The organism is Pseudomonas sp. 06C 126 (genome assembly GCF_001855215.1).
Taxonomy (GTDB): Bacteria; Pseudomonadota; Gammaproteobacteria; order Pseudomonadales; family Pseudomonadaceae; genus Aquipseudomonas; species Aquipseudomonas proteolytica.
This window is the reverse complement of record NZ_MIFU01000140.1, coordinates 56,185-112,997: the sequence shown is the minus strand read 5'-3', so window position 1 is coordinate 112,997 and position 56,813 is coordinate 56,185. Positions and strand designations below refer to the sequence as shown.

Genomic DNA, 56,813 nt, shown 5'->3' with positions numbered 1-56,813 from the left:
GCTGGGCCTGGATGAGCAACGCTGGCCGGTGCGCCAGGCCCAATGGTTTATCAACGGCCAGAAAGACGAAGGCCTGCGCCCGCAACATATACAGGCCAGTGGCGACCTGTTCCTGGCCACCATGCGCAGCATCTATGAAGCCTATGAAGTGGCCTGCCAGCGTGCCGGGGTCATCGACTTCTCCGAGCTGCTGCTGCGGGCCCTCGACCTGTGGCGCGATAACCCCGGTTTGCTGGCCCATTACCAGAAGCGCTTCCGGCACATTCTGGTGGATGAGTTCCAGGACACCAACGCCGTGCAGTACGCCTGGTTGCGCCTGCTGGCCAAGGGCGGCGACAGCCTGATGGTGGTGGGCGACGACGATCAGTCGATCTACGGCTGGCGCGGCGCGAAAATCGAGAACATCTACCAGTATTCCGACGACTTCCCGGATGCCGAGACCATTCGCCTGGAGCAGAACTACCGCTCCACCGCCGGGATCCTCAAGGCCGCCAACGCATTGATTGCCAATAACACCGGGCGCCTGGGCAAGGAGCTGTGGACCGACGGCGGCGAAGGCGAGGCGATCAACCTTTACGCGGCCTTCAACGAACACGACGAAGCGCGCTACGTGGTGGAAACCATTGAAAGCGCCCTGAAAACCGGGCTGGCCCGTAGCGATATCGCCATTCTGTACCGCTCCAACGCCCAGTCGCGGGTACTCGAGGAGGCCTTGCTGCGCGAGCGCATCCCGTACCGCATCTATGGCGGCCAGCGCTTCTTCGAACGTGCGGAAATCAAGAACGCCATGGCCTACCTGCGCCTGCTGGAAGGTCGCGGCAACGATGCGGCGCTGGAGCGGGTGATCAACGTACCGGCCCGGGGCATTGGCGAGAAAACCGTCGAGGCGATCCGCGAACACGCACGGCACAGCGATGTGTCGATGTGGGAGGCCATGCGTCTGCTGATCGTCAATAAAGGCCTGACAGGTCGCGCTGCCGGGGCGTTGGGCGGGTTTGTCGAGTTGATCGACAACCTTGCCGCCAAATGCCTGGAAATGCCTCTGCACCTGATGACCCAGACGGTGATCGAGCAGTCGGGCCTGATCGCTTATCACGAAGCGGAAAAAGGCGAGAAAGGACAGGCTCGGGTAGAAAACCTTGAGGAACTGGTCAGCGCCGCCCGCGCCTTCGAGAACAGCGAGGAAGATGCCGACCTGTCGCCATTGGCGGCGTTCCTCGGCCATGCATCGCTGGAAGCCGGCGATACCCAGGCCGACGAACACGAAGACAGCGTGCAGTTGATGACGCTGCACAGTGCCAAGGGCCTGGAGTTTCCCTACGTGTTCCTGGTAGGCATGGAAGAAGGGCTGTTCCCGCACAAGATGAGCCTGGAAGAGCCCGGCCGCCTTGAGGAAGAACGCCGCCTGGCCTACGTTGGCATTACCCGGGCGATGCAGAACCTGGTGATGACCTACGCCGAGACGCGTCGCCTGTATGGCAGCGAGACCTACAACAAGGTGTCGCGTTTCGTACGGGAAGTGCCGAAGGGGCTGATTCAGGAAGTACGCTTGTCCAACAGCGTCAGCCGGCCGTTCGGCGGGGGCCAGCAACAGAATTCCAGCAGTATGTTTGCCGGTTCGGAAATTCCCGAAACCCCGTTCAGCCTTGGCCAGCAGGTCAGGCATGCGATCTTTGGCGAAGGGGTGATCCTCAACTTCGAAGGCGCCGGGGCCCAGGCCCGCGTGCAGGTGAACTTCGCTGAAGGCAGCAAGTGGCTGATGATGGGCTACGCCAAGCTTGAAGCGGTCTAAACGAGCTTGCTCGCGAAGATCGTCAACGATAACGCGGGCATCCTGAATGAACGTGGTGTCTTAGGGTTTTTCGCGAGCAAGCTCGCTCCTACACCGTGTACGAATACCTCCTACGGAGCATTCGGATTAGGCCTTACGCAAAAGCCCGAAACATTATGTCGCTAGCCACTGTCAGTACACCTGTGCAACATGGCGCGCGTGCAATCCACAAATGGGAATTCCCTTTATGAAACGTTTTCTTAGCATCGCCATGGCGTTGTGCATCGGCCTGACGATGAGCCTCGACGCCAACGCCAAACGCTTTGGTGGCGGCAAAAGCTCCGGCGCAGCGCCGAGCCATCAGACCAGCCAAATGGCCCCAGCCGCTGGCGGCATGGGCGGAGCGGCTGCCACCGCAGGTGCAGCCGGTGCCGCAGGCGCTGCTGCCAAGGCCGGCGGTGCTTCGCGCTGGTTGGGCCCTCTGGCCGGTATCGCTGCCGGTGGCCTGCTCGCTTCCATGTTCATGGGCGGCGGCTTCCAGGGCATGCAGATCTTCGACATCCTGATCATGGCGGTCATCGCTTTTGTGATCTTCCGCTTTATCGCCGCCCGTCGCCGCAAGCAGCAGGAGCACCTGGCTCCAGCCGGCGCGCCGATGCAGCGTGAAGTGTTCGAGCAAAAGCCTGCCATGGGTTCGATCTTCGGCGGCTCGGCGGCACCTGCTGCTGCCGCTCGTCCGGTGATCAACGCGCCAGCCTGGTTCAACGAAGAACGTTTCGTCGAAGCGGCCCGCAACCACTTCCAGTCCCTGCAGCAACACTGGGACGCCAACGAAATGGACAAGATCGCCGAGTTCGTAACCCCGCAATTGCTGGAGTTCCTCAAGCGCGAACGTGCCGAACTGGGCGACGCATTCCAGTCGACCTACATCGACGACCTGCGTGTGCAACTGGAAGGTGTGGATGACCGCGCCGACAAGACCATCGCCACCCTGACCTTCAGCGGTGTGTCGAAGACTTCGCGCTTCGACCAGGGCGAAGTGTTCAGCGAAAGCTGGAACATGGAACGTCCGCAAGGCGAAAACCAGCCTTGGCTGGTAGCCGGTATCCGCCAGAACGGCTGATCCGCAAAGGCGCATAGCCTGCTGTAACAAACGCCCCGGTCGGGTGCAGCGCTCCCAAGAGCCTGCACCGCCGGGGTGTTTTTTTGCCTGCGGAAAACTCAGTGCGGAGTTTTACTGGATTAATGAGAACGACTCTCATTATACTCGCCCTCCCCGGTTCTGCCCGAGCATAGGAAAGTGCCGCCGTGCTGGAAAAACTGTTCACTCAACACGCCCCTGCGTTGCATCGTTACCTGTTGCGCAAGAAGTGCTCCCCCAGCCTGGCCTCCGACCTGGTGCAGGACACATTTTTGCGCATCGCCCAGCTGGAGAGCCTGGAACGCGTGCTGTGCGCACCGTCCTATCTGTTTCGGGTGGCGCACAACCTGATGATCGACCATCACCGCCGCTTTGGTGAAAAGCGCTATGACAACGACCCCACGGCCTTTTTCGCCACGTTGGTCGATGAGACCAGTTGCCCTGAAGAACAGGCACTCGGCGCACTCGAACTGGAACACCTGGAAAGCCTGCTTGAGCGCATGCCTGCCCGTACCCGCGACGTATTTATGCTCTGCCGTGTCGAGGGCATGACGCACAAAGAGACCGCGCGCTATTTACGGATATCCACAAGCTCTGTACAAAAACACATGGCAATGGCCCTGGCCAGGATTGGTCGGGCGCTGGAACCTGGCCAAGAGGGCTGAGCCTTGTGTACGACAAAGAGCCAAAAGGTAAATAGACCCAACCGTGAACGCCTCCCCACAGACTATCGACCCGGTAGAGCGCAAAGCTGCCGACTGGGTGATGCGCCATCGCCAAGGACAGCTTTCGGCACGTGAACTCGAGGCCTTTGAGCACTGGCTGGCTGCCGATCCATTGCACGCCGCCGCCGCCGAGCGCGCCAATCGTGCGTGGCAGGCCACCGCACAGCTCAAGCAACGTCCCGGTTATGTAAAACCCCAGCGCCCGCCGCGTTCTGCCTGGCTGCGCATGCCGGTTGTCGGCGGCAGCGCCTTGGCCGCACTGACAATCGGCTGTTGGATGCTGTTGGCGCCACCTTTCTGGGTGCAAGCCCTGAACAGCGACTATCACACCGGCTTTGGCGAAGTACGCCAGATCACCCTGGCCGATGGCAGCCAGGTGCAATTGGGCAGCCACAGCATTCTCAACCTGGCCTACGACGACCAGACCCGGCGCGTGCGCTTGAGCCAGGGCGAAGCCGTATTCACACCTGCGCCGATGAATGAACAGGAGCGTCGCCCCTTCACCGTCCAGGCACCCGGCGCCGATATCACGGCACGCGGCACCCGTTATCTGGTGGGCATTGGCAAGGATCGCGAAGGCTGGGTGGGCGTATTACAGCACCGGGTCGAGGTCAACCTGACCGATCACGGCCGCGATGAGGCAGCCGGCTCGGCATTGCTTGAGCAGGGCAACAGCCTGCGTTTCAGCCCGAAATCGGGCCTTGTACCGCTGAGCACCAGCCCCGAGGAATTGGCCAGTTGGCAGGAAGGACGGCTGGTGTTCCAGCGTGAGTCCCTGGCCGACGCCACTGCCCGCATCAATCGCTATCGACCTGGACTGGTGCTGGTCAAAGGTGAGGCGCTGCGCAACGTCAAAATCAGTGCGGTGATGCGCCTGGATAACCTGGACGAAGCGCTCAAGCACCTGGTGGCGCAAGCCCATGGGCGGATTGTCGAGTTGCCTGGATTGACACTGATCTACTGATCAACCTTAAAAATTAAGATAAAAAACTCTATACATAGATCATAACGATCTATCGCGTTTTTGCAGCTGGGCCGTTTCTACTACATGTGAATAAATCTTATTTACTTTAGTGAGGCCGGTTTTGCAGACGCAAGAGAACAACAAAAAGTGCAGGGCAACAAAACGCACCCGGTTGAGCCTGGGAATTCGGTTGGCCGCCATTGCGCTGGTCGCCGATGCCGCGACCATCAGCCCGGTGCGGGCAGCCCCAGCCGCCAGTGCAGCGCACGCCCCGGCCACTGCTGTACATAATTTCGACGTGCCTACCCTGGCCCTGGATCAGGCCTTGGTGCTGCTGGCGCGCCAGGCCGGTGTCGAGCTTTACCTGGGCAGCAACGACTTCACCAACAGCTACGGCAACCCGGTCAAGGGTCGCCTGTCCCTGGACGCAGCGTTGCAAACATTGCTGGCCAATCAAGGTGTCACCTACAGCCTCGGCGGCCCTTCCGACCGCCCGATCATCCAGGTGCAACCCGGGCCGAACTCGGCCGGCATCCTGCCTGGCGACCTGCATCCCACCTACGTGCTCGGCATGGAAGGCAAACAGTCGCGCGACGAAAAGGGCTACAACGACGTCTACGACCAGGACATCTCCACGGTCTACGCCGGCAAGGAGCAGATCGAACGCTACAAAGGCGCGGCCCCCGCCGATATGTTCAAGGGCATGCTTAACGTCTACAGCGGCGATTCGCGTAACAGCGGCGCGCTGGACCCGAACATCCGCGGCATCCAGGGCCCGGGGCGCGTGCCGCTGACCATCGACGGCACCGAGCAGGCAATCACCGCTTATCGCGGCTATATGGGCGCCAACAACCGCAACTACATCGACCCCAACCTGATCGGTAGCATCAAGGTGTTAAAGGGCCCGAACCTGGAGCGCAACGTCTATAGCGGCATCGGCGGCGCGGTGGTGGCCAGCACCCTGAACGTCGACGACGTGCTCAAGCAGGACCAGGAATATGGTGGCGAACTTAAAATAGAAGGCAGCAACAACTCGGTGTCGCCCAAACTGCCGACGCTGATGACCGGACAAATGCCCAGCCCCGGCTATGAATACTCGCCTATCAGGGGCTATTACGATCACTCTTTGTACAAACACTCACGCACCAGCAGCAGTAACAAGCTGCTGTCCAGCGATGACTCCGCCTACCGCCTGGCACTGGCCACCCGCCAGGAAAAATTCGAACTGCTGGCCGCCTACGCCTTTCGCGAAAAAGGTAACCACTACGCGGGCAAGAACAAGAGCGACTTCTACTCCAGTGGAAAGCAAGTCAACGGACAGTTTGACTACATTCCCAACCTCGCGACCATCTACAAACCGGGCGATGAAGTCCCCAACACCTCCAGCAAGATGGAGTCCTGGCTGGGCAAGGCCAAATTCAAGATCGATGAAAACCAGTCCCTGGAGTTCGGCTACCGCGACACCGATGCGCTGTATGGCGAGATCCTGCCATCACGGATCTCGTTCTTTAAACCCGGCACAACTTACGACGCCGCCAACAAAGGCGTGCCGCAGTGGCCGTTGAGCCATGTGCAAAGCAAAGCCTACAACCTGGAATACAACCTCAAGCCCGAGGGAAACCCGTGGGTGGATTTCTATTCCAACCTGTGGATGACCAACACCCGCAGCGATACCTACAGCAGCGGCGGCGTCCCCAATCAAACCACCCTCGCCGACCCGGTGTACCGTAATACCGCCCTGGCCAACTCCAAGCATGATCGTATCGGCCTGACCGCAAGCAACAAGTTCAAGTTGCTCGACAGCCTCGATCTGACGCTGGGTGGTAGTTACCAGCATGAAAAGTTGGGCTCGAACGACAACTATTACGACCCCATCATCAGTGACACGTTGCGCATGTACCCTCGCGCCGGCCGCCGTGAAGAGCAGGAATACAACTTCAAGTTCGACTGGCGTCCCGTGAGCTTCGCCAAGTTTGAGGCGGGGATGCGTTATTCGTCTTATTGGGCATTTGATGATTATTTGAAAAGTGCTCAGGATAAGAGCGGAATAACAACGCAGTTTGAAGAAACCGGACGTCGCGTATATTACACCACGCGAAAGACACTGACCGACGCCGAGTTACAAGCCGACATCGATCGACAAATTGCAAGCAACAAAGTTTTCTGGGATATGTTTGATACTCCGGAATCAGAGCGCCAGGAGATAATTGACGTAATCAAACAACAAACACCCCGTGTGCAGGACACTCAGCACCGGGCAGATTGGGCGAGCGATGGCAAAGGTGGTTATTCACGCGATAACAATCCATGCATTAACGGATTGAATGCAGGCGAAAATATTATTTCCTGCAGCGCAGGCGGTAATGGTGAAGGCTACGAGAAAGATATAACGGCCAAGCATCAGAAAGACAGCGGTTGGACGCCCTCATTGTCTGGCACGTTTTACACCTCGGAAAATGGCCGGGTCTATCTTCGCTACAGCGAGGCCATCCGTTACCCGAGTATGTTTGAAAGCACCATTGGCTTCTCCTCCTCGGTCAATCCCTGGGGCCTCAAGCCTGAGCATGCCCATAACTATGAAGCCGCCTACATCCATAACCTGGCCGGCTGGGGGGGCAGCGAAACCGCCGACATCAAGCTGAGCTATTACTACAACACCACCAAAAACGTGATCGAACGCGACCCACAACTGCGCTTCAGCAACTTGGAAAAGCAGGTCACTTCGGGTGTGGAGTTCCAAGGGCGCTACGATAATGGACGGTTTTTCACCGACATGAGCATTGGTCATGTCCTGAAAAACAGAGTCTGCGATGAAAACTCGGCTGTCTCCGTCAGCACCGACGGCAGTACCCCCAACTGCGTGGATGACGGATTTGTAGGCGGATACCTGGTGAGCATGGCAATGCCGGAGTGGACTGCCAACCTTGGTCTGGGTGCGCGATTCCTTGATCGAAAGCTGGAAGTGGGCGGACGGGCTATTTATTACCGCCAACATGAAAACAAGTTTTATGACAACTACCCCAACAGCGCCATGGTCAGTTATTACCTGAATACGCCTATGTCATGGGACAAGATCGTCACTTATGACGCCTACGTGAACTACAAGTTGACCGATGACGCATCCATCGAGTTAACCGGCACCAACTTGAGCAACCTTTATTACATCGACCCACTGACGCGTTCGGCCATGCCTGCGCCGGGTCGAACTTTGAAGCTCGGTTTCACCGCTACTTTTTAATCCTGGAGGTATTGCATGGGAGGCTAAGAAGAAATTGGCAAACGCTTGACGTGTTGACTTAATTTAAATCACTCAATGGATGATGAAATGAAATCTTTCAACTACACAGTATTGGCAATGGCACTTCTGGGTCTGGCTGGCGTTGCTCAAGCAGCCACTTCTTCTGGTCAAAGTTACGATGGCACGATCGTCGTTGACGGTTCCAGTGGCTCAGGCTCCACCAACCACCCAGGCTCCGCTGGCCAACCGGCCATTGGCGTCAAGGCTTTTTACAACGGCACTAAAGTCGCTTTCAGCGGTTTGAAAGGTATGGCTGCCACCGATGCCAATGGCGTCTCCACTATTACTACCGCGATGATGCCACCCTCTCACTCCACACTGGGCAACTTCGATTTCAAACAAGTTGCCAACCAACAGGTGTACTACGGAGAGTGGTCCCAGACTGGTGCCAACAATGACCCAAGCCGTGTCGTGTACTACTCCGGCGATACCGCTGGCCGCGTACTGCCAACGGCCAGCGTGACCTACGCGGTACAGGGCATCAACAACTACTCCGGGGCTAACATGCTGTCTGGCGACCTGACCGCCTCGTTCGGCAACGCTGCACCTACCTTGACCGGCTCACTGAGCAACAGCACGCTGAAAGTTCAAGTAACCGCCGCCATCGACACCGCCACTGCAGGCTTCGCCGGTACTGCCCAGGCGCGTAATACCGCAACCAACGCGCTGCTTTCGTCCGGGACCTCCCAAGGCAGCTTCTTCGGCGCAGGCTCCACCGCGTCGCTGGCCGGTATCACCACGTTCTCCAATCGCGACTACGACATCTCCTTCGGTGGCGTAGCCAAGTAATCGCCGGTTGAACCTGTTGTAGCACCACCCAAGCAAGTGCCTGCCCCCAGGCACTTGCTTTTGGCGTTTTGAAGCGATCCCGAGAGCCCGGTAATGCCCCAGCCCTACTGCAAGCGATCCCTCACGCTCCACGCTTTACCCTTTTCCCTGCTGCTGTTCATGGCCCCTGCGCTATTTGCTGCCGACCAGGACACCAGCTTGCGCCTGAACCAGACCATCGAGTACCGCGCCAATCAGCAAGAGCGCGAGTTGCTCAAGGATGAATTGCCCAGCGACGGCGCCGCGCCACTCTTGAACATCGACGGCCAGGACTACACCGTCGGCAACAACCTGGATGAATTGGGCCGCGCGGTGTACGTGTCCCTCTCACGCCAGAACTGGCCACAGGCCAGGGACTATCTCAAACGCTACACCGCCCTGCCCGGCCATGATCCGATGCTCACCGCCTATGCCAAGGGTGGCCTGGCCCGCGCCGAAGGCGACCTGGAGCAAGCCGAAGATTATTACCGCCAATTGCTGGCGATACAGTCCGACTTCCTGCCGGGCCGCCTGGAGCTGGCGCGGGTGCTGTTCGAGAACCGCAAGGATGGCGAGTCCAACGCCGTATTCCAACAGATCAGCAGTGGCCTCAGCCCCTCCGACGCGCAGGCCATGGGCCTGGGCAAGACCGTCGACAGTTTCAAGCAGGCCCTGGATCACCGCGAAGACTGGCAAGGCTCCTTCGCCATTGGCCCGACCTGGGGCAAAAACCTCAATCAGTCCCCCGAAAGCACAGTGACGTATCGCTACGTCACTGCCGAAGAAACCATTCTGGTCCAACGCTCGCTGCCCAAGGCTGTGTCTGCCCACGGCGCGGATTACGAGGCCACGCTCAACAAACGCATCGCCCTCAGCGGTCATCACGGGGTGTTCATGCGCTCGCTGTTGTACGGCCAGGCGTATGAAAAGGAGAGCAAGTACAACGAAAGCACCCTTATCAACAACGCCGGCTACAGCTACCACGATGCGAAAAACCAGTACTCCCTCGGGCCATCGTATGAGTTCAACACCATCGCCGACAACGCCATGTACAGCGCCTGGGGGTTGCGGGGCGAATGGATTCACACGTTATCGGCTACGCGCATGTTCAAGCTGGAAGGCGAATACAAGGATATGGCCTACAAGCACGACCTCAACAGCAACCTCGACGGCGGCATCAGCTCGGTCTACGCCACTCTGTGGCAGGCCCTGCCCCAGCGCTGGACGTTGTTCGGCGGCGTCGACCTGAGCCAGCGCAACGCACGGGATCGCACCCAGGCTTACCTGCAAAAAGGTGTGCGGCTGGGCGTCGCCAAGGATTTCGAGGTGGGAGTCAGCGCTGTGCTGTTCGCGTCATACCGCAAACGCCAATACGATGCCTACAGCGCCCTCGTCGATGACCGACGCAGCGACGATGAACAGGGCTACACCTTTATCCTGCGCGCCCCACGCCTGGCGGTGATGGATGTGGTGCCCAGTCTGACGGTCAAATACAACAAGGTCGTAAGCAATGTCGACTGGCTTTATTCCTACGACAAAAACAGCATCAGCCTAAAGCTGGAAAAGCAGTTTTAACCGTCTTCACCGGGTTTTCTATTTCGCGGTTGCACTTATAGCGAGCTACTGTATAAAACGCCCCTATAAACCGCGCCATCTAGCATGAGGATCCCGGCCGTGGAAGAAGTTATCGAACAATTGCGTGAAGCCAACGAACCGGTACCGGTTCCTCTGGAACTGCCCGACGAAGACCAGTTGGTGGAAGTCGAAGAACAGCTGTTTATCAACATCCCGTTTGTGTTCAAGGAATTCCTGCTGACCGTCAGCGATGTGGTGTACGGCAGCCTGGAGCCGGTGACCATCACCGACCCACAGTCCCACACCTATCTGCCGGAAGTCGCGGCCAATGCCTGGGATATCGGCGTGCCTCGCGAGCTGATCCCGATCTGCCAGGACGGTGACGATTACTACTGCGTCGAAGAAGACGGCACGGTAGTGCTGTGGTCCGGCGAAGAAGAGCTGGTCACCGAAGAGTCCTGGGAATCGGTGTGGCACTGGGCGCGGGACGTCTGGCTAGAAAGCTGATCTCACAAACCCTGCGTACGGCTCCTACGGTGAGTCGTTCGCCAGAGGGGGGTGCTCAGTGCTCCGGGGTGTCCTTGTGGTTATCCAGGGTCTCCAGCAAGGCCACTTGCATGCGCGTATGTATGCGGATGAACCAGCGCCAGAGCACTGCGGCCACCGCAGCCGTGACCACGGCAATCAACACCAGCAGCTTGTTGGTCGGCAGGATACTGGCCGACAAGGCCGCCAATAGCAGGAAGATCACCAGCAGCGAGAGGATCGGGATCAGTTCGGCAATCACCCGCCGCACGCGCTGGGTATGACGCCCGGCCATTTCCGGCTTCACGCTCATCTCCGCCAGCAACATCGACAGCGCCTTGAGCTTGCGGTACGCGGCGATCAAAAATGGCAGCGACAGCAACAATGCACCGCCCCAGATCAATGCCTTCTGCCAACTCGGATCACTGATCCAGCCTTCCAGATACCCGCCAATTCGTGCCGCGAAGAAACTACCGGTAAAGAAAATCGCCACCACCAGTGCCAGGTTCACCCCTACCTGCAGGATGATCTTGCGGATCATCGACGCCAGCATCGCGCCCTCGCCTTGGGGCGAAATACTGCGCAGCCATTCGCCATACATGCCAAACACCCGGCTCAGGCGCTGCGGCATCACCGCTGCGATCTTCAATGACAACGGGTCGGCGCCACGGATCAGGTACGGCGTCAGCAGCGTGGTAATCGCGGAAACCGCCACCGCCACCGGGTAAAGAAAGTCGCTGGTGACCTGCAAGGTCATCCCAAGCGCCGCAATGATGAAAGAAAATTCGCCAATTTGTGACAGGCCCATCCCGACCCGCAACGAAGTCCGGCCGTCATTACCGGCGATAAACGCGCCAAGGCCACAGGACAGCATCTTGCCCAGCACCACGGCTACGGTAATGACCGCAATCGGCCAGGCGTATTGCAGCAGGATCTGCGGGTCGATCATCAAGCCGATCGCCACGAAGAAAATCGCGCTGAACATGTCGCGAACCGGCTCGATCAGACGCTCGATTTTCAGCAGCTGCCGGGATTCGGCCATGATCGCGCCGATCAGGAAGGCGCCCAGCACCATGCTGTATTCGAGCTTGACCACCAGCAGGCAAAAACCGAAACACAGGCCCAAAACGGTGATCAGCAGCATCTCGTTGCTTTCAAATTTGGCCACGTAGGCCAGCAGCCGAGGCACCAGCAGAATGCCGATCACCAGGGCCACGATCATGAACAGCGAGAGCTTGCCCACCGTGGAAAACACCTCGCCGGAGCTGACCGTGCCGCTGACGGCGATGCTCGACAACAAGGCGATGATGCCGATACCGAGGATGTCTTCGACGATCAGCACGCCAAAGATCAGTTGGGCAAAGCGCTGGTTTTTCATCTTCAGGTCGTTGAGCGCCTTGACGATGATGGTGGTCGAGGAAATCGCCAGGATCGCGCCGAGGAACAGCGAGTCCATGGTGTTCCAGTCGAACCATTGGCCAATTTCGTAGCCAATCCAGATCATCAGGATGATTTCCATGAAGGCCGCGATAAACGCCGTGGCACCCACCTTGAACAGCTTGCGCAGGCTGAACTCCAGGCCCAGGCAGAACATCAGGAAGATCACCCCCAGCTCGGCCAGGGTCTTGATGGTGTCCTCATCGTGGATCAGCCCGAAGGGCGGCGTGTGCGGGCCAATGATGAAGCCGGCGACGATGTACCCCAGGACGACCGGCTGCTTGAGACGATGGAACAGGATAGTCACCACCCCCGCCACGAGCATGATCACGGCCAAGTCCTGGATAAAGCTGATGGCGTGCATGGCGAGGGGCTCCTTGAGGGTACTGGCACTGTCCCGATTTCCACGCGGCCGCTACAACGGCGCGAAATGTGCGGAAGGAAAAGTCTGCCTTAATCGTAAGAAATGCCCTTGAAATGGGCTTTTCAAGGGTAACACCGCGACTTCCGGCAGAAAGCCGGTGCAATATATGGAAACAGATCGCCTTGGGCGTGACGGCAAACCCCGTCCCGGCGTCCCGTAAGGGATGGCGCTGTAATGATTCCAGCATCCGCAGAGGTGCCCCCCAACCAATGCCTACAACCGTGAGTGTGCTATGGAACCCGGAAACGCCCAGCTGTCGATGACGGTATTGATGACCCCTGACATGGCCAACTTCTCAGGCAATGTCCACGGCGGCACCCTGCTCAAGTACCTCGACGAAGTGGCCTACGCCTGCGCCAGCCGTTATGCCGGGCGCTATGTAGTCACGCTGTCGGTGGACCAGGTGATTTTTCGCGAGCCGATCCATGTCGGCGAGTTGGTGACGTTCCTGGCGTCGGTCAACTACACCGGCAACACTTCGATGGAAGTGGGGATCAAGGTGGTCACCGAGAACATCCGCGAGCGTTCGGTACGCCACACCAACAGTTGCTTCTTCACCATGGTCGCGGTCGACGACGACCGCAAACCGGCCGCCGTGCCGGCGTTGCAGCCACAGAACAGCGAAGACAAGCGCCGGTTTATCCAGGGCAAACAGCGCCGGCAGATCCGCCAGGAGCTGGAGAAGCGCTACCAGGAGATCAAGGCTGACGTGTAAACCCAATCAAAATGTGGGAGCGGGCTTGCTCGCGAAGACGGTGGATCAGTCAATACATGTGCTGACTGGTACAGCGTCTTCGCGAGCAAGCCCGCACACATTGGGTGGGTGGTGTTAGAGGCTGATCGGCGTGGCTTCGAAACGTACGCGCGGGTGGGCGATGCGGTCCTGGGCCCGCACCAATTCCAACTCGTAACTGGCGCACGCCTGGGTTTCCAGCAGGACTTCGTGAACAGCCGCCGCGGTGAACTCAAAGGCCGCCAGCAGGCTGTCGCCCAGCAGCACCCGCGCCAGGAACAACCCTGAGGTCAAGTCGCCCACTCCCACCGGCTGGCGCGGGAATGCCAGCAGCGGCCGACGCAGGTGCCAGCTGCCTTCGGCGGTCACCAGCAGCATCTCGAAACCGTCCGCCAGCTTGCCCGGGTAGTCCAGGTGCTTGACCAAAACCGCTTTGGGCCCTCGCGCCAGCAGGGCCCGCGCCATCCCCAGGCAATCGAACAGCGACTGCGGTTTACGCCCGGAAAAACTGTCCAGCTCCAATTGGTTGGGGCACAGGAAGTCGGCCATGGCCACCGCTTCGTCCAGCAGAAAATCACTGACTTCCTGGGGCACGATGCAGCCTTTTTCCGGATGGCCCATCACCGGGTCACACAGATACAGCGCCTTGGGGTTGATCGCCTTGATACGTGCCACGCCGGTCAGGATCGCCCGGCCCTGGGCGGCGCTGCCCAGGTAGCCGGACAGCACGGCATCACAGTTGCCCAGTTCGCCAATCGCCGCGATCCCCTCTACCAGCGCAGGAATTTGCTGCGGCGCCAACACTTCTCCCGCCCACTGACCATACTGGGTATGGTTGGAGAACTGCACGGTGTTGAGCGGCCAGACATTCACCCCAACCCGCTGCATGGGAAACACGGCGGCGCTGTTGCCGGCATGGCCAAAGACCACGTGGGACTGGATCGCAAGCAGATGAGGCGTACGTTTCATGCGGGGACTTCCGTAAAACCGTTAAATTCTGGCCGCGCAGTATGCGACTAAAAGCAGCCTGTACGACAGACCAGAGACACAGTTAAGCTGGCCTTACTTTGTTGGAGCAAATCGCATGCTGACCCTGGGAAATATCTTTGTGCTGATGTTGCTGGCGGCGGCTGCCGCCTGGGTGTGGCACAACCACGGCCTGCGCGAGCGGGCGTTGGAGAGGGTCAAACAGCATTGCGCCAAGCTCGATATCGAACTGCTCGACGGCGCCGTGGCTTTGAAACGCATCGGTTTCGTCAAGGACGCCAACGGCCGTCGGCGTTTGGCGCGGGTCTACAACTTCGAGTTCACCGTGACCGGCGAAGCCCGCCATCCCGGGACCATCACCCAGTTTGGTGCCCACAGTGCGCAGATCGAACTGGCGCCCTACCCGTTTGAAATAAAGACGCCACCGCCCAGTGCCGAAGTGATTGAACTGAGCCAGTGGCGTCAGGAGCACAGCAAGACCCGTCACTGACGGCAATTGGCCAAGGCTGTTTGCAGCATCGCCGCGTCCTGTTGCTCACTGAAAATCAGCTCGATACGTGAGTCCCGGCGCCATTCGCTGGGCTGCCAGGTGAGTGTGGAGTTATCCACAGCGTTGGCCGAGAACCAGCCATCGGCACTGTGGATAACCAATTTGGCGCGCTGCCAGTCCAGGCTCTCCAGCCATTGCCGGACTTTGCAGGTGTCGAACTGCTGGCTCGGATGCCAGCGCCAACCAATGCTCCACGCACCCGCCTGGGCCTGGTGCAGGCAAATCGGTACGCAGGGATCGCTCCAGACGGCCGGAATCTGCCCCAGCCCCTTGGGTGTCTCGAAGTTATCCACAGCCGCCCGCGCCTGAGCATTAAGGCCCGGCAGCCGGGCCAATGGCAGTTGCGCCTGTCGGGTCCAGAAAACCTCGCAAGCCGGCAGCGAACTTTCAATCTCACCGCGCTGTACGGCATCCAACCCTTCATCCTTGTTCAGCACCAGCAGCCCGGCACTGGCCAGAGCTTCACGCTGGGACTCGGGCAACGGCCTGCCTGCCGCCAAAGCCTGGCCGTCGAGTACCAGCACGCAAGGCTGGACGGCCAGCACGGTTTGCCAAGGCGCCTGGCGCAACTGCTCAAGCAATTGCGCCGGATGGCCAAGCCCCGAGGGCTCGATAAACAGCCGGTCAGGCTTGGCCTTACGCAACAATCGACCCAGGCCTACCTGGAACGGCGCGCCATTCACACAACACAAGCAGCCGCCGGCCACCTCACCGAGGGCAATGCCGTCGTCATCCTGGGTCAGCAGTGCGGCATCCAGGCCAATCTGCCCGAACTCATTGATCAACACCGCCCAACGCTCATTGGATGGGCGCTGGGCGAGCAGGTGCTTGATCAGGCTGGTCTTGCCTGCCCCCAAAGGGCCGGCAATCACATGGGTGGGAATGTTCTGCAGCATCGTGGACATTATTCAGGCCGTGTAGAGACGCTTGATCCTACCCGGTTATGCCAACCAATCCAGCGTCAGAATCAGCCGCCGTTCGTTGGCGGCCAACGCCGGCGAGCGATGAATCAAGCCGTAGCCTTCATTGCCGCGCCACTTTTCGCCCTTGAGCAGGGCGACTTCGCCACAGTGGATCTGCTCGATGCGCTCGCTGGGTTCCGCGTCTGCCTGGCTCAACTGGCGGCGGTCCATCACCCCTTCGCGCAGCCACTGACTACCGATGCCGGCATAGGTGGTGATCAGGCGCACGGGTACGTGATCGACATGAAAACGCGGGCACATGGCCTTGTCCAGCAGCCTCAGCCGCACACCGATGCGCTTGGCCCCCAACAGGCAGGCAAAGGCGCTGACCAGCCATGCCACATCGGCGATAAACCCGTCGTAACCTTCAAGGTCACGACAGCCTGCGGCCAGGCCCAGCAAGTTGGGCTCAGCTTCTTCGCTGTCCAACTCCACCACCAGCGACTCGGCAAGCGGCTCGTTCAGCGAGACCAGCAAGGCGCCAAACTCGGCGATATGCAGCGGCAACTGGCGTTGCCACAGCGCCAGGTTGACGCCGTTGTCCAGGATGTCGGCTAGCGCCAGCGGGGTTTCCCCACGGGTCTGGCGAATGACCGGACGCAGTTGAATCACAGGTGCCAGCATCAGGCGGCTGCCTCCTCGTACCAAGGGCCAAAAGGATCGACCAGCAGGCGCCAACCATCGACGCCCAGGGCCATTTCATCGTCGGTCAGCAGGCACCCATCCAGTTCAGCGCGCAGTTGCGCAAAATCGATGTTCTGCCCGATAAACACCAGTTCCTGGCGGCAGTCGCCGGTGCTCAGTTGCCAGTTGCCCATGATCGCCGCGACGCTTTCCTGGTCTTCGGGCCACTGGCTCTTGGGCACAAAGCGCCACCACCGACCGGCAAAACCATGGCGCATCAGGCCACCGGCCTGGGACCAACTGCCGGCATCGCGATGCTTGCTGGCCAGCCAGAAAAAACCCTTGGAGCGCAGCAACTTGCCGTTGCTCCACGGGCGGTCGATAAAGTCGAAAAAGCGCTGGGGATGGAATGGCCGACGCGCCCGATAGGCCGTGGAGGCAATGCCATATTCCTCGGTCTCCGGCACATGCTCGCCGCGCAACTCCTGCAACCAGCCCGGCGCCTGGGCCGCGCGCTCGAAGTCAAAACGCCCGGTATTGAGGATCTCGGCCAGCGGCACCTCGCCCATCACCATGGGAATGATGCGTGCCTGGGCATTCAGGCGTTCGAGGATGGCCACCAGTTCTTCACGTTCGTGGCTGCTGATCAGGTCGATTTTGCTGACAAGGATGACGTCGGCAAACTCGATCTGTTCGATCAGCAGGTCGGTGATGGAGCGCTCGTCGTCCTCACCCAGGGTTTCGCCCCGGGACGCCAGGCTTTCAGCGGCCTGGTAATCGAGCAGGAAGTTCATGCCGTCGACCACAGTGACCATGGTGTCGAGCCGTGCGATATCCGCCAGGCTCTGGCCGTTCTCATCGCGAAAAGTGAAGGTTTCCGCCACCGGCAGCGGCTCGGAAATGCCGGTGGATTCGATCAGCAGGTAATCGAACCGCCCTTCCTTGGCGAGCTTTCCTACTTCGATCAGCAAGTCTTCGCGCAACGTGCAGCAGATGCAGCCGTTGCTCATCTCCACCAGCTTTTCTTCGGCGCGATTGAGGCTGACGTCACGCTGGACAGCGGCCCCATCGATGTTGATTTCGCTCATATCGTTGACGATCACCGCCACCCGCAGGTTTTCGCGGTTGCGCAGGACGTAATTGAGCAGCGTGCTTTTACCGGCGCCGAGAAATCCGGACAGCACAGTAACGGGTAGTCGGTCGGTCATCAGGTGTTCCTCATCAGGTTGGCCGGTCAAATCGCCCGTTGATGGCGTTCGCGCAGCTCTTCACGTTCTTTGGCTTCAATACACAGGGTGGCCGTGGGCCGCAGCAACAGGCGCTTGAGGCCAATCGCCTCGCCCGTCTCGCGGCACCAGCCGTATTCACCGCGAGCGAGGTGCTCGAGGGCTTCATCAATCTTGTCCAGCAGCTTCTTTTCCCGCTCCAGCAGGCGTAGTTGCCAGTGGCGTTGTTCTTCGGCGCTGCCGACATCGGCGGGGTCGCTATTGGGCTCCTGCTCGCGCAGCACCATGAACTCGGCATCGATGCGCGTTTGCAGGTCAGAGCGCTGGGCCAACAACAGCTCACGGAAGAAGGTTTGCTGGGCCTCATTCATATACTCGGCGGGCGGCTGGGCGAGCAGGTCTTGTTCAGTCATGGGGGCGATTCACGGGTCAGGCTGTTTTTTGATGTTATAGTATAACAATACAAATAAGCCAATCCCCTCTTGCCCGCCACGACGAAGGGCGCAATCCTTGAGCCCGTCCATTCCCCGAGAAACCTTATGAGATATGTGTTGTGCGGCGTGTTGCTGCTGGTTGCGAGCCAGGCCAGTGCCCAAGTGTCCAACGCCCTGGCCACCTGCACGCGCAGCGCCACCCTGTTGGCCTGCATTGATGCCCAGGGCAATGCCTACAGTGCCGCGACCGTAGGCAACACCACGTATTTGCGCGGGTTCGAGGTAGACGGCAAACGCTACTGGGCGCAGACCAACAGCCGCTATGGCCAGTTGACGTTCTTCACCGGGCTGGCCTCCGATGGCGAGGCGTGGGTCGGCTATACGCGGCGCGTGGGCTGGACCACGATCAACCGGTTTTCCAGCTCCGGCGGTTCCAGCGCCAAGTTCACTTGTAGCCGGATCAGCGGTTGCTAGGCCTGGCCTTTTTGCTGCTCCTGAGCCCAGGCCATATAGCTGTTGATCGGTGGATTCTTCTGGAAGTAACGCTGCAATCCCTCAAACAGGCCATCCGCGATTGCCTGTTGATGGCGCGCAGTAACCAGCCGCTGGCTGTCGCGGACGTTGGAGATAAAGCCCGTCTCCACCAGGATCGACGGCACGTCCGGCGACTTGAGCACCGCAAACCCCGCCTGCTCCACCCGCTTTTGATGCAGCGTGGTGATACCCGCCAGGCTGCCCAGCACGGCATTGCCTAGTTGCAGGCTGGCGGCCAGGGTGGCGCTCATCGACATATCAAGAATGACCCCGGCGAGCATCGGGTCCTTGTCCTTGAGGTTGAGCAGGCTGGTGGCGCCCAATAGATCTGCGCCATTTTCCCGCTGCGCCATGAAGCGCGCGGTCGCCGAGGTGGCGCCGCCTTCGGACAAGGCATACACCGAAGCCCCTGACGCGGTCAGTCGCGGCGCCGCATCTGCGTGGACCGAAATAAACATATCGGCCTTGTAGCGCCGGGCGATCTGCACCCGTTTGCGCAGCGGCACGAAGAAGTCATCGTTGCGGACCAGCTTCACGGTAAAGCCCTTCTCGCGTTTGAGCCGCTTGGCCAGCAACTGCGAGATAGCCAGCACCACGTCTTTTTCCCGCTCACCCTTTGCCCCAACCGCGCCGGGGTCCTTGCCACCGTGACCAGGGTCGACCACGACGATAATGTCGCGCTTGGGATGCGCCTTCTCCACCGGTGCTTGGCGGGCGCCGCTGCTCAGGTCCAACACCAGGCGATGCCCCTGCCCATCCTGCGGCGGCAGGACAAAACTGTTGAGCTGCATCGGTTGAGCCAGATCGAGAACGATCCGTGTCCCGCCCGCATTCAGACGCCCTGAGCGAATCGCAGTAATGCCAGTGTTGGCCAATGCCAATTGGCTGAAATCCCCGCTCAGGCCTGCGCCGCTCAAGTCGATGATCAGCCGCTCGGGCGCGTTCAGGGAAAAGGTGCTGTAGCTCACCGCACCACTGAGGTCGAACACCAGTCGCAGCTTGTCGTTGGAGCGCCACAGGCGCGCATTGCGAATCTGCGTCGCATGCACCGCAAAAGGCAAAGTAAACACGGAGCTGGCCAGCAGCAGGCTTAGGAGTTGACGTCTGTGCATGACACTCACCGCAGAAAAATAATCGTCGATCTAATTGTTATACTATAACATGTCGCTTTATATCCAACGATGGACCTGCTTATGAATGCGCTGACTCTGCCGGATATCGCCGCGCAGGCTTCTCGCCAAGCCTTGCCACTCGACTGGGTGGGCATGTGTGGCATTGCCCTGCCAATCCTGATCGACGGCCAACGTTTGAGCGCCAAGGCCGATGCAGGAGTAAGCCTGGACGATGGCGAAGCGCGCGGCATTCATATGTCGCGCTTATACCTGGCGCTGGAAATGCTTGAGTCACAAGACCTGCAACCAGCGTTGCTGCGTCAGGTGCTCCAGCGTTTTCTCGATAGCCATGAAGGCCTGTCGAGCAGCGCGTACCTGCGGATTCATACCGACTTGTTGCTCAAACGTCCTGCGCTGGTCAGCCCGCTCGCCGGCTGGAAGAGCTATCCAGTGAGCATCGAAGCGCGCCTGGAAAAGCAGATGTTCCACGTGGAACTAAAAATTGACGTTACTTATTCCTCAACCTGCCCTTGCTCGGCTGCCCTCGCCAGGCAGTTGATTCAGCAGCAATTTATCGATGACTTTGCCAACACAACGCTGCAACACGAAGATGTGCTGGCCTGGCTTGGCAGCGCCAAAGGGATCATCGCCACGCCGCACAGCCAGCGCAGCACTGCGCAATTGTTGGTGGCTCTGCAAGCTGGGCAACCCACGCTGCCACTGACTGAGTTGATCGACCACGCCGAAGCCGCCCTCGGCACCGCCGTGCAGACCGCCGTCAAACGTGCCGATGAGCAAGCCTTCGCCTTGGCCAACGGCCAGAACCTGATGTTCTGCGAAGACGCCGCCCGCCGCCTGAACCTGGCGCTGCAACGCTCGATCGCGGTGCAAGCCTTTCACGTCAAAGTCATCCACGCCGAAAGCCTGCACGCCCACGACGCCGTGGCCGAAACCCGTTGGACGAGGGCTACCACGTGATCCGCTGCAATGCCCTGCGCTGGGGCGCACCAGGCCAACCGCTGACGCCGGCCATTGATATCGAACTGGGCAAAGGCAGCCTGACCGCTGTTATCGGCGCTAACGGGTCGGGTAAAAGCAGTTTGTTGAAAGTCATCGCCGGCCTGCAAAAGCCCCTGGCCGGCAAGGTCACCCTGGATGTTCCACGGCGCGGCGGCCTGTCATACCTGGCGCAGCAGCAACACCTGGACCGACAATTCCCCATCAGCCTGCAAGAGCTGGTGGCCGCAGGTCTATGGGGCACCCAACACTCCCAGCAGCAACGCAACCAGCGCTTGCAAACGGTACTGCAAGACTGGTGCCTCAGCGGTCTTGAGCTGCGCCCCTTGATGGCCCTGTCCGGTGGCGAGTTGCAACGCGCCCTGCTCGCCCGTCTCAGCCTGGCCCAAGCGCCTGTGTTGTTGCTGGATGAACCCCACGCCGCACTCGATGAACAAGGCCAGGCACTGCTGTGGAAACATATCCACGCCTGGCATGCCGAAGGCCGCACCTTGGTGGTGGTCTGCCATGACTTGGCCGCGGTGCGCCAACACCTGCCGCAAGCACTGCACATCAAAAGCAGCGGCTGCGTGCTCGCACCCAGCACACAGTTGATCCTTCAGCAGCCGCAGATGCAGGTCGCCTGATGCACCTCGCCGCCCAACTGTGGATGCCCTTCAACGACTTCGTGTTTATGCGTCGCGCCCTGCTCGGTGGCCTGCTGCTGGCGTGTAGCACGGCGCCGTTAGGGGTGTTCCTGATCCTGCGGCGTATGAGTCTGATCGGCGATGCCGTGGCCCACGGCATCCTGCCCGGCGCCGCACTGGGCTTCTGGTTTGCCGGCCTGAGCCTGCCGGCACTGACCCTCGGCGGTCTCGGCGCCGGCTTGGGCATGGCCGGCCTCGCCGCGTGGATCACCCGCCGCACCGGCCTGCGCGAAGACGCCAGCCTGGCTGCGATCTACCCGATTTCCCTGGCGGCCGGTGTGCTGATCCTCGGCCTGGCCGGCAAGCGCCTGGACCTGCTGCACCTGCTGTTCGGCTCGGCGCTGGCGGTAGACGGCCCGACATTGACCGGCATGGTGTGGGTGTCCGGTTTCAGCCTAATCGCCATGGCGCTGATCTACCGGTTGCTGGTGCTGGACACCCTCGACCCGCTATTCCTGCAAACCGTCAGCCGCCTCGGGCCTTTGGCCCATGGGGTGTTCCTGACCCTGGTCGTGCTGAACCTGGTGATTGGTTTCCAGGCCATCGGCGCCTTGATGGTGGTCGGCCTGATGATGTTGCCCGCGGCGGCGTCACGCTTCTGGAGCCGGCGGCTGCCGAGGTTGATTGCAGTCTCGGCCGTGCTGGGATGCCTGTCGGTATGGCTCGGGCTGTTGCTGTCGTTCTACTACTCGCTGCCCAGCGGCCCGGCGATTGTCCTGGTCGCTGGCGGCTTGTACCTGCTGTCCGTGGTGCTGGGGCCGGTACATGGCTTGCTGCGCCGCCCGCCCTTGCTTACATCCCAATGAGGTGTTTTCCGATGCGCGCTCTACTCGTGCTGTTCAGCGTCCTGCTCCCGCTGTCGTTCGCGACCGCACAGGACAAGCTCCAGGTGGTCACCAGCTTCAGCATTCTCGCCGACATAACCCAGCAGGTCGGCGGGGAGCATATCCAGCTCAGCAATATGGTCGGCCCCGACGCCGATGCCCATACCTACGAGCCGTCCCCGGACGATGCCAAGGCGCTGCTCAAGGCCCGTGTCATCATCAAGAACGGCCTGGGCTTCGAGCCGTGGCTGGATCGCCTGATTACCAGTACCGAGACCCAGGCGACAGTGGTCAACGCCAGCAAAGGCGTGATCGCTCGCACGCTGGAGGAAGACGGCGAGAAGATCCCTGATCCCCATGCCTGGCATAACCTGGCCAACGCCGAAATCTACGTCAGCAACATCACCCAGGCGTTGATCACTGCCGACCCGGCCAACAAGGCCGACTATCAACACAACAGCCAGGCATACCTGCAGAAAATCTACCGCCTGCTGGCCGAAGCCAAGGCCAAGTTTGCCGCGCTGCCTGCGGGCAATCGACGCATCGTCACCTCCCACGACGCCTTCGGCTACCTGGGCCAGGCCTACGGTATCGACTTCATGGCGCCCCAGGGTTTGTCCACCGAGCGCGAACCCTCGGCGGCCGAAGTCGCCGCGTTGATCACGCAGATCCGCCAGGCCCACGTCAAAGCGGTGTTTATGGAAAACATCAAGGACGCGCGCCTGCTCAAGCAGATTGCCGTGGAAAGCGGCGCCCATATCGGCGGCACGTTGTACTCCGATGCACTGGCTGCCAAAGGCCCGGCCAGTACTTTTACCGGGTTGTTTGAATACAACCTCAACACTTTGTACAACGCCTTGGGCACCCCATGACACTGTCGATGCTCGAGCTGGAAGCCGCGCCCATCGGCAGCCGCTTCCCCCTGGCCCACGTACTGGATGCCTTACCGTGGAACCGCGACGGCCTGATCGCGGCCATCACCCAGCAACAGCGCAGCGGTGAGGTATTGATGCTGGCCTGGATGAACCGCCAGGCCCTCGATGAAACCCTCGCCAGCGGCCGCGTCTGCTACTGGTCACGCTCGCGCCAGCGATTGTGGCGCAAGGGCGAAAGCTCAGGGCACATCCAACAGTTGATCGAAGCGCGCCTGGATTGCGATGGCGATGCCGTACTCCTGATCGTCGATCAACAAGGCCCGGCCTGCCACACCGGGCGCCCGACCTGTTTTTACAACGCGATTGAACACGACCAGGTGCATATCCTCACCGCACCCCTCAAGGAACCCGCAGCATGATCCGCAAGAACCCTTCCGGCGATCTGCCGGTCATCGCCGAGTCGGCCTACGTCGATAAAACCGCAATCATCTGCGGCAAAGTGATCATCGGCGAAAACGTATTTGTCGGCCCCTATGCGGTGATCCGCGCCGATGAAGTCGACGCCACCGGCGACATGGACCCGATCACCATCGGCGCCAACTCCAATATCCAGGACGGCGTGGTGATCCACTCCAAATCCGGCGCGGCGGTAACCATCGGCGAGTTCACTTCCATCGCCCACCGCTCGATTGTCCACGGCCCCTGCACCGTCGGCGACCGCGTGTTTATCGGCTTCAACAGCGTGCTGTTCAACTGTGTGGTGGGCGATGGCTGTGTGGTGCGGCACAACTCGGTGGTTGATGGCCGTGATTTGCCCGCTGCGTTCTATGTGCCCTCCACCACGCGCATTGGCCCCAACACCGACTTGTCGCAGTTCCCGCCAGTGAGCGTCAGCGCCTCGGAGTTTTCCGAAGACGTGGCGCGCACCAATGTCGACCTGGTGCGCGGCTACAAAGCCCTGCAAAACGAGTTCTGAACATGAGCCGCCTGCTGATCCGCAATGCCCGCCTGGTGAACGAAGGGCGAGAATTCGACGCCGACTTGCTGGTCGCCAACGGCCGTATCGAAAAAATCGCCAGCAGTCTCCAGGGGCAAACCGCCGACATCGAGATTGATGCCCAAGGCCAATGGCTGCTGCCGGGCATGATCGACGACCAAGTGCACTTTCGCGAACCCGGCGCCCCGGACAAAGGCAGTTTCTACAGCGAATCGCGCGCGGCGGTGGCCGGCGGCATCACCAGTTTCATGGACATGCCCAACACCCAGCCCGCAACCCTGACCCTGGAAGCACTGGCAGACAAGAAGCGCCGCGCGGCGCTGCACTCGGTGGCCAACTATGGGTTTCACTTTGGCGTCAGCAACGACAACCTCGACACCGTGGCTGCCCTGGATCCCCGGCAGGTCGCCGGGGTCAAGGTGTTCATGGGTGCCTCCACCGGCAATATGCTGGTGGATGACCCAAGGGTTCTGGAGCGCCTGTTTGCCGAGGTACCGACGATTCTCCTGGCACACTGCGAGCACACGCCCAGCATCCAGGCCAACGAACAGCGGCTGCGCGATCGCTTCGGCGAGCAGATCCCCGCGGTGGCCCACCCGCTGATCCGCGACGCCCAAGCGTGTTATCGCTCCTCATCCCTGGCCGTGGAACTGGCGCGCCGCCACAACACCCGTCTGCACGTGCTGCACCTGACCAGTGCCCGGGAGCTGTCGTTGTTCGAAGACAAGCCGCTGGCAGAAAAACGCATCACCGCCGAAGTGTGCCTGCATCACCTGCTGTTCGATGACCGTGACTACGCGCGCCTGGGCCATCAGATCAAATGCAACCCGGCGATCAAGACCCGCGCCGACCGGGATGCCCTGCGCCTGGCACTGCTGAGTAATCGGCTGGATGTGATCGGCACCGACCACGCACCGCATACCTGGGAGCAAAAACAGCGGCCGTACCGTGAGGCGCCGGCGGGGTTACCCCTGGTGCAGCATGCGCTGCCAGCCTTGCTGGAATTGGTGGCTGACGGGCTGCTGCCATTGACTGTGCTCGTGGCGAAAACCAGCCATCGCGTGGCCGACCTGTTCGCCATTCCTGACCGGGGTTATCTACGCGAGGGCTACTGGGCCGACCTGGTACTGATCAGACCCGAACCCGAAGGCATGCCGGTAAGCAGCCAGCCGATTCTCGCCCGTTGCGGCTGGACACCGTTTGCCGAGCGCAGCTTTCGCCACAGTGTGAGTACCACGTTGGTGTCAGGGCATTTGGCTTGGCATGACGGTCAGGTGATCAACAGTTGCCAGGGGTTGCCCCTGCACTTCTTGCGCTGACCAAATGTGTAGGAGCCGGCTTGCCGACTCCTACAGGGGGCTTCAAGCGCGCGGTTTTACCGTGCCGCAGTCGCTGCCCAACCATTGGGCCTGAGTATCGAGGCTGCCGTTCTGCTGGATACCGGTAGCGTTGAAGGTGCCGTTGACTGAGGTGGTGAATGCCTTCTGGCTCTGGAATGTGGCCACGCCAGAGCCTTGGGCTTTCGGGCAACTGAAACGGAATTTCCACTGGTTGCCAGTCTTGTCGGTCACCTCTTGCTTGCAACCCGATTGCGGGTCGGTCAGCGGGATGGCGTCGGAGGCCACCTGGGCCGGCGTCAGGCACACCTGCACGCCTTTGCCGGCCATGGTAATGCCTTGTTTTTCCAGCATGGCGCGCTGTTCCGGGGTCATCTGTTGCTTCAGTTGACCGAGGATCAACGACAAATCCGGCAGGTTCTGGTTATCGACTTTCATGTTGCTGGTGGTCAGTTCCCACAAGCCCGGCGCCAACATCTGCGCCTGCGCCGCCACCGGCAGCGTCAAACCAACAACCATGGCCAAACCAAGCAGACGAGCATTCATCGGGTAACTCCTGGGTAATTGTCGGCGTTAGACGTCGCAAAGCGGTCGGCGTTGCACGCTCAATAAAATAGCGACAATCGCTGCCGAACATGGTCTGTTACGCATTGGATTGTCAGGAGTAATGTTGTCCATGGATTTCTTCGGCCCGCACTTGCTCGGCTACTTCATCGCCACCCTGCATTTTCTCGGTTCCCTCGCCGCCCTGCACGCGGTGCTGACCGTGCGCACCGCCCAAGGCTCGATTGCCTGGGCGCTGTCGCTGATGTTCATGCCTTACCTGACGCTGATCCCATACCTGATCTTTGGCCGCAGCAGCTTCGATGCCTACATCCAGGCCCGTCGCCAGGCCAACCAGGAAATGCACAAGGCAATCACCGAGCTCAACTGGCGCCCCTGGGTCGAAGAAGCCCTGGCCGCGCGCAACTCCCATGCCTATGCCTCCCTGCGCGCCATGCCCAAGCTGGGACGCATGCCGTGCCTGGCCAACAACCAAGTGCGTTTACTGGTCAATGGCGATGCAACCTTCAACGCCATCTTCGACGCCATCCGCGCCGCCAAGACGGCCGTACTGGTGCAGTTCTTCATCATTCATGACGATGAACTCGGGCGCCGGTTGCATGACCTGCTCAAGGCCAAGGCCGCCGAAGGCGTGGCCATCTACGTGCTGTATGACCGTATCGGCAGCCACTCCCTGCCCCACCGCTATGTGCAATCGCTGCGCGACGCCGGGGTGCAGATCAAGGCGTTTGCCACCCGCAGCGGCTGGTTCAATCGCTTCCAGGTGAATTTCCGCAACCATCGAAAAATTGTCGTGGTCGATGGCCTGACCGGTTTTGTCGGCGGGCATAACGTCGGCGATGAATACTTGGGTAAGAAACCCCCGCTCGCCCCCTGGCGCGACACCCATGTGCAAGTCAGCGGCCCGGTGGTGGCCTGCCTGCAGGAGTCGTTTGCCGAAGACTGGTTCTGGGCCGCGCGCGAGCTGCCACCACTGATCCTGCCCGACACCTATGCCGATGACGGCGTGCTCTGCCAATTGCTGGCGAGCGGCCCGGCGGACCCGTATGAAACCTGCTCGCTGTTTTTCGTTGAAGCGATTCATGCAGCGACTGAGCGGGTGTGGATCACCAGCCCGTACTTCATCCCCGACGAAGCGGTATTCGCCGCGCTGCGCCTGGCGGTGTTGCGTGGCGTGGACGTGCGCCTGCTGCTGCCGTCACGCCCCGACCACCGTATTGTCTACGCCGCATCCAGCCTGTACGCGATTGAAGCAGTACGCGCCGGGGTCCGGGTGTTCCGCTACAAGCCGGGCTTTTTGCATCAGAAAGTGGTGCTGGTAGACCGCGAAATCACTGCCATCGGCAGTGCGAACCTGGACAACCGTTCGTTCCGCCTCAACTTTGAAGTGATGTTGCTCACGGTCGATGCAGCCTTCGCCAGCGAAGTGGAACATATGCTGCTGGACGACTTTGCCCAGGCCCACGAAACCAGCCAGGAAGAAAGCCAACAGACGCGCCGCCTGCAGCAATTGGGCATGCGCGTGGCGCGCCTGATTTCCCCGATCCTTTAGCCAGCACCAAACCAAATGTAGGAGCTGGCTTGCCTGCGATGCAGACTCCGCGTTCTTTCAGCTACCGCGCGGTGATGCAATCGCAGGCAAGCCAGCTCCCACACAAGCTCAGCTCCCGCATTCAGTCTTTCAGAGGGGGCAACAGTCTCAGCGGTAGAGATCTTCCCGCGTCCACGGCAACTCATGGCTGCCATCCGCATGGGGTTTGACCGCCAGGATCTGGTGCAGGTTGATCCAGCCTCGGGCAAACGCATACGCGCAACCCGCCAGGTACAGGCGCCAGATGCGCAATGCCTGGGCCGGCACCATTTTCGCCGCCGCTTCCAGGTTGTCTTCCAGGCGCTCGCTCCAGTGATCCAGGGTGCGCGCGTAATGCAAGCGCAGGCTTTCCACGTCGACCACTTCCAGGCCGACTTCGCTGATTTCGGCGCTGATCATCACCAGGTGCGGCAGTTCGCCATTGGGGAACACGTAACGCTCGATAAAATCCCCCGCACCACGCCCCACCGGGCGGCCATCGGTATGTTTGGCGGTGATGCCATGGTTGAGCACCAGGCCACCTTCGCGCACGGCGCCGAACAAGGTCTGGCAGTACTGCGCCAGGTTGGCGTGGCCGACGTGTTCGAACATGCCGACGCTGACCACTTTGTCGAACCGCCCGTCCTGGGGCAGGTCGCGGTAGTCGAGCAACGCCAACTCCACTTGGTCCTCCAAGCCCTCGGCGACCACTCGCTCCCTGGCCAATGCCAGTTGTTCCTTGCTCAGGGTAATACCGAACACCTTGACCCCGAACTCACGCGCCGCATAACGCGCCAGCCCGCCCCAGCCACAACCGACATCCAGCAGATACTCCCCAGGCTGCAGGCGCAGCTTGCGGCACAGGTGGCGGAATTTGTCTTGTTGGGCCTGGTCGAGGGACTCGCTGCCGGTCTCGAAATAACCGCAGGAATAGGCCATGTCACGGTCCAGCCACAGCTGGTAAAACTCGTTCGACAGGTCGTAGTGGTAAGAAATCGCGGCGGCATCCGTGGCCTTGTCGTGGATCGAGCGCACCGGTCCGGCCTGCTCATCGTCGTCGATCAGCGCGTGGCTCAATTCGTCACATACCCGGATTACATCGCTGATGGAGCCTTCGAGCTCCAGTTTGCCTTCGACGAAGGCAGCGCCCAGGGAGTCGAGCGTGGGATGGGTCAGTTGCGTCACCATCACCGGGTCCTTGACCACAATCGTGACGCTGGGCTCCGGGCCCAGGTTGAACTCATGGCCATCCCAGAGTCGCAGACGCAGCGGTAGCTGAAGATTCTGTAAGGCCGGTGGAAGTTGCGCGAGCATGAGTAGTCCCCCCTTGTTTCAGACGTCTGAAATGAGGGTAGACCATCCATAAAAAAGTAGCTGGCTATCGATTCAATAGCCGCCTTCTATGGTGCTCGACGTTGCAGCAAACCGTCCTCAACCCACTGTTTCAACCACGTAACAGCTTGCAGCGGCGCGCCCTCTTGATAAGTGACTGCCAATTCGGCGCACAGTTCTGAAAAAGTCCAACCCTGATCGGCCATCCCGGCCAAGGCGTACGCCTCGGTAGGCTCCAGGCTGCGGTAGCGACACACCTGCTGGTCACGCCAGATCAGGCATACCTCGGCCTGCTGCAACGCAACGCTGCCGGGAAACGCTGCCTGCGCCTTGACCGCACGCCAGATCTGCAGGCTGTTGAAGCGGCACAACACCTGCTGCACCGACGGCCCCCACTCGACCTGCAACGATGGCCAGGCCTCGGGTGCCAGCCGAGCCATGTCTTCCAGGGCCAGCGGCTGGCCCGCAGGCGCATCAAACGCCAGGGTAAACGCCCATTCCAGGCGTGCCAGCTCGGCCAACGGTGCACTTTGTGCGGCAACCAGGTACTCGCCGATAAAACCTTCAAACCGCTGCCCCAGCCAACGCAAGCTGAAATGCGCCGAGGGATAACGCTGTACATAAGCGGCCACCAGCCCGGCAAATTCATCATCCCCCAGCCAATGCCACACGGTCGGAAAATCCCCCTGCATCACTTCCAGCAAACGGGCCCGATAAGCGTTGTGGTAGATCGCAAGGCCAGTGTCCACGTCCAGGGTCGGGCCACCGATCAAGGTGCTGGCAAAACCGCCCTCGTCGGCGTCTGCCAATAGATGACGTTCAAATGCCAGTTGCCAATCGATCAGGCGCATAGCGACCTCCGGGCCAAGGCGCCAGCCCCCAACTCACGGGCCTTGGCCAATTCATCGAGTAGCTCGGCAAACGGCGGGAAATGGTCATCGCGCTCCAGTAGCGTCGCTACCGGGCCCAAGTGTTCCAGGGTCTGTTGAAACAACTGCCACACCGGATCGCAAACCGGATGGTCATGGGTATCGACCACATAGTCGCCATAGTCCATATGCCCGGCCAAATGCAGCTGGCGGATACTCTGCGGCGGCAGGTTGCGAATAAAGGTCCAGGCATCGAAACCGTGATTGCGCGAGCTGACATACACGTTGTTGATGTCCAGCAGCAGTTCGCAACCACTGAGGTGGCTCAAGGCGTTGAGGAATTCCCATTCGGTAAAGTCATCGGCCTTTGAGCGCACATAGCTGGAGACATTCTCCAGCACCAGCGGGCGCTGCAGCACATCCTGCACCTGCCGCACGCGGGCGGCGACGTGGTAGAGGCTTTCCTCGGTGTAGGGCAGCGGCAACAAATCATGCAGTTGATGGGCGTTGCCACGGCTCCAGCACAGATGGTCGGAGACCCACGCCGGCTTGACCCGGTCGGCCAATTGCTTGAGTTGCTTGAGGTAGTCCATATCGAGGGCATGGGGCCCGCCGATGGACAGGGAGACGCCATGCATCACCAGCGGATAGCGCTCGGCGATGGCGTCCAGGTAGTACAAGGCCTTGCCGCCCTGGACCAGATAATTCTCGGAGACGATCTCGAACCAGTCCACCTGCGGCGACTGCTCGATGATCTGCTGATAGTAAACGCTGCGTAGCCCCAGGCCGTAGCCCAGGCAAGGAACCGATACCGACATGACGAACTCCTGGAAAGTGTCCGCAGCGACGTGCACACCGCTGCAGGATCACGTACTCGCGGTTATTCGCCGACTTTGCCGCCAGCCGCATCACAAGCAGCCTGGGTCATCGCCTTGAAACCGTGCCCCTTGCACACGGCCTGGCCTTTACAGGCGTTTTCAGCAGTCTTGCAGTCGTTCATGCCTTTGCAGGAGGTCACGCCATAGCAATGCACGTTCGCTTCATCGGCCGCCTGGACCTGGGTCGCGACACCGGCAAACATCGTGGCGGCAGCAATGGCCAGGGCAGCACCGGAAACGGCGTTCTTGAAGTTCATTGTGGTATTCCTCATAGGTCTGTAGGGCGTCGGCTGAACGGTTTGTCCAGTCCCGACACAGCACTAGAGTGAGGTGCCTGATGGGCGTTACAGCGTGATCGACATTTTTATGTGCTGCCGGCGGGCACTAGTGCCCACGGCGATTTATCGTCACACTCGCACCAGCTTTTTCGCGGGATCACGGACAAGGAAGCGTCACTCTCATGATTTCGATCTATCAGCTCAAACCGCGTTTTCAGAACCTGCTGCGGCCCCTGGTCCAGCGCCTGTACGACAACGGCACCACCGCCAACCAGATCACCGTGCTGGCGGGAATCGTGTCGCTGCTGGTGGGCCTGCTGGTGGCGGGTTTCGCCGAGCATGCGTGGGTGTTCGTGTTGATCCCGCTGTGGATGATCCTGCGCATGGCCCTCAATGCCATCGACGGCATGCTCGCCCGGGAGTACGGTCAACAGTCGCGCCTGGGCGCCTACCTCAACGAACTGTGCGATGTGATCGCCGACAGCGCATTGATCCTGCCGTTCGCGCTGATCCCCGGGGTCGGCCTGGCGCCGGTGCTACTGGTGACACTGCTGGCGGTGTTCAGTGAATACGCTGGCGTACTTGGGCCGATGGTCGGCGCATCGCGGCGTTATGACGGGCCGATGGGCAAGAGTGATCGGGCGTTCGTTCTCGGCGTACTGGCCACTGGCGTAGCCCTGGGTTGGCTCGGCGCCGGCTGGGTGGATGGCGTGATGTGGCTGGTGGCTGCATTGCTCGCCTACACCCTGGTCAATCGAGTGCGCCAGGGCCTCAAAGAACAACAAGAAACCCCTCCGACGGCATAAGGATCTTGCGATGCGCGAACAGCAACAGCACACCTTCAGCACCCATGACGGCGTAGCGCTTTTCTATCGGCACTGGCCCGCGACCACCGCGACCGGGCCTGAGCCACGCCAGGCGATCCTGCTGTTCCATCGGGGCCACGAGCATTCCGGGCGCATCGCGCACCTGGTGGATGAGCTGGACCTGCCGCACTTTGATTTCTTCGCCTGGGACGCCCGTGGCCACGGCCAATCCCCCGGCGAACGTGGCGACAGCCCCAGCTTTGCCACCAGCGCACGGGACGTGCAGACCTTCTGCGACCATATCGGCGCAACCTATGGCATTGAGCCCGCCAACCTCGCCGTCATTGCCCAAAGCGTCGGCGCGGTGATCGCCGCCACCTGGGTCCATGACTACGCCCCCAACATCCGCGCCCTGGTGCTTGCCTCCCCGGCATTCAAGGTCAAGCTCTACGTGCCCTTCGCTCGGCCAGGCCTGGCGTTGATGCGACGCTTTCGCGGCAACTTTTTCGTCAACAGCTACGTCAAGGCCACGTTCCTCAGCCATGACCCCGAGCGCGTCGCGTCCTACGACACAGACCCGCTGATCACCAAGGCGATCTCGGTGAATGTGCTGCTGGGCCTGTACGAAGCGGCCGACCGCGTAGTCGCCGATGCCCAGGCGATCCAAGTGCCGACCCAACTGCTGATCTCTGGCTCGGACTTCGTGGTGCATCGCAAACCCCAGCAACAGTTCTTCGAGCGCCTGGGCAGCCTGAAAAAAGAACTGCATATCCTGCCCGGTTTTTTCCACGACACCCTCGGCGAGCGTGACCGCGCCGTGGCACTGGCCAGCGCCAGGCGTTTTATCCTGCAAAACTTCGAACACCCGCTGGACCGCGCCAGCCTGCTGGATGCCGACAAGATCGGCGCGACCTGCGCCGAATCCGAATCCCTTGCCGCGCCGCTGCCGCGCAACTCGCTACGTGACCTGTACTGGCGCATGACCCGCGCCAGCATGGGCCTGGGCCGCCAGTTGTCCGAGGGCGTGAAGCTTGGCTTCGACACCGGTTTCGATTCCGGCAGTACCCTGGATTATGTCTATCGCAACAAGCCCACCGGCAAAGGTGCGCTGGGGCGGATGATCGACACCAACTACCTGAACTCCATCGGCTGGCGCGGGATTCGCCAGCGCAAACTGCATGTCGAAGAATTGCTGCGCCTGGCCATGGTCAAGCTGCGGGATGACGGGCGCGAAGTGCGCATCGTCGACATCGCCGCGGGGCATGGTCGGTACATTCTGGAAGCCTTGCAGGGCGTTTCTCCACTGCCGGAATCGATCCTGTTGCGCGACTACAGCGATATCAATGTGCGCGACGGTGGCGCGCTGATCCGCGAGAAAGGCCTGGGAGATATTGCGCAGTTCGTCAAAGGTGATGCCTTCGACCGGGCCGACCTGGCGGCGCTGGCACCCAAGCCGACACTGGCGGTGGTGTCCGGGCTGTACGAGCTGTTTGCCGATAACGCCATGGTCGGTGGCTCCCTCGCCGGCCTGGCCGAGGCCGTGGAGCCCGGTGGCTACCTGGTGTACACCGGCCAACCGTGGCACCCGCAACTGGAGCTGATCGCCCGCGCCCTCACCAGCCATCGCCAGGGGCAGGCCTGGGTGATGCGCCGCCGCAGCCAGGCGGAAATGGATCAACTGGTGGAGGCGGCGGGCTTTCGCAAGATCACCCAGCGCGTGGATGAATGGGGCATCTTCAGCGTCTCGCTGGCGCAGAAGATCTGAGCATGCGCGAACCGGGACTGTTCAAACCAGCTCTGCTGTGGCTGCTGCTGTTGGCACCGCTGTTTTTCAGCACCTACGGCTTTGCTACCTGGGTGACCAGCCAGCGCAGCGACGTCGGCACACTGGTATTCGCCTGGGAAACCCTTATTCCATTCTGGGCCTGGACCATCGTGCCCTACTGGTCGATCGACCTGCTCTATGGTTTCTCCCTGCTGCTGCCCAACAGTCGCCATGAGCTCAAGCAACATGCCCTGCGCCTGCTGAGTGCTCAGGTGATTGCGGTGAGCTGCTTCCTGCTCTGGCCGTTGCGCTTCACCTTTGAGCGCCCGGAAATGGACGGCGTGTTCGGTTGGCTGTTCGCCGTGCTGGCGGGGTTTGATAAGCCGTTCAACCAGGCGCCTTCGCTGCATATCGCCCTGCTGGTGATCCTGTGGGTGATGTACCAGCGGCATAGCCAAGACCTGTGGCGCTGGCTGGTGCATGGCTGGTTCGCGCTGATCGGCATTTCGGTGTTGACCACTTACCAACATCACTTTATCGACTTACCCACAGGCGTCCTGGCCGGCTGGCTGTGCGTGTGGCTATGGCCGGTAGATCATCCAAGCCCGCTGTTGAATGCGCGCCTGGCCAAAGATCCGAAACGTTGGCGCCTGGGTTTGCGCTACGCCGTGGGCGCCCTGCTGCTGGCGACAGCGGCCTTTACGGGGGGCGGCGCCTGGCTATGGCTGTGGTGGCCGGCCGTCGCGGTGTTGCTAGTGGCGCTCAATTATTGGCTGCTGGGTGCCGCAGGCTTTCAGAAGCGCGCCGATGGCCGGCTCAGCCCGGCGGCCCGCTGGCTGTACGCGCCTTATCTCGCGGCCGCGTGGCTCAACTCGCGGCTATGGACGCGCAAACACCCGCAACCCGATTTGATTGTGGATAACGTATGGCTGGGGCGAATTCCGACGACAGCCCAGTTGGGTTCATTCAACGCCGTGGTCGATCTGTGTGCCGAACTGCCGGTTTATCCACAAGGTCGCGCTTACCATGCCCTGCCCGTCCTCGACCTCACCGCCCCCACACCTGCGCAGTGCCTGGAAGCCGCCCAAGCCATTGAACGCTTGCGCGAACACGGGCCCTTGCTGGTGTGCTGCGCCCTCGGCTACTCCCGCAGCGCCAGTGCCGTGGCGGCATGGCTGCTGCACAGCGGGCGCGCCAGCACCGTGGATGAGGCAGTGGCTATTATTCGTACAGCACGACCGGATGTGGTCCTGCATGCCAATCACCGTCAAGCCTTGGGAGATCTGCCGTATGCCCGCTGATATGCAACTCCAGGTGGTCGCCAGCCTGCTGCGGCGTGGCCGCTCGCTGGATCAGTTATCCACAGGCCTGACCTTGCTCGGGGTGCTGTTTGGCCTGGCGCAACTGTTGATGGTCAGTATCACGCCGATCTGCCTGCTGCTCAGCCTGTGGATGATTATCCTTGGGCTGCTGCAAAAGTATTGGGCGCTGCGGGTGGCGTTCGATGCCGATCTGTTTGCGCTGATGGCCAAGGACATAGAGCGCACCGGCGAACTGGACCAGAGCCTGCAAACCCTGGGCTTGCAACCGGCCAACCGCGCCAGCCGACCCTGGACCGAGCGCCAGCGCGGCGCCCTCAAATTGCTGCGCAAACAGGCTTACCTGCTGGGCGCGCAAGTATTACTGACATTGGCCGTCATCCTGGCCAGCCCGTGGCTGCCCTTCGCCGGATAAGGAATTCCCATGTTCGAACCCGTGGTCGCAACCCTGATTACCTCCATGGCCCGCACAGTGACCGGCGCTCGCAGCCTGTGGCTGGGTTGTGCGCCAGAACCGGTGCAGCGCATCTACTTTGCCAACCACAGCAGCCACGGCGACTTTGTGCTGCTCTGGGCATCCTTGCCGCAGAACCTGCGCAAAGCCACGCGTCCGGTGGCGGGCACCGACTACTGGAACAAGAGCGCCTTGCGCCGCTACATCATCAACCGGGTCTTCAATGGGGTCCTGATCGACCGCGAGCGCAAAGACCCTGTGGATAACCCGCTGCAACCGATGCTCGAAGCCCTGGAACATGGCGACTCACTGATCATCTTTCCCGAAGGCACGCGCAACCTGGAGGATGGCCTGTTGCCGTTCAAAAGTGGCCTGTATCACCTGGCAAAGAGTTATCCACAGGCGCAACTGGTCCCGGTGTGGATCGCCAACCTCAACCGCGTGATGCCCAAGGGTCGCGTGCTGCCGCTGCCACTGTTGTGCACCACCAGCTTCGGCGCACCGCTGCAACTGCAGGACGACGAAGACAAAGCCCTGTTCCTCGCCCGCAGCCGCGACGCCCTGCTCGCCCTCGCCCCGGAGCATTCCTGACATGGATAGCCAAACCCTGATGTTGTTCGGCGGTATCGGCATGATCCTGGTGCTCGCCTCGCTGATCGGCCTGATCCTCAAGCTGCGCACCCGCGGCGCACCCAATGCGGTAATCGACAACCTCAACGCCCGCATCAATGCCTGGTGGGTGATGGTGGTGGTGATCGGCATCGCCTTCTGGCTCGGTACTGGCGCGGTGATCCTGTTGTTCTACGCCGTCTCGTTCTACGCCCTGCGCGAATTCCTCACCCTCACCCCCACCCGCCGCAGCGACTACCCAGCGCTGGTCGCCGCGTTCTACCTGGCCCTGCCCCTGCAATACCTGCTGATCTACTTTGACTGGTACGGCCTGTTCTCGATCTTTATCCCGGTCTACGTGTTCCTGCTGCTGCCCATCTTGGCCTCCCTGGGCGGCGACAGCACGCACTTCCTGGAGCGAGCCTCGAAAGTACAGTGGGGCCTGATGATCGCAGTGTTCTGCGTATCCTTCGTCCCCGCGCTGCTGACCCTCGACATCGTCGGCTACGAGGGCCGCAACCTCCTGCTGATCGCCTACCTGGTGATCGTGGTGCAACTCTCGGATGTGCTGCAGTACGTGTGCGGCAAACTGTTCGGCAAACACAAGATCGCGCCCAACCTGTCACCTTCGAAAACCGTCGAAGGCTTTGTTGGCGGAATCCTGCTGTCATCCCTGATCGGCGCGGCACTGTGGTGGATCACACCGTTCAACCCCTGGCAGTCTTTCCTGATTGCACTGCTGATCAACCTACTGGGCTTTGCCGGCGGGATTGTGATGTCGGCGATCAAGCGCGACCGAGGCGTGAAGGACTGGGGGCATATGATCGAAGGACACGGCGGGATGCTGGATCGGCTGGATTCGGTGTGTTTCGCCGCGCCAATTTTCTTTCATCTGGTGCGGTATTGGTGGACCTGAGCAGTACCCCGCAGTGCTGAAACGACAAGACCCGATGTCCGCCAGGGACATCGGGTCTTGTGGGTTTAGAGCGACTTACATCAGTGCTGCCGCTGGTAGAGCCCCAGGTTATCAACCTTGAAACTGCTGCAAGCGCCAGCATTGTCCAAATCGATCCGGATGCCTTTCACATGCTGCAACGTCAACCAACGCGGTGACGCATCCAACGGCACGATCAACGTCCCGTCCTCTGCATTGAAACGAACACTGGAGGCTTCGAACGGCCCTTGTTGCCCGTCTCCCCACCAGAACACCTGCATACGCGGCTCCGCAGCGCGGCCTGAGCAGCGGAACTCGAACTTGAGCAGGCCAGCGTCGTGGCCAGATAGATTCAGCGCCGCAAGATCGAAACTCATCGATGGATCACCACCCTCCACCCGGTAGCTGCTTTTTTGTACAACCAACTGGCTAAGGCTCGGCTTTACGTCAACCAGGTTATTGATCAGCGTCATCTTGTTGCCCAGGGAACCTTGGGAACGGCCCCAGGCGACAGGGATTTTCTTCAGGTCTGTTGATGCAAAAGCGCGCTGCAACAAGGCTGCCTGGTATTCGGCAATCGCTTCGGGGCGAGGTTCGATCAGCCGTGGGTGGCTTACCGGGTCAGCGTCGGAAACCTGCAACGCCGGACCCTCCAGCCATATGCTTTGACCCGCGACACGTATCTCGCGAATACGGCGCACCTCGCCCTGGTTGATCTGGATCTGATCACCCACCTTCAACGCCGCCAACATGCCCGGATCGGACACATAGAGCGCTGCGACCGTGCGATTGATGCCGTGGCTCCAGTTCGCGTCGGTAAAGTCCATCAAGGGAATCTCGATGCTGGCGACTGGCGCTGAGGCACTGCCCTTTTTCCGCCCGAGAATGAAACCATCCACATAGACCGGGTCGTAGTGATCGACAATGAACCGATACAGGTACGGATTACGCAGCGCCAGGCCGCCGCCGTCGTGAATGATGTTCATCCCTTCCAGCAAGGCGATGGTCGGCAAGTCTTGTTTCAGAGTCTCGATAGCCCGCAGTTGCTGGGCTGGCGACACCATGTTGTACGCCGCGGTGACCGGCAGCAGCGGCCGATAACCCAGGTAGAAGTACTGGGCGTTGCGCGAGCTCAGGTCCAAATAAGTTTCGCCCGCCGGAACATTGCCAGCCAACACTCGCGACAGACGGGTGAGTCTGTCCCAGTGAGGAGGCTGTACAAAGGACCGGCCAATATTCGGCAGGCCTGCCGCCACACCATCACTGATTCCCAACCCTTGGGTGCTGATAACAGCCGTGGTGGATTTGACCAGGTTATTGATCGACACCGGAGTGAAGCCCAGAGATGCGCTCATACTCGCGGCCAGGACAACCATGACCACTTTGCTGCGCGCACTGAGCATGCCCCAGCAGACGATAGGAAACAGGATCGCCCAACCGAAACTCGCCGCCAATCCCGGGCGAGACATGCCGCCAGGATCGACGCGGCCCATCGAATAAGGGATCAACAACAACGCAAAGAGGAACACCACCAGCAATGGCAGCAAGGTGTCGAGGCGCCGCTCTGGTGTTTGGAACCAGCGATGTACCAACATCAGGCACGCCAGTGGAATAGCGATCCAGGACATACGCAACGCTTCAAACACGAAACCTTTGCGCGCTCCCTCCCAGCTCAGTTCCCATGGCACGCCGTAGGCTACCTGGTTGATAGGTCCGTTTTCCAAGACATAACGGATAGCCCCCAACAGCATGATCCCCGCTGGCGTAACCACCGCCAGCACCAGGAGCACCACACCTGCAATCACAATGCCCTTCAGTTTCCGAGGGGGTGGCGCTTTCCAGAGGTGCCAGGCGTAATAAGCAGCCATCACCCCGGACGCCGCCGCAAGCAGCAGCCCTTGTGGCGGGATTCCGAGGACTACCAGTGGCGCCGTGATCATCCACACCAGCAGCCATCGCTCAGGACGCTGGCGCAACGACGGGTTCAACCACAGGCAGAGAAACGGGATCAGAAACAGCCAGATAATGTTCGCGGTCAGGAAGAAGATGGCGGCAAACGCTAGCCCGATACTGCGCGAAAAATAGTAGAGCGACAGGAAAGCGGCAAAAGACAACAATGCGATGCTGAGGTTACCGACATGAATAATGCTGCCGGCAGAACCGTCATAAAACACAAATGACAAGAACTGGGTCAGGTCATCACCGATGACGCCGTGGGCAGGAATATAGTCAATGTAGGGAACGGCACCTTGAATGTAGGACCACCAGCCCAACAGGCTTTCACCGAAGTGATAGTCGTCAGCGCTGATGTTGGGGAAAATGGTCGTTCCCATTTTCAATCCCACCAGCAAGCCGAAGAACGCGATAGGCGACAGCAACGTGGCAATGTCGCTGGTTGATGTATACCGACGGAAACGCCGCAGTACATCTATCACGCCCCAGGCCAGCATTCCGATAACCAGTACCTTCAACCAGACCGTGGTCTCGTACTTGGAAATACTGCCATCTGGCTCCTGTATTCGAGCGGGGTACAGCGCCAGGTAAAAGGTCGACAACCCCAACTGACCGGCCATCACCAGCCACGAGGCAACTCGTGCAAACCCCTTGGGGTTCCACAGGATATACGCCATACCCAGGATCCATCCGACGATGGCTATCCCATAAGTGGGCTTGGCGTATCTGGACAGCTCAATCCCTTCGGTCAAGGCAGCTGGCGCTCGGCCCAGCGCCAACACCACCTCTAGCTGTACCAGCGCCAGCAACAGGATACCGAGCGCGCCCAGGCCGAATACACGGGGGTCGACATTGACTTTTCTGACCACGCCAACCGTGGCCGCCAACGCGATAAACGAGACACCAAACACCGAGCAGTAGAGGACTTTCGGCTCCAAATCCGTGCCAAGCACCATGCATGCAATGGCGGTGATAGCCGGGAGCGACCACCACAACCATTGGTTGGATAAGACCAGTGCGCTGTCACTCCCGAATTGTTTTTTATGACGCCCCATCAAGGAGGTAAAAAACAGTAACGCGCAGAAAAGAACAGCGATGAATACCGGAGCAACCACCTGGTCCTGAAACTTGGTATCTGCGGTCCAACTGATGTAGCCCACGATGAAGTCGGCATACTTGGGTGCGGTCGAGATACCCAGACATAGCAACAGTGCAAACGCCGTGATAACCACGGTCGCCAGCACTGAAGAAACCCTTTCATTCATTTCCAGATGCTTGAACATTTCACGACCAGATCTTTAGTTGTACTTGCCAAAACAGGCTCGGAACAATACCGCCAGTACCGAAAGGTTGCCTTTTACGCTGCTGATCTTGGTCGGTACTTCACCTTGGGGATAACGACGTACTGTCGCCAGTTCCACGCAGCGATAACCCAATTTCGGCGCCCGGTATGACAGGTAGGCAAGCAGCTCATAGGTGGTGAACACATCACGGAAGATCGCCATCTTCGGATCAATCAGCATCTTGCGGCTGTAGGCGCGAAAACCCTGGGTGGTATCTGTCCACTTGAAGCCGGAAAACAGGCTCAGCATCGGCGCGTGGATAAAACGGATAGCAAAATCGCGGGACTTGGGGGTGTTCTCGGCAACACCACCCTCGACAAAACGCGAAGCCTGGACAAAATCCACACCCTGCTTGAGTGCTTCGATAAAGCGTGGGATGGCCTCTGGATCATCCTTGTCGTTGCCATCAATGGTCACGATACCTTCGTAGCCCTGGTCCAGGGCGAAGGCATAGGCGCAGCGCAGCTGCGCGCTCAACTTGCCCGGGGCCGTCTTGACCAGCAGGCCGCGCACACCCACCTGCTGCAGTGATTGCAACTCGAGCGAGCCGTCAGAACTGCCACCATCGACGATAATAATGTCGGCCATGTCCGCGATGTTGAACGCCGCCATACGAGTGAGCAGGTTCTTGATCCGGTCACCTTCGTTGATGACCGGGATGACCACGCACCAAGGGTGCTGGCGACCCAGCCAGAGTGGTGTGTCAAAGGAAGGTACCTGCCAGCCGGCACGGACATCGGGAGCAATATCAGAAGAAGTCATTTTAATTTCCATCAAACGACGCGAGCTGTGATCAGCCCTACGCCAGCAATAACCAGGGCGATGCCGACTCCCGTGGTCCAGTGAAAGGACTCACGGAAAAACAGCAGGGAAAACAGGGCGACCGTCGCAATAGCCCCGGCCGTCAGGACCGGGTGCGCCACGTTCAAAGGCAAACGGGCCAAGGCCGCGGCATAGAGCAGGAACGCAGCGCCATACAGGCCCAGCCCGACCCAGAACGGCCAGTTGCTGAGTGCCGCCATCGGGTCGCTCAAGGAAGGGAATTTGCGCGGGGGCATCATTGCCATCTTCACCAGAACGCTGGCGGAGGCGTTCGACAAGATACCCAGGATCAAAATGATCCATTTCATGCTCATGCCGTCACCTCGTCGGGGGTGCGGTAATACTCGCGGGCAACCTGCAGCGCACGCTCGATCGATTGCGCATGGGGTTCAGCCTTGGTAGCCACCATCTCAATGGTGACCACATGCCCCGGCAAGTATTGGGCTACGGCACGTGCCATTTTTTCGTGGTCAGTACCGCCGTCACCTAATGGGAGCAAGTCAGGTTCACTGGCGTGGATATGCCCGATCAACTCGGCACAATCATCAAGCACTGTGAACGGGTCTTCACCGTTGATTGCCAACGCCCCGGTGTCCAGTTGCATACGGATAGCCGGATGATCGATTGCCCGCACCACCCTCGCAGTTTCCGCACTGGTGGTCATGAAGTTCGCACCGTAGCAGGTGGGGTTAGGCTCCAGGCAGATCGTCACACCGCTCGCCTGGGCGATATCGCCCAATTGCCGGAAGAACGCCACAGCGGCATCCTGCGCCTGCTGATCGGTCAAACCACTGCGATCACGGTTCTTCGGTGAGCCAAACACAATCCGTGTTGCCCCCAGGCCCGCGCCAATGCGGCACACGCCCGCCAGGTGTTGCAGCAAGTCCGCCTGGCTTTGCACGGAGCCGAACACATTCAGGCCCGTAGTGCCGAACAGCAATGCCTGCATACCGGTCAACGCAATCCCACGCTGCGACCACCAATCCTTGACCCGCGCAATCTCTTCGTCCGTGGCCTTGGCAGGCTCCGGGAAGTATTTGCCCGGTGCAATATCAATTGCATCGACGGCAAACCGCGCAAGCAGTTCAGCAATGGCTTCGTCCTCGGTGGTCTCCCACGCGATATTGGAAATCGCCAGCCTCATGCCTGTGCTCCCGATGCGGCCTTGAGCGGCTCCGACTGCGCGTAGGCCCGCACGGCCTGCACGGTTTCACGAGCGCTGTACTGGTAACGCCCCGTGCCACCAAACAGCTGCGCATGCTTGGTCTGCATGTCATAGGTAGCGGCCGCATTGGCCAGGGTATTGGTGAAAGGCTTGCCGAAGCCCTTCTGCGAAATGTCCGCGACACTCACTGCCTGGGCAGTCAGGTGGACCAGCTTGAGTCCCGCATCGAGCGCGGTCTGGATGTCGTACCACAAGTTGATCATCGGGTAGAACTGGAACACGCCCCGGCTATCGATGGCCTGCAGGTTGTTGTCGTTGAGGAAGTCAAAAATCACGTTTTTACGCAATCCAGGCCCGACGAGCCCTGGCAGGCGAACGATCAAGTGATTCGGAAAATGACTTTCGACGAAGGTTTCCAGCAGCCTACGGTGCAGGCCATAGGCATGCAGGCCGGACTCATCGACCGGGGTGTCTTCATCAACGCCGATGGGGCTTTTGAACACATCAACCGTGCTGATCAGCACGAAAGTCTTGCACTGGATGGTTTTCAGATGGGCGATCAGTGCTTCGATCTTCTGGCGGTCGGCCTCAGGCTCGCGGTTGGCAATCCATTTTTGCGCCGGGGCGCCGGCACAGACCACGAGGTCGAAGGATTTGCCTTCTATCTCACTGATGTTGGTGGACCGGTACAAGTCCCCAAAGGAAGCCTGTTTAAGAAGCGTGCCCCCGACAAACCCGGAGAAACCAATAAGCGAATTCATCTTTTTCCGCTCCAAACCTGAAGTTTTATTGACCTTGATGGGAAAAACTCTCGGTATCCAGTTTTTCAAGCACATCGTAAATGTTGTCTATCTTGCCACCCAGCACAGAAAAGCAACCTGGCAACTCGGCGTGCTTCTCGAAAAGAATCGGGCGCCCATCATCACCTTCATTCTTCACCAGGATGGTCTTGACCTCGAACAGCGAATCCTTGTGTTGGGCCTTGAGCACTTCGGGGATATACCGCCCGACGTCCCTGACCATGCGGTCGACCCGTGAATCGCGCTCATAAAGCCGCAGCTTTTCGTAGGGATCGAGGCCTTTTTCATCATTCCAGTGCAAGTGCGGCGTATAGCGTACATGGGACAAAGTGTGCAGCCCACGGGCCGGAAACGGCATCAGTGAAAAGAACGGTCCATCCATCACCGTGACACCCAACCCCTCAAGGGATTCGGGCATCTGCATCAAGGCCATTTCCGTGATCTCTTGCTTGAGGCCGGTACTCACCCCCGCGAAATCACCCGCAAACTGATTGAGGCCACTGTACGTACAGTTGAAGACGTACCGGCAGGTCGTCAGCGCCTCCTCGCCCTGGGAGGTTTGGGTGACCACTTGCAAAGGCGCCGTCGCGCCCCTGGAAATCGAAGTGACACGTGTCTGATAGCGGATCTGCACACCGCTTTCTGCCAGCTCGCGAGCCGCCCAGGCCGCCAGGCGAGTGGTGTCGAACGCATATTCCTCGACCAGGAACACTTCTTCTATCAAGCGTGGCTCGAACAAGTCACGCAGCGCTGGATCGGCAGGTTTTAGGTCCGCACCGATGTCCCGGCAAAAGCGCTCGAACTGCTTGGCCGTGACCTTGGAGTTGCGGCGGGCAATGGCGTACAGCTTGGTAAAGTCCTGCTTGACCACCTGCGGCCAGTCCTGGACAAACCTGGGCAAGTTGACCCGGCTGCGATAAGCCGTCGTGAAGCTGCGCGGGTAGTGATAGCCGTTATGCACACGAGCCTGGTTGTTGTAACTGGCGCGCGTCATCAGTGCCGCCTCACGCTCTACCAACAGGATCCTTTTGAAACCCCTCTGCTTGGCCAGGTACACCGCAATGGCTGCACCGTAAAACCCCCCGCCGATAATGACGGCATCCTGCTCAGGCTGGCTGGCTTGGGTGCTCGACATCAGGAAGCTCGTTCGGTGGGATGGACCTGCGGCACGACCGAACCAGGTGCTGCCTCTTCAATATTCAGCTTCTCGCGCCGGGTCATGCGTGCGCTGGTGAACTCCTGGCCTACATGATAGAGCGGCCCTTCATTCGACAGGCTGGCCATGTTGAGGATGTATTCACCCAGCACCAGCAACACCAGGGAAATCAGGAAAAACATGCCCGACTGCTGGAGCGAGAAACTGATCCAGCCGGGCGCTACATCAGCCTTGAAGATACCTACCGAGATCACATAGACGCAGTACACCAGGTTGGCAACCGCGCCAAACAGCGAGAGGTAGGTCACCAGGCGCATAGGCGCGCGCGTGGTGGAAACCAGCAAGCGCACGCCACGATCGATACTGTCGCCCAGGCGCTTGGGGCTGCAGGCCTGGGGTACCGCGCTGTACTTGAGATAGGCCCGGGCAAAACCACCGGTGGCCGGTAGATGGCGGTAAGTCATCGAAGGCTGGGGGTGTTGCAGGATGAAGTTGATCACCCGCTTGCTCAGGATGCGGTACTGAGGCGCTTCCTTGGCAAGGTGAACCCCGTTGAAGCGGTTGTACATGCTGTGGAACACCGCGTTGGCCCAACGATAGGCCAGGCTCTGGGTGCTCTTTTGTTCGTTGTGGGCAAAAACAACATCGGCGCCACTGACCGCCTGATCAAGCATCTGTGGGACGAAGTTGATGTCGTCCACCAGCGGATCGATGACCGCGACATAGTCACCCAAGGCGTTTTCCAGGCCGACCCAGGAGGCGGTGTCGGTGTCCACTTCCTTGGTCAATGCATAGACCTGCAAGTTGGCCAGGCCTTTCTCGCTGGTCAGGCCCTTCAAGACCATGACACTGTCATCATCGGACGCGTTATCCACAACGATCAGCTCATAGTCACTGACTGTTTTCGCAATGACTTCGGCGGCTTCGGAGAGTATTTTTTCAATTTTATCGCCCTGATTACGAACGACAAAAACGACAGATAAAAAACAGGGAAAATAAGCCATCACCAACTCTCGCAAAAATTAATTAAAAGACTGGATGAGTCGTTTATCCGAGATCGCCATATATAGCCTGAATGTGTCACACCCTGACCGAGAGTTTCAGCGCCACAGGGTCATTGCCAAGATGGGGTAGCCATTACCAAACGTTCAAATCGCTCGTCCTTGAAGCACCAGGCCAAAACCACGCCTGAAACTTGGGGTAAGGCAGAATAGACAGAAGCTATCAGACCTTGCACCAGCCCAAAGATGCGCCGGATCATACCACAAAAAATGGGACCCTCCCGACGCCGAAAATAGCGTTATACCAGCGTTTAAAGCACGTAAACAAACACCTCGAAGCCCCTTGAAAAATCATGCTTTAAAAAGAGTTTAATAATTAAAAGATTATCTGTAGCCCTTACTTAAGTCAGCCATCCGCATTCAACCAGAATGATCTGTAAGTAGTTTCCCCAGATCAAGTTTGGTCTTAACACCGGGAATCTTCGAGATGACCAGCACAAATAAAACAGCCCGCGAAGGGGTGAGCATTACGGGGGTGCGGTGATCAATTCGTCGAGGGTTGTGCAAGACTTGAAGTTGATCCAGTCACAGTGAATTTAGAGAATTAAAACTGTTGCACCCAGTCTTCACACGACATCCACGGACATTTGATGGAGCCCCTCACGGCGAGCCTCTGGATCGGATCAAGGGCAGGGTTCGGTAAAACGATGATTTCCTCGAACTCTCCAGGCTGTTCGGCATTCCTCGCGTTATGTCTTAACATAGCCGGTTGCCGAAAGAACCGTCATGGCCATGACCATGGAGGGCTTCCGCCCTTTTCGACTACAAATAAGTGTGCTGAAGATGAACAAGCCTTTCATTTCGCTGTGCCCTGAAATTACTCGGGCGCATGCGCTGACGCTGATGGACTGGTTGGAGGATGAGCGCGTCACCTGCTACCTGAGCGATTCGCGTGATGTCTCCCGCTCCATCGAGCACGCCATCGATCGGACTCAATTGCCGATCCTGACCCATCTATTCAACCGGGGCGGGCGATTCTTCATGGCCTATGACCGGCATGACGCCCCGGTGGGCTTTGTCCGTCTCATCAAGACCGGCTCAGATTGCGAGATCGTCCTGGTCATCGGAGACAGCGACAAATGGGGCAGGAACCTTGGCGCCCGCACGATCCGCGAGGGCATGAAACTGGCCTTCCTCGACATGCGGGCCAAGAAGCTCATCGCCAAGATCCACCCGGACAACGCGCGCTCGCTGAAAGCCTTTCTGCGCAGCGGCTTTGTGCTTGAGAGCGAAACACCGACATTGAAGTCGTTTTCGATGACGGTGGGGCGCTATCTCCAGTCCTTGCGCGAAGGTGCCGTTGGCGACGCCACTAGGATCTACATCACTGAAATCGACAAGGCCAGGCTCGAGAGCCTGATCGTGCTCGAGCCTGGCCCGGCCGTTGTTGAACTCGAACACGAGCTTGAGCGAGCCATTGTCGTCAAGCCACAGCAGGTGGCGCGCAATGTCGTCACGATGAACTCCAGGGCCTTGCTGCAGCTGGACGACGAAGAGATCGAAGTGGCCCTGGTCTACCCCGAAGACGCGGACAGCAACGCAGGGAAGCATTCCGTGTATTCCGACATCGGCGCCGCCATTTTGGGTTATCAGGAGGGGGACGCCATCGACTGGCGGATTTCTGACCGGACCCGCCGGATTGAGATCAGGAAAGTGCTTTACCAGCCGGAGGCTGCGGGCGACTTCCACCTATAGAGATCGGGCCCAGGGTACTTCGTGTAGCCATTGAGGACGGTGGCGCGTCTGTAGCAGGCGCTGATCAGAACGGTCAGCTACCTGCGTCAGATTTGATTCTCTAAAACCACCCTATAGACGTTACTCAACCGTCACCGACTTGGCCAGGTTACGCGGCTGGTCAACGTCGGTGCCCTTGAGCACGGCCACGTAGTACGACAGCAATTGCAGCGGGATGGTGTAGAGGATCGGCGACAGGGTGTCGTGGATGTGCGGCATGTTGATGACGTGGGTGCCTTCACCGTTGGTCATGCCGGCCTTCTCATCGGCGAACACGATCAGTTGGCCGCCACGGGCGCGCACTTCCTGCAGGTTGGACTTGAGCTTCTCCAGCAGTTCATTGTTCGGCGCAACGGTGACCACGGGCATGTCGTCGTCCACCAGGGCCAATGGGCCGTGCTTGAGTTCACCGGCCGGGTAGGCTTCGGCGTGGATATAGGAGATTTCCTTGAGTTTCAGGGAGCCTTCCATTGCCACGGGGTATTGCGCACCACGGCCCAGGAACAGGGTGTGGTTCTTGTCGGCAAACAGCTCCGCGACTTTCTCTACCGTGCTGTCCATAGCCAGGGCTTCGCCCAGGCGAGTCGGCAGGCGGCGCAGTTCTTCTACCAGGGTAGCTTCGACGCCTGCGGCCAATGTGCCGCGCACCTGGCCCAGGGACAGGGTCAGCAGCAGCAGGCCCACCAACTGGGTGGTGAAGGCTTTGGTGGAGGCTACGCCGATTTCGCGGCCGGCCTGGGTCAGTAGAGTCAGGTCGGACTCACGCACCAGGGAGCTGATGCTGACGTTGCAGATCGCCAGGCTCGCCAGGTAGCCCAGCTCTTTGGCATTGCGCAGGGCCGCCAGGGTGTCGGCGGTCTCGCCGGACTGGGAGATGGTCACAAACAGCGTGTCGGGCTGCACCACGACCTTGCGGTAGCGGAACTCACTGGCGACTTCGACCTGGCACGGGATGCCGGCCAGTTCTTCGAGCCAGTAACGGGCGACCATGCCGGCGTGGTAGCTGGTACCACAGGCGACGATCTGTACATTGCGCACTTTGGCGAACAGCTCGGCGGCTTGTGGGCCGAACGCGTTGACCAGCACTTGCTTGTCGCCAAGGCGTCCTTCCAGGGTGCGTTGCACCACGGCGGGTTGCTCGTGGATTTCCTTGAGCATGAAATGGCGGAACTCGCCCTTGTCGGCAGCTTCGGCACCGTCGCGGTATTGCACGGCTTCGCGCTCGACAGAGTTGCCGTTGACGTCCCAGATCGCCACGCTTTCACGGCGGATGTCGGCGATATCACCTTCTTCCAGGTACATGAAGCGGTCAGTGACCTGGCGCAGGGCCAGTTGGTCGGACGCCAGGAAGTTCTCCCCCAGGCCCAGGCCGATCACCAGCGGGCTGCCACTGCGGGCGGCAACCACACGATCCGGCTGGCTGGCGCTGATCACGGCGAGGCCGTAGGCGCCATGCAGTTCCTTGACCGTGGCCTTGAGGGCGGTGGTCAGGTCGCTGTGGTCCTTGAGCTTATGGTTGAGCAGGTGGGCGATGACTTCGGTGTCGGTGTCCGAGGTAAACACATAGCCCAGGCCCTTGAGTTGTTCGCGCAGCACTTCGTGGTTCTCGATGATGCCGTTGTGCACCACCGCAATATCACCGGAGAAGTGTGGGTGTGCATTGCGTTCGCACGGCGCACCGTGGGTTGCCCAGCGGGTGTGGGCGATGCCCAGGCGGCCAGCCAGGGGCTCACCGGCCAACGCCTGCTCCAGTTCGCTGACCTTGCCCGGGCGACGCATGCGCTCAAGCTTGCCTGCGTTGCTGAAAACCGCCACGCCGGCACTGTCGTAGCCACGGTATTCGAGGCGCTTGAGGCCTTCGAGCAAAATGGCGGTAACGTTTCGTTCAGCGACTGCGCCTACAATTCCACACATGGTTTTTCTCCTAGATGACTGCCGCGCAAATCAGCGTAATGCCGCGGGCTTGAATCTGGTCGCGGGCCTCAAGCGGCAGGCGATCATCAGTAATAAGGGTATGGACGCTGCTCCAGGGCAGTTCCAGGTTGGGGATCTTGCGGCCGATCTTGTCGGATTCGACCATCACCACCACTTCACGGGCGACTTCGGCCATCACCCGGCTCAGGCCCAGCAATTCATTGAAGGTGGTGGTGCCGCGCTGCAGGTCGATGCCGTCAGCGCCGATAAACAGTTGGTCGAAGTCATAGGAACGCAGCACTTGTTCAGCGACCTGACCCTGGAACGAGTCCGAGTGCGGGTCCCAGGTGCCGCCGGTCATCAACAGCACCGGCTCATGCTCCAACTCACTCAGGGCACTGGCCACATGCAGGGAGTTGGTCATCACCACCAGGCCCGGTTGATGACCCAGCTCGGGGATCATCGCGGCGGTGGTGCTGCCGCTGTCGATGATGATCCGTGCATGTTCACGCAGCCGTTTGACCGCCGCCCGGGCGATCGCGCGCTTGTGCACAGAAATGGGCTGGGCAGGATCGCCCACCAGTTCCTGGGGCATGGTAATTGCGCCACCGTAGCGACGCAGCAGCAAGCCGTTGCTTTCCAGCGCGGCGAGGTCCTTGCGGATGGTCACTTCGGAGGTTTCGAAACGCTTGGCCAATTCGTCCACGCTCACTTCACCCTGCTCGTTGAGCAAGGTGAGGATGTTGTGGCGTCTTTGCGGTGTATTTCGTTTCGACATGGTGATGATAAGTTTCGATTCGAAAGATAACGAAGGCAATCAAAACCTATTGACGAAAGATCGTCAAGCAGAGAAATGAAATTTTATTGAAGCCCCAGATCAAAAGTGTGGGAGCTGGCTTGCCTGCGATAGCGGTGTATCAGTCGATGAAAACGTGACTGAAATATCGCTATCGCAGGCAAGCCAGCTCCCACATTGATGGGTGGTGCCTGAAGGTTGTGGATAACTCAGGTCTTTTTGATTTTGACCGGGCGTTTCCAGCCGTCGATATTGCGTTGGCGGGCGCGGGCTACTGCCAATTGTGACTTATCCACATCCTGGTTGATGGTTGAGCCTGCCGCGGTGTTTGAACCATCGCCAATGGTGACGGGCGCAATCAGTGAATTATTGGAGCCGATAAAGACGTCTTCACCAATCGTCGTCTGATACTTGTTGGCACCATCGTAATTGCAGGTAATGGCGCCAGCGCCAATGTTGCTGCGGGCCCCGATCACTGCATCGCCAAGGTAGGCCAGGTGCCCTGCCTTCGCATCGTCGCCCATCCGTGCGTTTTTCAGCTCAACAAAGTTACCCACATGGGCCCTGGCGCCCAGCACGCTGCCCGGCCGCAACCGCGCGAACGGCCCTGCATCGCTGCCCTCACCCATCACCGCACCGTCAATATGGCTGTTAGCCTTGATCACCACACCTTTGCGCAGGGTGCTGTCCTTGATTACGCAGTTGGGGCCAATCACCACGTCGTCTTCAATGATCACGCGGCCTTCAAGGATCACGTTGATATCGATCAGCACGTCACGGCCTACGGTAACCTCACCGCGCACATCGAAACGCGCCGGATCACGCAGCGTCACGCCCTGGGCCATCAAGCGGCGGCCTTCGCGCAGTTGGTAGTGCCGCTCCAGCTCCGCCAGCTGCTTGCGGTCGTTGGCGCCCTGCACTTCCATCGGGTCGTGGGGCTGCTCGGTGGCGACCACCAGGCCATCGTTGACGGCCATCTCGATGACGTCGGTGAGGTAGTACTCGCCCTGGACGTTGTTGTTCGACAGACGACTCATCCAGTCCGCCAAATGAGCTGCCGGTACCGCGAGAATCCCGGTGTTGCCTTCGGTAATTGCCCGCTGGGCCTCAGTGGCGTCCTTGTGCTCGACGATGGCGGTGACCTTGCCGTCGGCATTGCGCACGATACGGCCGTAACCGGTCGGGTCGTCCAGCTCGACGGTGAGCAACCCCATCTGGCCAGGCACCACGTGTTTGAGCAGGCGCTGCAGGGTTTCTACTTCGATCAGCGGCACGTCACCGTAAAGGATCAGCACAGTGTCAGCCTTGATGAACGGTACGGCTTGCGCCGTGGCATGACCGGTCCCCAATTGCTTGTCCTGCAATACGAAATTCAAGTCGTCGGCGGCCAGACGCTCACGCACCACGTCGGCGCCGTGGCCAATCACCACGTGGATACGCTGTGGCTCCAATTGCCGGGCGCTGTGGATAACATGGCCAAGCATGGAGTTGCCAGCAACCGGGTGCAGTACCTTGGGCAGGGCTGAACGCATGCGAGTGCCCTGGCCTGCGGCGAGAATGACGATTTCAAGAGACATGAATGGCTACCAATCCTGGGCGGTCCGGCTTCAGACCAAAGAAGTGTTTTGCAAAAAAAGAAAAAGGGTAGCCGAGGCTACCCTTTTTAATCAATCGCGCATGAAGCATGACGGCTTGGCCGCTTACTTCTTGCGGATCTGCTGGAGCGTGCGCAGCTGGGCTGCAGCCTCGGCCAGACGTACAGCAGCAGCGCTGTAGTCGAAGTCCGCACCCTTTTCGTTCAGGGCCTTCTCGGCAGCCTTGACGGCTTCCTGAGCGGAGGCTTCATCCAGGTCGCCAGCACGTTGCACGGTGTCGGCAAGTACTGTGACCTTGTTTGGCTGAACTTCGAGGAAACCACCAGAGATGTAGAACACCTCCTTTTCCCCGTTCTGCTGGGTCAAAGTAATCGGACCTGGCTTGAGATCAGTAAGTAACGGAGCGTGACCCATGGCGATACCAAGATCACCCAAGCCGCCGTGCGCTACTACCATCTCGATCAGGCCGGAATAGATTTCCCCTTCCGCGCTGACGATATCGCAATGGACTGTCATAGCCATCTGATTGCCTCAACCTGATGAGCGCCCGTTGCCGGGCGCCTGGATTACAGTTTCTTGGCTTTCTCGATCGCTTCTTCGATGCCGCCGACCATGTAGAACGCTTGTTCTGGCAGGTGGTCGTAGTCACCGTTGAGGATGCCTTTGAAGCCAGCGATGGTGTCTTTCAGGGAAACGTATTTACCCGAAGCACCGGTGAAGACTTCAGCCACGAAGAACGGCTGCGACAAGAAGCGCTGGATCTTACGAGCGCGGGATACCAACTGCTTGTCGGTTTCCGACAGCTCGTCCATACCCAGGATCGCAATGATGTCCTTCAGCTCTTTGTAGCGCTGCAGCACGTACTGAACGCCGCGAGCGGTGTCGTAGTGCTCCTGGCCGATCACGTTCGGGTCCAGTTGGCGCGAAGTCGAGTCGAGTGGATCGACCGCTGGGTAGATACCCAGGGAAGCGATGTCACGGGACAGTACGACGGTGGCGTCCAAGTGGGCGAAGGTGGTCGCTGGCGACGGGTCGGTCAAGTCATCCGCAGGTACGTATACCGCTTGGATCGAAGTGATCGAACCTTCCTTGGTCGAAGTGATACGTTCTTGCAGAACGCCCATCTCTTCAGCCAGGGTCGGCTGGTAACCTACTGCAGAAGGCATACGGCCCAGCAGTGCGGATACTTCAGTACCGGCCAGGGTGTAACGGTAGATGTTGTCGACGAACAGCAGAACGTCGTTACCTTCGTCACGGAACTTCTCGGCCATGGTCAGGCCAGTCAGTGCTACGCGCAGACGGTTACCCGGCGGCTCGTTCATCTGACCGTAGACCAGTGCCACTTTGTCCAGAACGTTGGAGTCCTTCATCTCGTGGTAGAAGTCGTTACCCTCACGAGTACGCTCACCCACACCGGCGAACACGGAATAACCGCTGTGCTCGATGGCGATGTTACGGATCAGTTCCATCATGTTTACGGTTTTGCCTACACCGGCACCACCGAACAGACCGACTTTACCGCCTTTGGCGAACGGGCAAACCAGGTCGATAACCTTGATGCCGGTTTCCAGCAGGTCGTTGCCGCCCGCTTGCTCGGCGAACGAAGGTGCTGGACGGTGAATGCCCCAGCGCTCTTCAGTATCGATCGGGCCAGCTTCGTCAATCGGGTTGCCCAGTACGTCCATGATCCGGCCCAGGGTCGCTTTACCGACCGGTACGGAGATGGCAGCGCCAGTGTCGACAACGTCCAGACCGCGCTTCAAGCCTTCGGTGGAACCCATCGCAATGGTACGAACTACGCCGTCGCCCAGCTGCTGCTGAACTTCGAGAGTCGTTTGCGCGCCTTGTACTTTCAGCGCGTTGTAGATGCTCGGTACGCTGTCGCGTGGGAATTCCACGTCGATAACGGCGCCGATGATTTGAACGATACGTCCGCTACTCATAGCTGGATCCTCTGAATATTTGAACCGTTAAACCGCGGCAGCGCCGCCGACGATTTCCGAGATCTCTTGGGTGATCGCAGCCTGACGCGCCTTGTTGTAGATCAGCTGCAAATCGCTGATCAGATCACCGGCGTTGTCGGTAGCGTTTTTCATCGCGATCATCCGCGCCGCTTGTTCAGCTGCGTTGTTCTCGACCACCGCCTGGTACACCTGCGACTCCACGTAGCGCACCATCAAGCCGTCAAGCAGCTCTTTGGCGTCTGGTTCGTAGAGGTAGTCCCAGTGGTGCTTGAGTTCCTGATCCGGGGTCGCCACCAGTGGAATCAATTGCTCCACGGTTGGCTGCTGGGTCATGGTGTTGATGAACTTGTTGGATACCACGGACAGGCGGTCGATCCGGCCTTCCAGGTACGCATCCAGCATCACCTTCACACTGCCGATCAAGTCATTGATCGACGGCTCTTCACCCAGGTGGCTGATAGCTGCAACGACGTTACCGCCGAAGTTGCGGAAAAAGGCCGCACCCTTGCTACCAACAACACACAGATCAATCTCGACGCCGTTTTCGCGGTTTACCGCCATGTCCTTGACCAGGGCCTTGAACAGGTTGGTATTCAAACCACCGCACAAACCACGGTCACTGCTCACTACCACATAACCTACACGCTTGACGGCGCGCTCGATCATGAACGGGTGGCGGTATTCCGGGTTGGCGTTGGCCAGATGCCCAATTACCTGGCGGATACGCTCCGCATAAGGACGGCTAGCAGACATGCGCATTTGTGCCTTGCGCATTTTGCTGACCGCCACTTTCTCCATGGCGCTGGTAATTTTTTGCGTGCTTTTGATGCTCGCAATCTTACTGCGAATCTCTTTTGCGCCTGCCATGTAACACCTATCAGGTTAGCAAGCGGGAGCCTTGCGGCTCCCGCTGCGGCTTACCAGGTTTGGGTGGCCTTGAACTTCTCGATACCAGCCTTCAGGCCAGCGTCGATTTCGTCATTGAAGTCACCCTTCACGTTGATCTTGGCCATCAAATCGGCATGATCTCGGTTGAAGTAAGCAATCAGCGCTTGTTCAAAGCTGCCGACCTTGGCGATTTCGACGTCAGTCAGGAACCCACGCTCAGCGGCATACAGCGACAGCGACATGTCAGCGATCGACATTGGCGCGTATTGCTTCTGCTTCATCAGCTCGGTAACGCGCTGACCATGCTCAAGTTGCTTACGGGTCGCTTCGTCCAGGTCAGAAGCGAACTGGGCGAATGCCGCCAGTTCACGGTACTGAGCCAGAGCGGTACGGATACCACCGGAGAGCTTCTTGATGATCTTGGTCTGAGCGGCACCACCCACACGGGATACCGAAACACCGGCGTTCACAGCAGGACGGATCCCGGAGTTGAACATGGCCGATTCCAGGAAGATCTGACCGTCGGTGATGGAAATCACGTTGGTCGGAACGAACGCGGAAACGTCGCCAGCCTGGGTTTCGATGATCGGCAGTGCGGTCAGGGAACCGGTTTTGCCGGTCACTGCGCCGTTGGTGAACTTCTCTACGTACTCTTCGGATACGCGCGATGCGCGCTCCAGCAGACGGGAGTGGAGATAGAACACGTCGCCTGGGTAGGCTTCACGGCCTGGTGGACGGCGCAGCAGCAGGGAAATCTGGCGGTAAGCCACTGCTTGCTTGGACAGATCGTCATAAACGATCAGCGCGTCTTCACCGCGGTCGCGGAAGAATTCACCCATGGTGCAACCGGAGTACGGTGCCAGGAATTGCAGCGCAGGAGATTCCGAAGCACTGGCAGCCACGATGATCGTGTTGGCCAGGGCGCCGTTTTCTTCCAGCTTGCGAACCACGTTGGCGATGGTCGATTGTTTCTGACCGATTGCTACGTAGACGCAGAAAATGCCGCTGTCTTTCTGGTTGATGATCGCGTCGATCGCCAGAGCGGTCTTACCGATCTGACGGTCACCGATGATCAGCTCACGCTGGCCACGGCCGACTGGGATCATGGCATCGACAGCTTTGTAGCCAGTCTGTACAGGCTGGTCTACCGACTTACGCCAGATCACGCCTGGAGCAACTTTCTCGACCGCGTCGGTCTCGGTGTTGCCCAGTGGACCTTTACCGTCAACAGGGTTACCCAGTGCGTCGACAACGCGACCCAGCAGTTCCTTACCAACCGGAACTTCGAGGATGCGGCCTGTGCACTTGGCGCTCATGCCTTCAGCCAGACTGGTGTATGCGCCCAATACAACGGCACCTACGGAGTCTTGCTCCAGGTTGAGGGCCATACCGTAGACGCCGCCCGGAAACTCGATCATCTCGCCGTACATTACGTCGGCCAGACCGTGAATCCGCACGATGCCGTCAGATACGCTGACGACAGTGCCTTCGTTACGGGCTTGGGAGGTCACATCGAGCTTGTCGATGCGGCCCTTGATAATTTCACTTATTTCGGAAGGATTGAGTTGCTGCATTGCTCTGCTGCCCCTTCAAACTCAAGATTTCAATGCTTCGGCAAGATTCGCGAGTTTGCCGCGAATCGAGCCATCGATAACCAGGTCGCCGGCGCGAATGACAACACCCCCAATGAGGGATGGGTCTTCCGCAACTTGCAGGCGCACTTCCCGGTCGAGTCGTGCACTGAGAACCTTGGCGAGTTTGTCTTGCTGTTCTTGGTTCAATGCAAAAGCACTGGTCACTTCAACGTCTACCGACTTCTCTTGTTCGGCCTTGTACAGGTCGAACAGAGCGGCAATCTCCGGCAAAAGCAGGAGACGGTCGTTTTCGGCAATGATGTGGATGAAGTTCTGCACTTTCACATCAAACTTGTCGCCGCACACGTCAATAAACGTGGCGGCCTTGTCTGCGCTCGTCAGTCGCGGGGCCTTGAGCACGCGCTGCATGGTGTCGTCTTGCGACACTGCTGCAGCCAGGCCGAGCATGGCTGACCAAGAGGCCAGCTGCTGGTGGGCCTGGGCGTGCTCGAAGGCTGCCTTAGCGTAAGGTCGGGCCAACGTGGTCAATTCTGCCATGATCGCCCTCGCTTAAATTTCAGCAGCCAGTTTGTTTACCAGCTCCGCGTGCGCGTTTTGATCGATTGTGGCACCCAGGATCTTCTCAGCACCGCCGACGGCCAGAGCACCCAGTTGGGCACGCAGCGCATCTTTGACACCGTTCAATTCCTGTTCGATCTCGGCCTGAGCCTGAACCTTCACACGGTCAGCGTCGATACGGGCTTTTTCAACAGCCTCTTCAACAATCTGGTTACCGCGTTTCTTGGCTTGCTCAATGATTTCAGCTGCCTGAGCCTTCGCTTCGCGCAGTTGCTGACCCGCTTTATCTTGGGCCAACTCCAGGTCGCGAGCTGCTCGTGCGGCAGCGTCCAGTCCATCCGCGATCTTCTTCTGACGTTCGTGCAAAGCCGCGATGACCGGAGGCCATACGAACTTCATGCAGAAAACAACAAAAATCAAGAACGCTAAGGACTGACCAATAATGGTTGCATTAATGTTCACGCCAATACCTCGCTCGTTCGTTGCACAACACACCAATCACTCGAAAAAACGAGTGATTAACCGG

At 59.6% G+C, this 56,813-nt stretch carries 55 protein-coding genes (2 of these 55 only partly in view); 26 read left to right on the top strand and 29 right to left on the bottom strand.

Annotated elements, in window-relative coordinates:
- The 8 genes from uvrD to BHC62_RS25760 form a co-directional block, all read left to right on the top strand.
- Positions 1-1,792 carry the 3' portion of a DNA helicase II gene (gene uvrD, locus BHC62_RS25795; protein WP_029290045.1) on the top strand. 392 nt of this gene lie to the left of the window's left edge, so only the last 1,792 of its 2,184 coding nucleotides appear in the window; the start codon falls outside the window, past its left edge; its stop codon occupies positions 1,790-1,792.
- Positions 1,793-2,018: 226 nt separating this feature from the next.
- Complete coding sequence (locus BHC62_RS25790; RefSeq protein WP_029290048.1) at positions 2,019-2,894, top strand: Tim44 domain-containing protein; 876 nt, start codon at positions 2,019-2,021, stop codon at positions 2,892-2,894.
- 185 nt (positions 2,895-3,079) lie between these two features.
- Positions 3,080-3,577, top strand: coding sequence for an RNA polymerase sigma factor (locus BHC62_RS25785; protein ID WP_029290050.1), 498 nt, complete (start codon positions 3,080-3,082; stop codon positions 3,575-3,577).
- 43 nt (positions 3,578-3,620) lie between these two features.
- Positions 3,621-4,601 (top strand): FecR domain-containing protein, encoded by a 981-nt coding sequence (locus tag BHC62_RS25780; protein WP_224791155.1) that lies wholly within the window; start codon positions 3,621-3,623, stop codon positions 4,599-4,601.
- Positions 4,602-4,791: 190 nt separating this feature from the next.
- Complete coding sequence (locus tag BHC62_RS25775) at positions 4,792-7,839, top strand: TonB-dependent receptor domain-containing protein (protein ID WP_256324424.1); 3,048 nt, start codon at positions 4,792-4,794, stop codon at positions 7,837-7,839.
- A gap of 87 nt (positions 7,840-7,926) precedes the next feature.
- Positions 7,927-8,688 carry a Slam-dependent surface lipoprotein gene (locus tag BHC62_RS25770; protein ID WP_029290056.1) on the top strand — a complete coding sequence of 254 codons (762 nt, stop codon included), beginning with the start codon at positions 7,927-7,929 and terminating at the stop codon, positions 8,686-8,688.
- Positions 8,689-8,781: 93 nt separating this feature from the next.
- Complete coding sequence (locus tag BHC62_RS25765; protein WP_083335489.1) at positions 8,782-10,281, top strand: surface lipoprotein assembly modifier; 1,500 nt, start codon at positions 8,782-8,784, stop codon at positions 10,279-10,281.
- A gap of 99 nt (positions 10,282-10,380) precedes the next feature.
- A complete protein-coding gene (locus tag BHC62_RS25760) occupies positions 10,381-10,788 on the top strand; it encodes an SMI1/KNR4 family protein (RefSeq protein WP_029290059.1) in 408 nt (135 codons plus the stop codon).
- 55 nt (positions 10,789-10,843) lie between these two features.
- On the opposite strand, the gene BHC62_RS25755 is transcribed toward BHC62_RS25760, so the two are convergent.
- On the bottom strand, positions 10,844-12,607 hold the full coding sequence (locus BHC62_RS25755) for a cation:proton antiporter (protein ID WP_029290060.1): 1,764 nt from the start codon (positions 12,605-12,607) through the stop codon (positions 10,844-10,846).
- A gap of 292 nt (positions 12,608-12,899) precedes the next feature.
- Here BHC62_RS25755 and BHC62_RS25750 point away from each other — a divergent pair, with 292 nt between their 5' ends.
- Positions 12,900-13,382, top strand: a complete 483-nt coding sequence (locus BHC62_RS25750) for an acyl-CoA thioesterase (RefSeq protein ID WP_029290061.1) — start codon at positions 12,900-12,902, stop codon at positions 13,380-13,382.
- A gap of 114 nt (positions 13,383-13,496) precedes the next feature.
- Here the strand turns inward: BHC62_RS25750 and pdxY are convergent, their stop codons facing one another.
- Complete coding sequence (gene pdxY, locus BHC62_RS25745) at positions 13,497-14,369, bottom strand: pyridoxal kinase PdxY (protein ID WP_032856675.1); 873 nt, start codon at positions 14,367-14,369, stop codon at positions 13,497-13,499.
- Between the two features lie 115 nt (positions 14,370-14,484).
- Between pdxY and BHC62_RS25740 the strand changes: the two genes are divergently transcribed.
- Entirely contained in the window at positions 14,485-14,877 is a 393-nt protein-coding gene (locus BHC62_RS25740) for a DUF3301 domain-containing protein (protein ID WP_029290064.1), read from the top strand.
- Here BHC62_RS25740 and BHC62_RS25735 read toward each other — a convergent pair.
- The 4 genes from BHC62_RS25735 to dksA are packed head-to-tail and all read right to left on the bottom strand — an operon-like array spanning position 14,871 to position 18,162.
- Positions 14,871-15,833 (bottom strand): GTP-binding protein, encoded by a 963-nt coding sequence (locus tag BHC62_RS25735; protein ID WP_070996652.1) that lies wholly within the window; start codon positions 15,831-15,833, stop codon positions 14,871-14,873. The two genes, BHC62_RS25740 and BHC62_RS25735, sit on opposite strands and share 7 nt — an antisense overlap.
- A 45-nt stretch (positions 15,834-15,878) precedes the next feature.
- Positions 15,879-16,523, bottom strand: a complete 645-nt coding sequence (locus tag BHC62_RS25730; protein WP_029290068.1) for a DUF1826 domain-containing protein — start codon at positions 16,521-16,523, stop codon at positions 15,879-15,881.
- A complete protein-coding gene (gene zigA, locus BHC62_RS25725) occupies positions 16,523-17,731 on the bottom strand; it encodes a zinc metallochaperone GTPase ZigA (protein WP_070996650.1) in 1,209 nt (402 codons plus the stop codon). The genes BHC62_RS25730 and zigA overlap by 1 nt, the downstream gene beginning before the upstream one ends.
- 26 nt (positions 17,732-17,757) lie before the next feature.
- Entirely contained in the window at positions 17,758-18,162 is a 405-nt protein-coding gene (gene dksA / locus BHC62_RS25720; RefSeq protein WP_070996648.1) for an RNA polymerase-binding protein DksA, read from the bottom strand.
- 126 nt (positions 18,163-18,288) lie between these two features.
- On the opposite strand from dksA, the gene BHC62_RS25715 reads away from it, so the two are divergent.
- Complete coding sequence (locus tag BHC62_RS25715; protein ID WP_070996647.1) at positions 18,289-18,657, top strand: glutamine synthetase; 369 nt, start codon at positions 18,289-18,291, stop codon at positions 18,655-18,657.
- Here the strand turns inward: BHC62_RS25715 and BHC62_RS25710 are convergent.
- A complete protein-coding gene (locus BHC62_RS25710; protein WP_070996645.1) occupies positions 18,654-19,829 on the bottom strand; it encodes an N-acetylmuramoyl-L-alanine amidase in 1,176 nt (391 codons plus the stop codon). The genes BHC62_RS25715 and BHC62_RS25710 overlap by 4 nt on opposite strands.
- An 81-nt stretch (positions 19,830-19,910) precedes the next feature.
- Here BHC62_RS25710 and folE2 point away from each other — a divergent pair, with 81 nt between their 5' ends.
- Genes folE2 through BHC62_RS25675 form a run of 7 tightly spaced genes read left to right on the top strand, consistent with a single transcriptional unit; the run spans position 19,911 to position 25,547 of the window.
- Complete coding sequence (gene folE2, locus BHC62_RS25705; RefSeq protein ID WP_070996643.1) at positions 19,911-20,807, top strand: GTP cyclohydrolase FolE2; 897 nt, start codon at positions 19,911-19,913, stop codon at positions 20,805-20,807.
- Positions 20,804-21,472 (top strand): metal ABC transporter ATP-binding protein, encoded by a 669-nt coding sequence (locus BHC62_RS25700; RefSeq protein WP_070996642.1) that lies wholly within the window; start codon positions 20,804-20,806, stop codon positions 21,470-21,472. Before folE2 ends, BHC62_RS25700 begins: the two co-directional genes overlap by 4 nt.
- Positions 21,472-22,338: a metal ABC transporter permease gene (locus BHC62_RS25695; RefSeq protein WP_029290082.1), complete on the top strand. Its 867-nt coding sequence runs from the start codon at positions 21,472-21,474 to the stop codon at positions 22,336-22,338. Before BHC62_RS25700 ends, BHC62_RS25695 begins: the two co-directional genes overlap by 1 nt.
- Positions 22,339-22,349: 11 nt before the next feature.
- A complete protein-coding gene (locus BHC62_RS25690; RefSeq protein WP_029290084.1) occupies positions 22,350-23,228 on the top strand; it encodes a metal ABC transporter substrate-binding protein in 879 nt (292 codons plus the stop codon).
- A complete protein-coding gene (gene hisI / locus BHC62_RS25685; protein ID WP_070996640.1) occupies positions 23,225-23,650 on the top strand; it encodes a phosphoribosyl-AMP cyclohydrolase in 426 nt (141 codons plus the stop codon). The genes BHC62_RS25690 and hisI overlap by 4 nt, the downstream gene beginning before the upstream one ends.
- Positions 23,647-24,207, top strand: coding sequence for a DapH/DapD/GlmU-related protein (locus BHC62_RS25680; RefSeq protein ID WP_029290088.1), 561 nt, complete (start codon positions 23,647-23,649; stop codon positions 24,205-24,207). Before hisI ends, BHC62_RS25680 begins: the two co-directional genes overlap by 4 nt.
- A 2-nt stretch (positions 24,208-24,209) precedes the next feature.
- The gene (locus BHC62_RS25675; protein WP_070996638.1) at positions 24,210-25,547 is read left to right on the top strand and encodes a dihydroorotase; all 1,338 of its coding nucleotides are present in this window, start codon (positions 24,210-24,212) and stop codon (positions 25,545-25,547) included.
- A 42-nt stretch (positions 25,548-25,589) separates the two neighbouring features.
- Here BHC62_RS25675 and BHC62_RS25670 read toward each other — a convergent pair whose 3' ends face one another.
- On the bottom strand, positions 25,590-26,111 hold the full coding sequence (locus BHC62_RS25670; protein ID WP_070996636.1) for a DUF3617 domain-containing protein: 522 nt from the start codon (positions 26,109-26,111) through the stop codon (positions 25,590-25,592).
- Positions 26,112-26,241: 130 nt separating this feature from the next.
- Here BHC62_RS25670 and cls point away from each other — a divergent pair, with 130 nt between their 5' ends.
- Entirely contained in the window at positions 26,242-27,681 is a 1,440-nt protein-coding gene (cls, locus tag BHC62_RS25665) for a cardiolipin synthase (protein ID WP_070996635.1), read from the top strand.
- Between the two features lie 147 nt (positions 27,682-27,828).
- On the opposite strand, the gene cfaB is transcribed toward cls, so the two are convergent.
- From cfaB to BHC62_RS25645, 4 genes are all read right to left on the bottom strand, one after another.
- Positions 27,829-29,013 (bottom strand): C17 cyclopropane fatty acid synthase CfaB, encoded by a 1,185-nt coding sequence (gene cfaB, locus BHC62_RS25660; protein WP_029290095.1) that lies wholly within the window; start codon positions 29,011-29,013, stop codon positions 27,829-27,831.
- Positions 29,014-29,099: 86 nt separating this feature from the next.
- Positions 29,100-29,882, bottom strand: a complete 783-nt coding sequence (locus BHC62_RS25655; protein ID WP_029290097.1) for a DNA-binding domain-containing protein — start codon at positions 29,880-29,882, stop codon at positions 29,100-29,102.
- A complete protein-coding gene (locus BHC62_RS25650; RefSeq protein ID WP_029290099.1) occupies positions 29,873-30,718 on the bottom strand; it encodes a DUF692 domain-containing protein in 846 nt (281 codons plus the stop codon). The genes BHC62_RS25655 and BHC62_RS25650 overlap by 10 nt, the downstream gene beginning before the upstream one ends.
- A gap of 62 nt (positions 30,719-30,780) precedes the next feature.
- Positions 30,781-31,035 (bottom strand): membrane protein, encoded by a 255-nt coding sequence (locus tag BHC62_RS25645; RefSeq protein ID WP_029290101.1) that lies wholly within the window; start codon positions 31,033-31,035, stop codon positions 30,781-30,783.
- 203 nt (positions 31,036-31,238) lie between these two features.
- Here BHC62_RS25645 and BHC62_RS25640 point away from each other — a divergent pair, with 203 nt between their 5' ends.
- The 6 genes from BHC62_RS25640 to BHC62_RS25615 are packed head-to-tail and all read left to right on the top strand — an operon-like array spanning position 31,239 to position 36,925.
- Positions 31,239-31,862 carry a CDP-alcohol phosphatidyltransferase family protein gene (locus BHC62_RS25640; protein WP_029290103.1) on the top strand — a complete coding sequence of 208 codons (624 nt, stop codon included), beginning with the start codon at positions 31,239-31,241 and terminating at the stop codon, positions 31,860-31,862.
- Positions 31,863-31,872: 10 nt separating this feature from the next.
- Positions 31,873-33,627, top strand: a complete 1,755-nt coding sequence (locus BHC62_RS25635; RefSeq protein ID WP_070996633.1) for a bifunctional alpha/beta hydrolase/class I SAM-dependent methyltransferase — start codon at positions 31,873-31,875, stop codon at positions 33,625-33,627.
- Positions 33,628-33,629: 2 nt separating this feature from the next.
- On the top strand, positions 33,630-34,928 hold the full coding sequence (locus BHC62_RS25630) for a phosphatase PAP2/dual specificity phosphatase family protein (RefSeq protein ID WP_070996631.1): 1,299 nt from the start codon (positions 33,630-33,632) through the stop codon (positions 34,926-34,928).
- On the top strand, positions 34,918-35,361 hold the full coding sequence (locus BHC62_RS25625) for a hypothetical protein (RefSeq protein WP_029290110.1): 444 nt from the start codon (positions 34,918-34,920) through the stop codon (positions 35,359-35,361). The genes BHC62_RS25630 and BHC62_RS25625 overlap by 11 nt, the downstream gene beginning before the upstream one ends.
- A 9-nt stretch (positions 35,362-35,370) precedes the next feature.
- Entirely contained in the window at positions 35,371-35,991 is a 621-nt protein-coding gene (locus BHC62_RS25620) for a 1-acyl-sn-glycerol-3-phosphate acyltransferase (protein ID WP_029290113.1), read from the top strand.
- Between the two features lies 1 nt (position 35,992).
- Entirely contained in the window at positions 35,993-36,925 is a 933-nt protein-coding gene (locus BHC62_RS25615) for a phosphatidate cytidylyltransferase (protein ID WP_029290116.1), read from the top strand.
- 80 nt (positions 36,926-37,005) lie between these two features.
- Here BHC62_RS25615 and BHC62_RS25610 read toward each other — a convergent pair whose 3' ends face one another.
- The 7 genes from BHC62_RS25610 to BHC62_RS25580 are packed head-to-tail and all read right to left on the bottom strand — an operon-like array spanning position 37,006 to position 45,186.
- Positions 37,006-40,179, bottom strand: coding sequence for a hypothetical protein (locus tag BHC62_RS25610; protein ID WP_070996629.1), 3,174 nt, complete (start codon positions 40,177-40,179; stop codon positions 37,006-37,008).
- Positions 40,180-40,194: 15 nt separating this feature from the next.
- Complete coding sequence (locus BHC62_RS25605; RefSeq protein ID WP_070996628.1) at positions 40,195-41,001, bottom strand: glycosyltransferase family 2 protein; 807 nt, start codon at positions 40,999-41,001, stop codon at positions 40,195-40,197.
- A gap of 11 nt (positions 41,002-41,012) precedes the next feature.
- Positions 41,013-41,369, bottom strand: coding sequence for an SMR family transporter (locus tag BHC62_RS25600; protein WP_070996626.1), 357 nt, complete (start codon positions 41,367-41,369; stop codon positions 41,013-41,015).
- A 2-nt stretch (positions 41,370-41,371) separates the two neighbouring features.
- Positions 41,372-42,205 carry a sugar phosphate isomerase/epimerase gene (locus BHC62_RS25595; protein WP_070996624.1) on the bottom strand — a complete coding sequence of 278 codons (834 nt, stop codon included), beginning with the start codon at positions 42,203-42,205 and terminating at the stop codon, positions 41,372-41,374.
- Positions 42,202-42,987 (bottom strand): NAD(P)-dependent oxidoreductase, encoded by a 786-nt coding sequence (locus BHC62_RS25590; protein WP_070996623.1) that lies wholly within the window; start codon positions 42,985-42,987, stop codon positions 42,202-42,204. Before BHC62_RS25590 ends, BHC62_RS25595 begins: the two co-directional genes overlap by 4 nt.
- Positions 42,988-43,012: 25 nt before the next feature.
- Positions 43,013-44,161 carry an FAD-binding oxidoreductase gene (locus tag BHC62_RS25585; RefSeq protein ID WP_070996620.1) on the bottom strand — a complete coding sequence of 383 codons (1,149 nt, stop codon included), beginning with the start codon at positions 44,159-44,161 and terminating at the stop codon, positions 43,013-43,015.
- Positions 44,161-45,186 carry a glycosyltransferase gene (locus tag BHC62_RS25580; protein WP_070996619.1) on the bottom strand — a complete coding sequence of 342 codons (1,026 nt, stop codon included), beginning with the start codon at positions 45,184-45,186 and terminating at the stop codon, positions 44,161-44,163. Before BHC62_RS25580 ends, BHC62_RS25585 begins: the two co-directional genes overlap by 1 nt.
- A 783-nt stretch (positions 45,187-45,969) precedes the next feature.
- Between BHC62_RS25580 and BHC62_RS25575 the strand changes: the two genes are divergently transcribed.
- Positions 45,970-46,938 carry a bifunctional GNAT family N-acetyltransferase/nucleoside diphosphate kinase regulator gene (locus BHC62_RS25575; protein ID WP_029290119.1) on the top strand — a complete coding sequence of 323 codons (969 nt, stop codon included), beginning with the start codon at positions 45,970-45,972 and terminating at the stop codon, positions 46,936-46,938.
- Positions 46,939-47,058: 120 nt separating this feature from the next.
- Here BHC62_RS25575 and glmS read toward each other — a convergent pair whose 3' ends face one another.
- The 10 genes from glmS to atpE all read right to left on the bottom strand — a co-directional run.
- Positions 47,059-48,891, bottom strand: a complete 1,833-nt coding sequence (gene glmS, locus BHC62_RS25570) for a glutamine--fructose-6-phosphate transaminase (isomerizing) (RefSeq protein WP_029290121.1) — start codon at positions 48,889-48,891, stop codon at positions 47,059-47,061.
- 10 nt (positions 48,892-48,901) lie between these two features.
- On the bottom strand, positions 48,902-49,669 hold the full coding sequence (locus BHC62_RS25565) for a DeoR/GlpR family DNA-binding transcription regulator (protein WP_029290123.1): 768 nt from the start codon (positions 49,667-49,669) through the stop codon (positions 48,902-48,904).
- Between the two features lie 227 nt (positions 49,670-49,896).
- Positions 49,897-51,264: a bifunctional UDP-N-acetylglucosamine diphosphorylase/glucosamine-1-phosphate N-acetyltransferase GlmU gene (glmU, locus tag BHC62_RS25560; protein WP_070996617.1), complete on the bottom strand. Its 1,368-nt coding sequence runs from the start codon at positions 51,262-51,264 to the stop codon at positions 49,897-49,899.
- 123 nt (positions 51,265-51,387) lie between these two features.
- Positions 51,388-51,804: a F0F1 ATP synthase subunit epsilon gene (locus BHC62_RS25555; RefSeq protein ID WP_029290129.1), complete on the bottom strand. Its 417-nt coding sequence runs from the start codon at positions 51,802-51,804 to the stop codon at positions 51,388-51,390.
- Positions 51,805-51,848: 44 nt separating this feature from the next.
- Entirely contained in the window at positions 51,849-53,225 is a 1,377-nt protein-coding gene (gene atpD, locus BHC62_RS25550) for a F0F1 ATP synthase subunit beta (RefSeq protein WP_029290131.1), read from the bottom strand.
- 27 nt (positions 53,226-53,252) lie between these two features.
- Positions 53,253-54,113 carry a F0F1 ATP synthase subunit gamma gene (gene atpG, locus BHC62_RS25545; protein ID WP_029290134.1) on the bottom strand — a complete coding sequence of 287 codons (861 nt, stop codon included), beginning with the start codon at positions 54,111-54,113 and terminating at the stop codon, positions 53,253-53,255.
- A gap of 50 nt (positions 54,114-54,163) precedes the next feature.
- Positions 54,164-55,708 (bottom strand): F0F1 ATP synthase subunit alpha, encoded by a 1,545-nt coding sequence (atpA, locus tag BHC62_RS25540; RefSeq protein ID WP_029290137.1) that lies wholly within the window; start codon positions 55,706-55,708, stop codon positions 54,164-54,166.
- 21 nt (positions 55,709-55,729) lie between these two features.
- On the bottom strand, positions 55,730-56,266 hold the full coding sequence (locus tag BHC62_RS25535) for a F0F1 ATP synthase subunit delta (RefSeq protein WP_029290139.1): 537 nt from the start codon (positions 56,264-56,266) through the stop codon (positions 55,730-55,732).
- Positions 56,267-56,278: 12 nt separating this feature from the next.
- The gene (locus BHC62_RS25530; RefSeq protein ID WP_008439543.1) at positions 56,279-56,749 is read right to left on the bottom strand and encodes a F0F1 ATP synthase subunit B; all 471 of its coding nucleotides are present in this window, start codon (positions 56,747-56,749) and stop codon (positions 56,279-56,281) included.
- A gap of 56 nt (positions 56,750-56,805) precedes the next feature.
- Positions 56,806-56,813, bottom strand: partial view of a F0F1 ATP synthase subunit C gene (atpE, locus tag BHC62_RS25525; protein WP_002555987.1) — the end only. The gene runs 250 nt beyond the window's last position; 8 of the gene's 258 nt are visible here — the last part of the coding sequence; its start codon lies beyond the right edge, outside the window; it ends in the stop codon at positions 56,806-56,808.

Bases quoted from the DNA above. Each gene is read 5' to 3' on its own strand.
- BHC62_RS25790 (WP_029290048.1), top strand. From the start codon at position 2,019: ATGAAACGTTTTCTTAGCATCGCCATGGCGTTGTGCATCGGCCTGACG.
- BHC62_RS25770 (WP_029290056.1), top strand. From the start codon at position 7,927: ATGAAATCTTTCAACTACACAGTATTGGCAATGGCACTTCTGGGTCTG.
- BHC62_RS25765 (WP_083335489.1), top strand. From the start codon at position 8,782: ATGCCCCAGCCCTACTGCAAGCGATCCCTCACGCTCCACGCTTTACCC.
- BHC62_RS25755 (WP_029290060.1), bottom strand. From the start codon at position 12,607: ATGCACGCCATCAGCTTTATCCAGGACTTGGCCGTGATCATGCTCGTG.
- BHC62_RS25750 (WP_029290061.1), top strand. From the start codon at position 12,900: ATGGAACCCGGAAACGCCCAGCTGTCGATGACGGTATTGATGACCCCT.
- pdxY (WP_032856675.1), bottom strand. From the start codon at position 14,369: ATGAAACGTACGCCTCATCTGCTTGCGATCCAGTCCCACGTGGTCTTT.
- BHC62_RS25740 (WP_029290064.1), top strand. From the start codon at position 14,485: ATGCTGACCCTGGGAAATATCTTTGTGCTGATGTTGCTGGCGGCGGCT.
- BHC62_RS25735 (WP_070996652.1), bottom strand. From the start codon at position 15,833: ATGCTGCAGAACATTCCCACCCATGTGATTGCCGGCCCTTTGGGGGCA.
- BHC62_RS25730 (WP_029290068.1), bottom strand. From the start codon at position 16,523: ATGCTGGCACCTGTGATTCAACTGCGTCCGGTCATTCGCCAGACCCGT.
- zigA (WP_070996650.1), bottom strand. From the start codon at position 17,731: ATGACCGACCGACTACCCGTTACTGTGCTGTCCGGATTTCTCGGCGCC.
- dksA (WP_070996648.1), bottom strand. From the start codon at position 18,162: ATGACTGAACAAGACCTGCTCGCCCAGCCGCCCGCCGAGTATATGAAT.
- BHC62_RS25715 (WP_070996647.1), top strand. From the start codon at position 18,289: ATGAGATATGTGTTGTGCGGCGTGTTGCTGCTGGTTGCGAGCCAGGCC.
- BHC62_RS25710 (WP_070996645.1), bottom strand. From the start codon at position 19,829: ATGCACAGACGTCAACTCCTAAGCCTGCTGCTGGCCAGCTCCGTGTTT.
- folE2 (WP_070996643.1), top strand. From the start codon at position 19,911: ATGAATGCGCTGACTCTGCCGGATATCGCCGCGCAGGCTTCTCGCCAA.
- BHC62_RS25695 (WP_029290082.1), top strand. From the start codon at position 21,472: ATGCACCTCGCCGCCCAACTGTGGATGCCCTTCAACGACTTCGTGTTT.
- BHC62_RS25690 (WP_029290084.1), top strand. From the start codon at position 22,350: ATGCGCGCTCTACTCGTGCTGTTCAGCGTCCTGCTCCCGCTGTCGTTC.
- hisI (WP_070996640.1), top strand. From the start codon at position 23,225: ATGACACTGTCGATGCTCGAGCTGGAAGCCGCGCCCATCGGCAGCCGC.
- BHC62_RS25680 (WP_029290088.1), top strand. From the start codon at position 23,647: ATGATCCGCAAGAACCCTTCCGGCGATCTGCCGGTCATCGCCGAGTCG.
- BHC62_RS25675 (WP_070996638.1), top strand. From the start codon at position 24,210: ATGAGCCGCCTGCTGATCCGCAATGCCCGCCTGGTGAACGAAGGGCGA.
- BHC62_RS25670 (WP_070996636.1), bottom strand. From the start codon at position 26,111: ATGAATGCTCGTCTGCTTGGTTTGGCCATGGTTGTTGGTTTGACGCTG.
- cls (WP_070996635.1), top strand. From the start codon at position 26,242: ATGGATTTCTTCGGCCCGCACTTGCTCGGCTACTTCATCGCCACCCTG.
- cfaB (WP_029290095.1), bottom strand. From the start codon at position 29,013: ATGCTCGCGCAACTTCCACCGGCCTTACAGAATCTTCAGCTACCGCTG.
- BHC62_RS25655 (WP_029290097.1), bottom strand. From the start codon at position 29,882: ATGCGCCTGATCGATTGGCAACTGGCATTTGAACGTCATCTATTGGCA.
- BHC62_RS25650 (WP_029290099.1), bottom strand. From the start codon at position 30,718: ATGTCGGTATCGGTTCCTTGCCTGGGCTACGGCCTGGGGCTACGCAGC.
- BHC62_RS25645 (WP_029290101.1), bottom strand. From the start codon at position 31,035: ATGAACTTCAAGAACGCCGTTTCCGGTGCTGCCCTGGCCATTGCTGCC.
- BHC62_RS25640 (WP_029290103.1), top strand. From the start codon at position 31,239: ATGATTTCGATCTATCAGCTCAAACCGCGTTTTCAGAACCTGCTGCGG.
- BHC62_RS25635 (WP_070996633.1), top strand. From the start codon at position 31,873: ATGCGCGAACAGCAACAGCACACCTTCAGCACCCATGACGGCGTAGCG.
- BHC62_RS25630 (WP_070996631.1), top strand. From the start codon at position 33,630: ATGCGCGAACCGGGACTGTTCAAACCAGCTCTGCTGTGGCTGCTGCTG.
- BHC62_RS25625 (WP_029290110.1), top strand. From the start codon at position 34,918: ATGCCCGCTGATATGCAACTCCAGGTGGTCGCCAGCCTGCTGCGGCGT.
- BHC62_RS25620 (WP_029290113.1), top strand. From the start codon at position 35,371: ATGTTCGAACCCGTGGTCGCAACCCTGATTACCTCCATGGCCCGCACA.
- BHC62_RS25615 (WP_029290116.1), top strand. From the start codon at position 35,993: ATGGATAGCCAAACCCTGATGTTGTTCGGCGGTATCGGCATGATCCTG.
- BHC62_RS25610 (WP_070996629.1), bottom strand. From the start codon at position 40,179: ATGTTCAAGCATCTGGAAATGAATGAAAGGGTTTCTTCAGTGCTGGCG.
- BHC62_RS25605 (WP_070996628.1), bottom strand. From the start codon at position 41,001: ATGACTTCTTCTGATATTGCTCCCGATGTCCGTGCCGGCTGGCAGGTA.
- BHC62_RS25600 (WP_070996626.1), bottom strand. From the start codon at position 41,369: ATGAAATGGATCATTTTGATCCTGGGTATCTTGTCGAACGCCTCCGCC.
- BHC62_RS25595 (WP_070996624.1), bottom strand. From the start codon at position 42,205: ATGAGGCTGGCGATTTCCAATATCGCGTGGGAGACCACCGAGGACGAA.
- BHC62_RS25590 (WP_070996623.1), bottom strand. From the start codon at position 42,987: ATGAATTCGCTTATTGGTTTCTCCGGGTTTGTCGGGGGCACGCTTCTT.
- BHC62_RS25585 (WP_070996620.1), bottom strand. From the start codon at position 44,161: ATGTCGAGCACCCAAGCCAGCCAGCCTGAGCAGGATGCCGTCATTATC.
- BHC62_RS25580 (WP_070996619.1), bottom strand. From the start codon at position 45,186: ATGGCTTATTTTCCCTGTTTTTTATCTGTCGTTTTTGTCGTTCGTAAT.
- BHC62_RS25575 (WP_029290119.1), top strand. From the start codon at position 45,970: ATGGCCATGACCATGGAGGGCTTCCGCCCTTTTCGACTACAAATAAGT.
- glmS (WP_029290121.1), bottom strand. From the start codon at position 48,891: ATGTGTGGAATTGTAGGCGCAGTCGCTGAACGAAACGTTACCGCCATT.
- BHC62_RS25565 (WP_029290123.1), bottom strand. From the start codon at position 49,669: ATGTCGAAACGAAATACACCGCAAAGACGCCACAACATCCTCACCTTG.
- glmU (WP_070996617.1), bottom strand. From the start codon at position 51,264: ATGTCTCTTGAAATCGTCATTCTCGCCGCAGGCCAGGGCACTCGCATG.
- BHC62_RS25555 (WP_029290129.1), bottom strand. From the start codon at position 51,804: ATGGCTATGACAGTCCATTGCGATATCGTCAGCGCGGAAGGGGAAATC.
- atpD (WP_029290131.1), bottom strand. From the start codon at position 53,225: ATGAGTAGCGGACGTATCGTTCAAATCATCGGCGCCGTTATCGACGTG.
- atpG (WP_029290134.1), bottom strand. From the start codon at position 54,113: ATGGCAGGCGCAAAAGAGATTCGCAGTAAGATTGCGAGCATCAAAAGC.
- atpA (WP_029290137.1), bottom strand. From the start codon at position 55,708: ATGCAGCAACTCAATCCTTCCGAAATAAGTGAAATTATCAAGGGCCGC.
- BHC62_RS25535 (WP_029290139.1), bottom strand. From the start codon at position 56,266: ATGGCAGAATTGACCACGTTGGCCCGACCTTACGCTAAGGCAGCCTTC.